The sequence below is a fragment of the Aquabacterium sp. genome (genome assembly GCF_048860245.1).
Classification (GTDB): Bacteria; Pseudomonadota; Gammaproteobacteria; order Burkholderiales; family Burkholderiaceae_C; genus Aquabacterium.
In genome coordinates, this window is sequence record NZ_JBLIZW010000054.1 from 1 (window position 1) to 46717 (window position 46717).

42 protein-coding genes are annotated in these 46717 nt (G+C 61.6%); 24 read left to right on the forward strand and 18 right to left on the reverse strand.

What is annotated here, in order from left to right; genetic code table 11:
* A partial coding sequence (gene yihA / locus ACMV18_RS06210; RefSeq protein WP_420817127.1) for a ribosome biogenesis GTP-binding protein YihA/YsxC occupies nucleotides 1-731 on the reverse strand: 731 nt, incomplete at its 3' end.
* Between the two features lie 122 nt (nucleotides 732-853).
* On the opposite strand from yihA, the gene ACMV18_RS06215 reads away from it, so the two are divergent.
* The 7 genes from ACMV18_RS06215 to ACMV18_RS06245 all read left to right on the forward strand — a co-directional run bounded on the left by ACMV18_RS06215 (nucleotide 854) and on the right by ACMV18_RS06245 (nucleotide 9486).
* Entirely contained in the window at nucleotides 854-1480 is a 627-nt protein-coding gene (locus tag ACMV18_RS06215; RefSeq protein WP_420817128.1) for a c-type cytochrome, read from the forward strand.
* Nucleotides 1481-1670: 190 nt separating this feature from the next.
* Nucleotides 1671-3872 (forward strand): cytochrome c biogenesis protein ResB, encoded by a 2202-nt coding sequence (locus ACMV18_RS06220; RefSeq protein WP_374259087.1) that lies wholly within the window; start codon nucleotides 1671-1673, stop codon nucleotides 3870-3872.
* An 18-nt stretch (nucleotides 3873-3890) separates the two neighbouring features.
* On the forward strand, nucleotides 3891-5246 hold the full coding sequence (gene ccsB / locus ACMV18_RS06225; protein WP_420817129.1) for a c-type cytochrome biogenesis protein CcsB: 1356 nt from the start codon (nucleotides 3891-3893) through the stop codon (nucleotides 5244-5246).
* On the forward strand, nucleotides 5246-6016 hold the full coding sequence (locus tag ACMV18_RS06230) for a Crp/Fnr family transcriptional regulator (RefSeq protein ID WP_420817130.1): 771 nt from the start codon (nucleotides 5246-5248) through the stop codon (nucleotides 6014-6016). Before ccsB ends, ACMV18_RS06230 begins: the two co-directional genes overlap by 1 nt.
* 107 nt (nucleotides 6017-6123) lie before the next feature.
* On the forward strand, nucleotides 6124-8460 hold the full coding sequence (locus tag ACMV18_RS06235; RefSeq protein ID WP_420817131.1) for a hypothetical protein: 2337 nt from the start codon (nucleotides 6124-6126) through the stop codon (nucleotides 8458-8460).
* Nucleotides 8460-9038, forward strand: a complete 579-nt coding sequence (locus ACMV18_RS06240; protein ID WP_420817132.1) for a hypothetical protein — start codon at nucleotides 8460-8462, stop codon at nucleotides 9036-9038. The genes ACMV18_RS06235 and ACMV18_RS06240 overlap by 1 nt, the downstream gene beginning before the upstream one ends.
* 37 nt (nucleotides 9039-9075) lie before the next feature.
* Nucleotides 9076-9486 (forward strand): hypothetical protein, encoded by a 411-nt coding sequence (locus ACMV18_RS06245; RefSeq protein ID WP_420817133.1) that lies wholly within the window; start codon nucleotides 9076-9078, stop codon nucleotides 9484-9486.
* A gap of 12 nt (nucleotides 9487-9498) precedes the next feature.
* On the opposite strand, the gene ACMV18_RS06250 is transcribed toward ACMV18_RS06245, so the two are convergent.
* The 9 genes from ACMV18_RS06250 to ACMV18_RS06290 all read right to left on the reverse strand — a co-directional run bounded on the left by ACMV18_RS06250 (nucleotide 9499) and on the right by ACMV18_RS06290 (nucleotide 19330).
* Complete coding sequence (locus ACMV18_RS06250; RefSeq protein WP_420817134.1) at nucleotides 9499-10344, reverse strand: carbon-nitrogen hydrolase family protein; 846 nt, start codon at nucleotides 10342-10344, stop codon at nucleotides 9499-9501.
* On the reverse strand, nucleotides 10341-10922 hold the full coding sequence (locus ACMV18_RS06255; RefSeq protein WP_420817135.1) for an energy transducer TonB: 582 nt from the start codon (nucleotides 10920-10922) through the stop codon (nucleotides 10341-10343). Before ACMV18_RS06255 ends, ACMV18_RS06250 begins: the two co-directional genes overlap by 4 nt.
* Nucleotides 10923-10951: 29 nt before the next feature.
* Entirely contained in the window at nucleotides 10952-14797 is a 3846-nt protein-coding gene (locus tag ACMV18_RS06260) for a pilus assembly protein (RefSeq protein ID WP_420817136.1), read from the reverse strand.
* Between the two features lie 34 nt (nucleotides 14798-14831).
* Nucleotides 14832-15500, reverse strand: a complete 669-nt coding sequence (locus tag ACMV18_RS06265; protein WP_420817137.1) for a hypothetical protein — start codon at nucleotides 15498-15500, stop codon at nucleotides 14832-14834.
* A 10-nt stretch (nucleotides 15501-15510) separates the two neighbouring features.
* Nucleotides 15511-16635 (reverse strand): PilW family protein, encoded by a 1125-nt coding sequence (locus tag ACMV18_RS06270; protein WP_420817138.1) that lies wholly within the window; start codon nucleotides 16633-16635, stop codon nucleotides 15511-15513.
* A 9-nt stretch (nucleotides 16636-16644) separates the two neighbouring features.
* On the reverse strand, nucleotides 16645-17064 hold the full coding sequence (locus ACMV18_RS06275; RefSeq protein WP_420817139.1) for a type IV pilus modification PilV family protein: 420 nt from the start codon (nucleotides 17062-17064) through the stop codon (nucleotides 16645-16647).
* Between the two features lie 8 nt (nucleotides 17065-17072).
* Nucleotides 17073-17669, reverse strand: coding sequence for a GspH/FimT family pseudopilin (locus ACMV18_RS06280; RefSeq protein ID WP_420817140.1), 597 nt, complete (start codon nucleotides 17667-17669; stop codon nucleotides 17073-17075).
* 11 nt (nucleotides 17670-17680) lie between these two features.
* On the reverse strand, nucleotides 17681-18166 hold the full coding sequence (locus ACMV18_RS06285) for a type IV pilin protein (RefSeq protein WP_420817141.1): 486 nt from the start codon (nucleotides 18164-18166) through the stop codon (nucleotides 17681-17683).
* A gap of 183 nt (nucleotides 18167-18349) precedes the next feature.
* Nucleotides 18350-19330, reverse strand: coding sequence for a tetratricopeptide repeat protein (locus ACMV18_RS06290; protein ID WP_420817142.1), 981 nt, complete (start codon nucleotides 19328-19330; stop codon nucleotides 18350-18352).
* 93 nt (nucleotides 19331-19423) lie between these two features.
* On the opposite strand from ACMV18_RS06290, the gene purE reads away from it, so the two are divergent.
* The 4 genes from purE to ACMV18_RS06310 all read left to right on the forward strand — a co-directional run bounded on the left by purE (nucleotide 19424) and on the right by ACMV18_RS06310 (nucleotide 23561).
* Nucleotides 19424-19948: a 5-(carboxyamino)imidazole ribonucleotide mutase gene (purE, locus tag ACMV18_RS06295; RefSeq protein WP_420817143.1), complete on the forward strand. Its 525-nt coding sequence runs from the start codon at nucleotides 19424-19426 to the stop codon at nucleotides 19946-19948.
* Nucleotides 19945-21117 carry a 5-(carboxyamino)imidazole ribonucleotide synthase gene (locus ACMV18_RS06300; RefSeq protein ID WP_420817144.1) on the forward strand — a complete coding sequence of 391 codons (1173 nt, stop codon included), beginning with the start codon at nucleotides 19945-19947 and terminating at the stop codon, nucleotides 21115-21117. The genes purE and ACMV18_RS06300 overlap by 4 nt, the downstream gene beginning before the upstream one ends.
* 19 nt (nucleotides 21118-21136) lie before the next feature.
* Nucleotides 21137-22192, forward strand: a complete 1056-nt coding sequence (locus ACMV18_RS06305; RefSeq protein ID WP_420817145.1) for an L-threonylcarbamoyladenylate synthase — start codon at nucleotides 21137-21139, stop codon at nucleotides 22190-22192.
* 103 nt (nucleotides 22193-22295) lie between these two features.
* A complete protein-coding gene (locus ACMV18_RS06310) occupies nucleotides 22296-23561 on the forward strand; it encodes a hypothetical protein (protein WP_420817146.1) in 1266 nt (421 codons plus the stop codon).
* Here ACMV18_RS06310 and ACMV18_RS06315 read toward each other — a convergent pair.
* Nucleotides 23552-23851, reverse strand: coding sequence for a SemiSWEET family sugar transporter (locus tag ACMV18_RS06315; protein ID WP_420817147.1), 300 nt, complete (start codon nucleotides 23849-23851; stop codon nucleotides 23552-23554). The genes ACMV18_RS06310 and ACMV18_RS06315 overlap by 10 nt on opposite strands.
* A gap of 6 nt (nucleotides 23852-23857) precedes the next feature.
* Nucleotides 23858-25390 carry a D-alanyl-D-alanine carboxypeptidase/D-alanyl-D-alanine endopeptidase gene (gene dacB, locus ACMV18_RS06320; RefSeq protein ID WP_420817148.1) on the reverse strand — a complete coding sequence of 511 codons (1533 nt, stop codon included), beginning with the start codon at nucleotides 25388-25390 and terminating at the stop codon, nucleotides 23858-23860.
* A 42-nt stretch (nucleotides 25391-25432) separates the two neighbouring features.
* Between dacB and tsaB the strand changes: the two genes are divergently transcribed.
* The gene (gene tsaB, locus ACMV18_RS06325; RefSeq protein WP_420817149.1) at nucleotides 25433-26659 is read left to right on the forward strand and encodes a tRNA (adenosine(37)-N6)-threonylcarbamoyltransferase complex dimerization subunit type 1 TsaB; all 1227 of its coding nucleotides are present in this window, start codon (nucleotides 25433-25435) and stop codon (nucleotides 26657-26659) included.
* Nucleotides 26660-26672: 13 nt separating this feature from the next.
* The gene (locus tag ACMV18_RS06330; RefSeq protein WP_420817150.1) at nucleotides 26673-27497 is read left to right on the forward strand and encodes a uracil-DNA glycosylase; all 825 of its coding nucleotides are present in this window, start codon (nucleotides 26673-26675) and stop codon (nucleotides 27495-27497) included.
* Here the strand turns inward: ACMV18_RS06330 and ACMV18_RS06335 are convergent.
* Together ACMV18_RS06335 and hemB are read right to left on the reverse strand one after the other, a co-directional pair.
* A complete protein-coding gene (locus tag ACMV18_RS06335) occupies nucleotides 27494-28720 on the reverse strand; it encodes a magnesium transporter CorA family protein (protein WP_420817151.1) in 1227 nt (408 codons plus the stop codon). The genes ACMV18_RS06330 and ACMV18_RS06335 overlap by 4 nt on opposite strands.
* A 32-nt stretch (nucleotides 28721-28752) precedes the next feature.
* Nucleotides 28753-29757, reverse strand: coding sequence for a porphobilinogen synthase (gene hemB, locus ACMV18_RS06340; protein ID WP_374259077.1), 1005 nt, complete (start codon nucleotides 29755-29757; stop codon nucleotides 28753-28755).
* A gap of 301 nt (nucleotides 29758-30058) precedes the next feature.
* On the opposite strand from hemB, the gene ACMV18_RS06345 reads away from it, so the two are divergent.
* The 10 genes from ACMV18_RS06345 to ACMV18_RS06390 all read left to right on the forward strand — a co-directional run bounded on the left by ACMV18_RS06345 (nucleotide 30059) and on the right by ACMV18_RS06390 (nucleotide 39974).
* A complete protein-coding gene (locus ACMV18_RS06345) occupies nucleotides 30059-30505 on the forward strand; it encodes a CopD family protein (RefSeq protein WP_420817152.1) in 447 nt (148 codons plus the stop codon).
* Between the two features lie 9 nt (nucleotides 30506-30514).
* Nucleotides 30515-31669, forward strand: a complete 1155-nt coding sequence (locus ACMV18_RS06350; protein ID WP_420817153.1) for a VanZ family protein — start codon at nucleotides 30515-30517, stop codon at nucleotides 31667-31669.
* Between the two features lie 9 nt (nucleotides 31670-31678).
* On the forward strand, nucleotides 31679-32005 hold the full coding sequence (locus tag ACMV18_RS06355; protein ID WP_374259074.1) for a (2Fe-2S) ferredoxin domain-containing protein: 327 nt from the start codon (nucleotides 31679-31681) through the stop codon (nucleotides 32003-32005).
* 8 nt (nucleotides 32006-32013) lie between these two features.
* On the forward strand, nucleotides 32014-32670 hold the full coding sequence (locus ACMV18_RS06360) for an alpha/beta hydrolase (protein WP_374259073.1): 657 nt from the start codon (nucleotides 32014-32016) through the stop codon (nucleotides 32668-32670).
* A 197-nt stretch (nucleotides 32671-32867) separates the two neighbouring features.
* Complete coding sequence (locus ACMV18_RS06365; protein ID WP_420817154.1) at nucleotides 32868-33977, forward strand: D-alanyl-D-alanine carboxypeptidase family protein; 1110 nt, start codon at nucleotides 32868-32870, stop codon at nucleotides 33975-33977.
* A gap of 14 nt (nucleotides 33978-33991) precedes the next feature.
* Nucleotides 33992-34285 (forward strand): DUF493 family protein, encoded by a 294-nt coding sequence (locus ACMV18_RS06370; protein ID WP_374258939.1) that lies wholly within the window; start codon nucleotides 33992-33994, stop codon nucleotides 34283-34285.
* Between the two features lie 95 nt (nucleotides 34286-34380).
* On the forward strand, nucleotides 34381-34704 hold the full coding sequence (gene yajC, locus ACMV18_RS06375; RefSeq protein WP_374258940.1) for a preprotein translocase subunit YajC: 324 nt from the start codon (nucleotides 34381-34383) through the stop codon (nucleotides 34702-34704).
* A 27-nt stretch (nucleotides 34705-34731) separates the two neighbouring features.
* Complete coding sequence (gene secD, locus ACMV18_RS06380; protein ID WP_374258941.1) at nucleotides 34732-36594, forward strand: protein translocase subunit SecD; 1863 nt, start codon at nucleotides 34732-34734, stop codon at nucleotides 36592-36594.
* A 21-nt stretch (nucleotides 36595-36615) separates the two neighbouring features.
* On the forward strand, nucleotides 36616-37638 hold the full coding sequence (secF, locus tag ACMV18_RS06385) for a protein translocase subunit SecF (RefSeq protein ID WP_374258942.1): 1023 nt from the start codon (nucleotides 36616-36618) through the stop codon (nucleotides 37636-37638).
* Nucleotides 37639-37667: 29 nt separating this feature from the next.
* Nucleotides 37668-39974, forward strand: coding sequence for a DUF1631 family protein (locus ACMV18_RS06390; protein ID WP_420817155.1), 2307 nt, complete (start codon nucleotides 37668-37670; stop codon nucleotides 39972-39974).
* Here the strand turns inward: ACMV18_RS06390 and ACMV18_RS06395 are convergent.
* The 4 genes from ACMV18_RS06395 to def form a co-directional block, all read right to left on the reverse strand.
* A complete protein-coding gene (locus ACMV18_RS06395) occupies nucleotides 39971-43192 on the reverse strand; it encodes a bifunctional diguanylate cyclase/phosphodiesterase (protein ID WP_420817156.1) in 3222 nt (1073 codons plus the stop codon). The genes ACMV18_RS06390 and ACMV18_RS06395 overlap by 4 nt on opposite strands.
* A 147-nt stretch (nucleotides 43193-43339) precedes the next feature.
* On the reverse strand, nucleotides 43340-44188 hold the full coding sequence (gene htpX, locus ACMV18_RS06400) for a zinc metalloprotease HtpX (RefSeq protein WP_420817157.1): 849 nt from the start codon (nucleotides 44186-44188) through the stop codon (nucleotides 43340-43342).
* Nucleotides 44189-44269: 81 nt separating this feature from the next.
* Nucleotides 44270-45235, reverse strand: a complete 966-nt coding sequence (fmt, locus tag ACMV18_RS06405) for a methionyl-tRNA formyltransferase (RefSeq protein WP_420817158.1) — start codon at nucleotides 45233-45235, stop codon at nucleotides 44270-44272.
* 3 nt (nucleotides 45236-45238) lie between these two features.
* A complete protein-coding gene (def, locus tag ACMV18_RS06410) occupies nucleotides 45239-45742 on the reverse strand; it encodes a peptide deformylase (RefSeq protein WP_374258947.1) in 504 nt (167 codons plus the stop codon).
* Nucleotides 45743-46047: 305 nt separating this feature from the next.
* Here def and ACMV18_RS06415 point away from each other — a divergent pair.
* Nucleotides 46048-46717 (forward strand): LysM peptidoglycan-binding domain-containing protein (locus ACMV18_RS06415; RefSeq protein ID WP_420817159.1); only part of this gene is annotated, 670 nt, incomplete at its 3' end.

A 46717-nucleotide genomic window follows, 5' to 3' on the forward strand; every position in this document is an offset into this window, starting at 1 on the left:
GCGACATCGCCCACACCGCTCTTGTTGAGTGAGGAGAACAGGGTCACGTTGACGTCGGCTTCGTCGGTGACGAGGTCGGCGAGCACCTCTTGCGCCTTGCGCAGAGACTCGGCCTGCTCCTTGCGGTTGAGCTTGTCTGCCTTGGTCAGCATGACCAGGAGCTTGACCTCACCGCTGCGCACGCGGGGCGTCACGAACTCGAGCAACTGGCGGTCCAGTTCGGTGAAACCGTGGCGCGAATCCACCATCTGCACCACCGCACTCAAATTGCGTCGGACTTCGAGGTAACGGGCCATCACCTCTTGCCAGCGCAGCTTGGCCGAGCGCTCGACGGCGGCATAGCCATAGCCGGGCAGGTCGGTCCAGATCTGGTTGGGGGCGGCCTTGGGGCCCAGGTGGAACAGGTTGATGTGCTGGGTGCGTCCGGGCGTCTTGGCTGCGTAGGCGAGCTGGCGCTGCTGGGCCAGGGTGTTGATGGCGGTGGACTTGCCGGCGTTGGAGCGACCGACGAACGCGACCTCTGGCAACTCGCTCACGGGCACCTGATGCAACTGGGCCGCCGTGATGTAGAAGCGGGCCGTGTGGGCCCAGGCCAGGGCTTCCTTGGCTGGGTGGCGAGCCAGATCCTGGGTTGGCACACGGGCCGGTGTAACGGCTTTTTGTGGGCCATTGGCCGTCTTGGAAGGGGCCTGTTTGGCCGAGCCGGGGCGATTGGGTGTGTGACGGGTCATAGGGCATTGTAAAATCTCTAGATTCAACTGCCAAAAGCAGGTGTTCGATTCCGTTTTGAATCTCGGGATCGGGTGCCGGCCGCCGGTTTCACCCCACACAGCCAACTCACCGCCCCTACGCCATGAAGCGCTTCTCGAACCTGATTGCCCTTGCCTCGGTGGCCCTGTCCTTGTCCGGCCTGGCCCATGGTGCCGACACCAAAGCCGCCAAGCCCAATCTGGCTGCGGGCGAGGCCAAGGCCACGGCCGTGTGTGCGGCCTGTCACGCGGTCGATGGTTCGCGTGGTCTGCCCGCTTACCCCATCCTGCAAGGCCAGCACCCTGAGTACTTGGTCAAGCAACTGGTTGAGTTCAAGGAAGGCAAGCGCAAGAACGGCATCATGTCGGGCATGGCTGCACCGCTGTCGCCTGAAGACATGCGCAACGTGGCTGCCTTCTTCGGCAGCAAGAAGGCGCCTGAAGGCACGGCCAAGAATAAGGATCTGGTGGCCGTGGGTCAAAAGATCTACCGCGGTGGCATTGCCAAGAAGGGCGTTGCCGCTTGCGCGGGCTGCCACAGCCCCAACGGTGCCGGTATGCCTGCTCAGTATCCCCGCCTGGCTGGTCAGCACGCTGACTACACCAAGGCTCAGCTGACGGCCTTCCGCCAAGGCGAGCGCACCAACAGCGCCCAGATGACGGCCATCGCCGCCAACCTGAGCGACAAGGAAATCGAAGCCTTGTCCGACTACATCGCCGGCCTGCGCTGATGCGCGATCCATGCACCGCTGTGATGGGTGCATGGAACTTCGCTGTCAACGTGTGACACCAAAGCGGGATGCCCTGAGAAGGGGTCCCGCTTTTTTGTTGTCCGGGGTCAGCCGAAGCTGTATTTGATTGCACCCAAGATGGGGCGGGCGATGCTTTCTCGCTATAGTGCGCCCCGGACTGCCTGAACTTATGACCGACGCTGCCTTGCCTTCTTACGAGCCTCCGCGCCATTCTCGACGTCGAGAATTCATCGAGTTGCTCTCCTCCATGCGCTTTGCGATCGCCTTGTTGACGGTGATCTGCATTGCCTCGGCCATTGGCACGGTGGTCAAGCAAGGCGAGCCCATGGTCAATTACGTGGACCAGTTCGGGCCTTTTTGGGCGGATGTGTTCGGCGCCTTGGGCCTGTACCGCATCTACAGTTCTTCGTGGTTTTTGGTGATCCTGGCGTTTCTGGTGGTGTCCACCAGCCTCTGTATCGTCCGTCATACCCCCAAGATCATGGCCGATTGGCGGACGTTCAAGGAGAACATCCGTGAGCGGGCCTTGCTGGCTTTTCATCACAAGGCGTCAGGCCAGTTGGCCGCGCCGTTGGCGACCGTTCAGCAGCGCGTGGTGCAAGACCTGACGCAGCAGGGGTGGGCCTTGCGCTCGCAGCAACGCGAGGCCTCGTCGCAAGGCGAGGCGGGCATCATGATTGCCGCGCGCAAAGGCGTGGCCAACAAGATCGGATACATCGCGGCGCACAGTGCCATCGTGCTGATCTGCCTGGGGGGCTTGTTTGACGGCGACCTGATCGTCAAGGTGCAAGCGTGGACCCAGGATTTGCAGCCGTTCAAGGGTGGTGCGGACCCGGTGGATCGCAGCCGGTTGAGTGAAGCCAATCCGGCCTACCGTGCGCAGTTGTTTGTGCCGGAAGGACAGCGGACCAACTCGGCCGTGATCACCCTGGACAAAGGCATGTTGCTGCAACCGCTGCCGTTTGAGGTGGAGTTGCGCAAGTTCACGGTGGACTATTACGACACCGGGATGCCCAAGCGCTTTGCCAGCGACATCGTGATTCACGATCCGCGCAGCAAAACGAGCAAGCCGTTCACGGTGGAAGTCAATCACCCGGTGGTGTACGACGGCGTCACGATTTTCCAGTCCAGCTTTGAGGACGGAGGCTCGATCGTGCGTCTGCGGCCATTGCATCTGGACTCGGGCGCGGAGCGGGCTGGCCCCAAGTTGGTCGAGGCCACGGTCAATGGTCCTGCAGGGGCGTTGCCGACCGATTGGTTGGGCACGCAGGCGGGCAGTGGCTTGCAGTTGGAAGTCACGGGCCTGCGCCTGATCAATGTGGAGAACATGGCGGCGGCGCAGAGCGATGCTGACGCGTCGAGCGGCGACGCTGGCGCGGATGTGCGCGGCGTGAACCTTAGCAACATCAGCAAGCATTTGGGATCGGGCGCCAAGGCCCCGGAAAACAAGAAGCTGGTGAACATCGGGCCCTCGGTCACGTACAAGTTGCGTGACGCAGCAGGGCAGGCGCGTGAGTACCAGAACTTCATGGTGCCGGTGCAAATTGACGGCGCGCCGGTGTTCTTGCTGGGCGTGCGGGACACGCCTGCGGAAGGCTTCCGTTATCTGCGTGTGCCTGCTGACGAGCAGATGGGTATTCAGGGGTGGGTGCGTTTGAAGCAGGCCCTCAACGACAAGGCCATGCGGCAGGAAGCGGCTCGGCGCTTTGGCAATGGCTCGGCACCTGCGGACCGGCCGGAGTTGCGCGATCAGTTGACCGTGTCGGCGCAACGGGCTCTCGATTTGTTTTCCGGTGCGCTCGAGATGAAGTCCACGGATGGCTCGCCCAGCAAGGTCAAGGGCGGTGGCTTGATGGCGCTGTCAGCCTTTATTGAGCAGGTGGTGCCGGCGGACCAGCGCGAGCATACGTCGGCCACGCTGATCCGGATCTTGAATGGCTCTTTGTTCGAGTTGTATGAGATGACCCGTGCTCAGGCAGGGTTGCCGGAGGTGAAAGGCAATCAGCCGGAGGTACAGGCCTTCATGACCCGCTCGGTGCTGGCCTTGTCGGATTCCATGCTGTACCCGGTCCCGGTGGTGCTGGCGCTGGACAGCTTCGACCAGAAGCAGGCCAGCGTGTTCCAGGTGACCCGCACCCCGGGTCGCAATGTGGTCTATCTGGGTTGCATCTTGCTGATCATCGGCGTGTTTGCGATGCTCTACATCCGCGAGCGCCGTCTGTGGATCTGGTTGCAAGACGATGGCCAAGGCGGCACCCGTGTGCGCATGGCTTTGTCGGCGACGCGTCAGACCCTCGATACCGACCACGAATTTGACAAGCTGCGGCAGGCGACGTTGGGCGCCACGGATGCGCCGCAGGCAGCTGCTTGATCTTCTAGGATGTCCAAGATGAGTGTTTCGACTTCGTCTGTGCTGGCCGTGGCGCCAGCGTCGCGTCGCCCGGTGAGCGACTGGTTGTTTGCCGCCCTGTTGCTGCTGGTGGGGGGCTGGGCGTTCCAGTCGTTTTCGTCGGCCATGGACATCTACGAAAAAGGCATCCTGGTGGTGGCGGTGCCTTCGTTGATCTGGCTGGGCTGGTTCTGGCGGCCGCTGCGTCTGCTGATGGTGCTGGCGGGGGCGGCCACGTGGGCGGCGGCGACGCTGTACCTGCGCCACACCGATGCCTATGGCGCCGACTTGGCTCAGGCGGACAAGGTGTTCTGGCTGAAGTATTTCTTGTCGAGCCAGAGTGCCATCTTGTGGATGGGCGTGCTGTTCTTCATGAGCACGGTGTTTTACTGGATCGGCGTGGTCTCGCGCGGTGAGTTCGCGACGCGGATTGGTTCGCGTCTGGCGTGGAGCGGCGTCTTCATGGCCATCGTGGGCACCTTGGTGCGCTGGTTCGAGAGCCATCAGATCGGGCCGGACATCGGGCACATCCCGGTGAGCAACCTGTACGAAGTGTTCGTCATGTTCTCGTGGCTGACCACGGCGTACTGGCTGTATTACGAAGACCGTTTTGCACGTCAAGGTCAGGCCTTGGGTTCGTTGGGCGCGTTCGTGATGCTGGTGGTGAGTGCGGCGGTGGGCTTCTTGCTCTGGTATGCGGTGGATCGTCAGGCCAGCGAAATTCAGCCCCTGGTGCCCGCCTTGCAGAGCTGGTGGATGAAGGTGCACGTGCCGGCCAATTTCATTGGTTATGGCACGTTTGCGATGTCGGCCATGGTGGCGTTTGCCTACCTGGTCAAGCATTTCGCCGGCGAAACCCATTGGTGGAAGTTGGCCCCGTTGTGGCTGGTTGGCGTGGTGCTGTGTTTTGAGCCGCTGGTGTTCCGTGCCAAGCCCGGCAGCGCGCAGATGATGAGCAGCTATTGGGCGGTGTACTTTGGTGTGGCCGCGCTGATCGTGGCGGGCATCGTGGCCGCACGCCGTCGCATCGCCGAACGCCTGCCCTCGTTCGAGGTGCTGGACGACGTCATGTACAAGGCCATTGCCGTGGGCTTTGCCTTCTTCACCATTGCCACCATCCTGGGTGCCTTCTGGGCGGCCGAGGCGTGGGGGGGCTATTGGAGCTGGGACCCCAAGGAAACCTGGGCCCTGATTGTGTGGCTTAACTATGCCGCGTGGTTGCACATGCGCCTGATGAAGGGGCTGCGTGGCACCTTTGCCGCGTGGTGGGCATTGGCTGGCTTGCTGGTGACCTCGTTTGCCTTCCTGGGGGTCAACATGTTCTTGTCCGGGCTGCACTCTTACGGTGAGCTCTGATGAGCGAGGGCCCTGGCGTGCACCGTTGGTTGACGTCGGCCCAGTTGGATTTGCTGCGGACCGATCCGTGGTTCGGCAGTCTGAGCGCTGACTTTGCATCCCACCTGCTGGCGCTGGCAGAGCCCCGATGTCTCCAGGCCGGGGAGACGCTGTTTCTGCGGGGCGATCCCCCGTGCGGGCTCTATGCTGTGCTGGAAGGGGCTTTGCGGGTGTCGGGCGGGACCGAGGCGGGCAAGGAGGCCATCCTGTCGCTGCTGGATCCCCCCGGTTGGTTTGGTGAGGTGGCCGTTTTTGATGGGCTGCCTCGAACGCACGATGTGGTGGCCGAAAGCGCATCCCTGATCTTGCATGTCCCAACGGCTGCTCTGCAGTCGTTGATGCAGCACATGCCGCAGGCGTGGCGTGAATTGGGTGTGCTCATGTCGCTGCGCCTGCGGCTGAGCTTCATCAATATGGAGGATCAGGCGCTGGCGCCCGCCGAGATCCGCTTGGCCCGACGCCTGCTTTGGTTGTCTCAAAGCGTGATGGCCAAGGTGGCAGAGGGGGCGCCATGCGTGCTCCCCGTGAGCCAGACGCAGTTGGGGCTCATGTTGTCGCTGTCTCGGCAAACCACAAACCAAATGCTTCAGTCTTTGCAGGCTCAAGGTATTTTGCGCGTCTCATATGGCCGGATCGAATTGCTGGATCGCGCGCAGTTGATCGTTTTGGGTCGACTATCCCCCGTTGAGAAGCGCATTTTGGCGAGGTTGCAGCCCGCGCCAAGCGCCTGACGTCTTTTATCCTGCGGACGAACCCGCGTTTGTCGGATAGCCGACAAGTTGAACGCGTACAAGTTCTCATCATCACGCGCACTGTTTAACAAACTGTGATGTGCGTCATGATTTTTGCTTCATCGCGTGTGGTCCGCGTATGCGGTCTGGGTCCAGTGGGCCTGGCTGTCTCGATGCTGTGTAGTGCGTCGGCCATGGCTGCACCCACCTACCCCAATCAGGAAACCGTGTGTGGTTTCAATGCGGCGCGTGAGCAGCAGCGCACGGCGTCGGCACAGTTGTTTGGGCAACCGGTTGTCCAGCAGATGCTGGTCAATGGGGCGCTTGTGTGGACAGCCGGGGGCGCGCAAGCTGCGCCGACCTTGCGGCCGGGCGACATCGTGACCTTGCGTGGCAGCGGGTTTGGGGCCGGCACCGATGTCGACTTCAGCAAGATCATGATCGGCAACAGCCGCGTGCTGGAGACGAATCTGTCGATGTACGAGCAGAAGCTCGACATCCTGTCGTCGTTGAATTACGAGACCGGGACGTCGCGCAGTAATTGGCCGAAGGACGTTCTGGGATGGTCTGATAACGAGGTTCAGTTTGCGGTGCCGGCTCATGCCAGCAAGGGCCCCCTCAAGCTGCAAGTGCAAAAGCGAACGGGCTACAACGTCTCTCTCACCAAGCCGGGGCAACCGCACAACGTCATTGATGCGCAGGTTTATCGTGTTCCGAACCCGCCAGACGCCAACTGTGATGTGGTGTCCGTGGTGTCTGCCGAGTCGAAGGCGATTGCGCCAATCACGGTCAATGTCGTGAACCCCAGCTTTAATGACATGTTGAAGCTGGGGCGCCAGATTTTCTGGGCGTACGACTACAACCTTGGGCTGAGCCACAAGTACAAGGGGCTGGAGTGGGATGCGATTGTGCAAGGCAAGGCGACGGACCCTTACACCCGCGCCAAGGCGGACCCGGCCGTGTTGTTTGGGGCTGTGCGTCAGGTGGCGGGGCAGGTGCCGGTGGAGGCCATCGATGATGTGTACTTCAGCCCTTACCCGCAACTCAATCCCACGCCCGGTTTTCTGGCGATTGGCCCGCAGTTGACCGAAGGAAATACCAAGAGCACAGGGTGGGTCGGCTATCGCTATGCCGAATCGGTGCATCCTTTCTTGGGCAAGGGCAGCTGGATCGGGTTCAACTGCGCCTCTTGCCATGGCTATCAGATCAGCTACGAAAAGGCCGGCACCTCGATCACCAAGGTGTTCCCGGGGCTCCCCAATCCGAAGTGGTCCATGAAGTGGGCAACCCTGGGCACGGGGACGGGCAAGACGACCTCGAAATTTGCTTACGTGAGCGAACAGGAAGCGGGGCCGAAATGGTCTACCGGCAAAGCTGCCGTGGACAAGACGCCCTTGCTTTACCTCATGCCACCAGGTACGGGCGAGTCGACCATCACGCGAACCTCTGGCGAGGGCGGGCTGTATGACAACGACTACATGTTCAGCCCCACGGCCATTCCCAACGTGACCCATCACATGCCGGTGCGCAGAGCGCTGTCGCATACCGAGTCTTATGTGGGCTTTGAGGGCTCGTACATCCATGCGGAAGAGCCGGATGGTGCGATGGGCTCGATGGACGCCAAGTCGCTGAAGGCCTTGACCGCCTACATGACCACATTGGATGCGGATGACGATGACCTGCGCAATGTGGGCATGTATCGGTGGTTGAAAGCGAATGGCCAGTTGGCGCAGACCGGGAACACCTCGCTGTCAGAAGGATCGTTTGTCCAGAATGGCTGGCAGCGCTACCCCGGTGTGGCGAGTGCCGTGGCGGCGGGCAAGAGCACATTTGATCAGCACTGCGCGAGCTGTCACGCAGACCAGATGGGGCTGAATTCGACCGAAATCATGGTGCCGCTGACGCAGGTGGGCCGATTCTTTGCCCCCACGGACTTCCAGCGCAAGCAGCAAGCCATTCGTGCAACGTACCTGCGAAACCTGTACTGGGTGAGCTCGCGTGGTCTGCTGTCTGATGCGCATGTCCGCAATCTGGAAGACCTGGTGCATCCGGACCGATGCGATGAAAACTCGGCGCTCTACAAGCAGTACTACACCTTGCATGCGCCCGTCCGCCCGGCCCCCGGCACGCCGGATCAACCGATTGTGGCGCCCGACCTGAACCGCAAGGGGGATGTGTTCCGTGTCTACAAAGACAAGCAGAAGGACATCTTTGATACGACCTATGCCGCGCGCAATCGCTTTGTTGAGCGGCACAAGTATTTCAGCATGCGTGCCGGTGACAGCGATTACTACTACTGGGACTTCCAGAAGATGCGGACGCAATACGGCCCTGACGAGATGGGTACCTCAGCGCCCATTGGCATGCCCGCGACACCGCACCCGTGGTGCGCCAAGTCGGCATCCGATGTGGCCAATCTGGTTCAGTACCTGTTGACGCTGTGATGGTGCCATCGCTTCGCTGGCTGAGCCTCATCTGCGTGGTGCTGTGTGTGGCAACGGGATGGTGGATGAGCGGTGCATCGCCGCCGCTTGTGCCAACGTTGCCAGACGAGCCTTTGGACCGCGGGCGACCGTTGGCGCGGGCAGAGCCATTCCCCTTGCCCTCGCCGACCGAGCTGGCCAGTTCTCAGCCATCTGCTAGGCCCAGCGAGGTGAGTGTGTTGCCGGTCTTGGCCGAAGTCAAAGCACGCGGTGCCGTGGCCAAGGCCGCCGATCACAGTGTGTGGACGGCGCCGGCTGTTGCGCAGGCGTATCGCCGCGATCCCCTGAAGCTTGCGCAACAACTGCAAGATCGGCGCGGGGTGTTCACGGGGACGATCCTGCGCGTGGAGGTCGGAGAGTCCGGCGTCACCATCTTGAGCCTGGGGCATGAGGACGTGACCTGGAACATGGTCTTGTCACCCGAGGAAGCCGCATCCGTGCCGACCTTGAATCCAGGTCAAACGGTCCGTGCAGATTGCATGGGGCAGGGCCTGGTGATGGGGCTGTTGGTACTGGTGGATTGCAGACTCTTTCCCTGATAATGAACCATCCTGGTTACTTGTGGGATGAGTCTGCATGCATTACGTTGTTCGTGATCCTCAAGGCGCCATTGTCAGTGTGCACCGCGATCAGGTGGCTGACAGTGAGGCTCTCCCTGCCAATCACCCCGAGGTCCAAGCCTTCATTCAAGGTGAGCAAGGCGAAGGTGCGCTGTCATTTGCGCGCATGGACGCTGGCTTGGTGCGCGTTCTCGAAGACTTGATTGATGTCCTGATCCGGCGAGGGGTATTGCGCATCACTGATTTGCCAACGGAAGCGCAAGCCAAGCTGTTCGACCGCAAGCACTTCCGTTCAGGTTTGCAGGCGCATGCACTGTCTTTGTATGAAGAGGGCGAGGGCGCGTCGTTACCGACTCTCGCCGTTCATCCTAATGTCGGTAATCCGGAAGATCAGTTGCCTCCCAAGGATTGGCCTGACTTGCTCTGACTGCTCTGGCTGTCAGCGGATCACGCGATGATCCAATGCCGGAAGTTGCTGGCGAATGTGCGCTTGTCGACTGTGCAGGATGTCGGCGATGGCCATGCCTTCACCGATTGCATGTAGGGCAAGCACTGCGCCCCACGGATCGATCACCATGGCGTGCCCGAAAGTGGCGCGCCCGTTTTCATGTTGCCCACCTTGTGCGGGGGCCATCACGTGACACAGGTTTTCAACCGCGCGGGCACGTAGCAACAGCTCCCAGTGTGCTTTGCCTGTGGTGTCCGTGAAGGCAGCAGGCAGCACGATCAAATCCAGCGGCTCAGCGGCACCCAGTGCGCGGAAGAGCTCTGGAAAGCGCAAGTCATAGCAGACGCTGAGCCCGATCCGCCAAGCTTCTCCGTTGCGATCGGTGAGCGTGAAGGCCACCGGTTCAAGCCCGGGACGCAGGCAAACAGATTCGTCATAACGGCGCACGCCGTCGTCAAACTTGAACAGGTGGATCTTGTCGTAGCGAGCGACCCGTTGCCCTTGCGGGTTGTAAGCCAGCACCGTGTTGTAGACCTTGTGCGGGTCGTCGCTGGCGATGGGAATCGTGCCGCCGATGAGCCAAACCCCATGTGTCTGCGCCGCCGTGGCCAGCATGTGCTGGATGGGTGTGCGTGTCGCGTCCGTGATGGCCGCATCGGCCAAGGGTTCTGCGATGGCCAGCTTGTCGGTGTCGCGGTGTCCCATGAGGCAGAAATACTCTGGCAGTGCAATCAGCTCTGCCCCCGCTTGGGCCGCTTGCGCGATCCATGCACGTGCGTGATCCAGGTTGTCTGCGACGCGCGGCGAGGAGACCATTTGGAGTGCGGCGATTTTCATTGCAAGGGCACAGGTGCGGTAACAGGAGCGTTTTCGAAGACCACTTCCACCTTGATGCGCGACTTGACGATGGCGCCGTTTTTTTGTCCAGGCGTGTAGCGCATGTCTTGGAATGCGGCCATGGCGGTTTTTTCCAACTCGGGTGGCAGACGAGGTTCTAACGCACGAATGTGATGGACCCGTCCTGATTCGTCAATGTAAAGGGCCAGGATGCCGACATGTTTGCCCTCAAATGTCGGGTCGGATATGACAGGGAGGATGACAGCGCCTTGAGCCAATGGCACGACAGATAGCTCTGGCCGGGGTATGTAATTGGCATCGATGTCAATTTGCGCTGACTGCTTGCCGGTTTGAATTTCTGTTGTTTGGTTGACCGACGCAGCTCCTGAAAGATCTGCATTTTGTGGTGTAGTACGTTGCGACTCGGCCTGGATGGCCGATGTTCGCACCAACTCAACAGGGGACAGATTCGGGGTGACGAACTGCGTATGCCGGTGAGGCTTTGCTCCATCTGGCACGGCGATCTGGATATCCCGCGCAACGATCCATAGCAGCAGGTGTGCTGTAGATGACAGCACACCTGCTAGACCGATGGTGGCGATTCGCTTTAATCGACCAGTTCTCGCCACGATGTGCGGTGCGCTGTACCGGTTCCAGAGGCGCCCGATACTGGAGGTGTTTCCGTTGTGATTTTGCCGCTACTGTCTTGCACGATCAAACGGATGTTGCCGTCACTGTCGCGAACCCAGTTTGTTCCCACCAAGAGTGTGTGATCGCTTTGCTGGGAGCCGACGGGGTTCTTGTTAACTGTCCCGCCTGTCGCTGCGTTGAGGTAGTACAGCCAGGATGAGCCGCCAGAAGAGCAAGCATCCCCGTTCGGGATAGTCGTTGGGACCACCAACGTGGTGAGTTGGAGCGCCATTTGAGTGCTGACGCGTTCCTTGGAGTGGGGCAGATCGACCCACCAACCGGCTTTGCTGCTCCAGTCAACTGAATTGGTGGTGATTGAAGCCGTCTTGCCACCGCTGTCAATCGTGAGCGTTTGCTTGACGAAGTTCGAGTTGTTGCGGATGTCCCCCCAACTGTCGTTGGTCAAGGGATCTTTGATTGCATAGATGGATTGTTGGGTCGTATCGGTAATATCGGATTCACCGAGGTATTTGCCCGTGCCCACGATGACGACCGGCTTGCCGCTGGCTTGGATCAGCATGGGTTTGGTTGTGATCGGCTGCGGCGATGTAGATGAGATTTGCCCGACGCCCAACTTCAGGGCCGCATTCTTCGGTTCGACCAAGCCGTCGAAATCGAATCTCCACACATTGCCCAGCAGATCACCGCCATAGAACCGTGTCGCGGTGTTGTTGCTTGCGTCGTCAATCCATGCATTGATCTTTGCAAGCCCGCTCGGCGTTGCGGTGCTACCAGCAGCGGTAGGTATGCCGCCTGTTACCACTTCGGTGCCTGTCGCTGCATCGACAATGAACAAGCGGCCCTTGCCATCACCTGTAGAGGTAGATGAGTCATAGTTGTTGTAACCCGAGGCGAAAGCCACGATCCACTTACCCGCCTTGTTCTTCGTGATGATTGGGTTACCGTACGACAAACCCAGATTTGCGTGCGAGAACTCCCAAAGTACTTTGGGGTCTGTCGGGTCGGTAATATCCAGTGCGTAGTAGGCTTTGCCACCCTTGTTGAGTCCACCGACCAGAATGGTTTTCCATGCACCATCAACTTTGATGTCGCCCATCACAGGCGCCCCATCAACGAAGTATTGGTGCTTGGTGCCGTAGCTGGTGTCCGCCAGCTTGTACAAGCTGGGCATCACCTCGCTGGGTATGAATGCCCATTTTTCTTCGCCTGTCGCGGCATCAAATGCGTGCAGCATCCCATCGTTCGCAGCGACATAGATCATCGCGTCCCGAGCGGTGGATGCAAACGTTGAATATCCGGAGTCCGCGTAGCTGAAGGGCGGTTTGCCCACGTAAACGGGGGCACCGTTGACGATGTCGCCCAGAATATGCTCGCGCTTCCGATAGAGCGCAGCAATGTCGGTTGTGCCATCTTTGGTTGCCGACTCGTAGGTCCGTTCTCCTCTGAGATAGTTCACCAAGTTCGCGGCGGTGTTTGCTTTAGTCAGTGCGGTTCCAGTCAAAGACGAGCATTGGCTCGACAAGACGGCTTTGCTGCACAGATCCTTGAAGTAAGCAAGCTGTGCGGTTGTAAGGTTGTCGGCATTGAACGCTGTGATCACACCGCTCTTGTTGAAGTAAATTTTTCTGTCTGTGTAAGTCTTCGCATCCAGTAGAGCCTGGGCAGACCACACCACGGTGCTGGAGACGGATGCAGTGGAGCCAGTCAGCTTGTAGGCTGTCAGATCACCAGTCCAAGCTGACGTGGTGTAACTGGCCCGGTAAAGGCGGTTGTTATCTCCTGCGACCAATTCAAGCGAACTGGTCGCCGCTGCGGAAGAGGCACCATCGGTGCGGGTAATCGATGCGATCACCCCTGCAATCGCGTCTTTCAACGCAGAGGCATCCATTGCAGAGTAGTACTGACCACGACCGTTGACCGCCGCGTGCCATAAGTCGTCAATCGCTGTGGCCTCGTTCTCAGTCGGTTTCGGCCAGTTGATCGTGCCATTCTTCAGGTCAACATATGTTCCTGACGTCTGAGTCAAATAATTCTTGTCATAAGAGAGTGTGCCGCTGACACCCAGACCAATCGTGTACGTATTCATGTGTTGATACGTTGCAGGATCTTGTGAGGTGGTCGGCACAATGTCGTTGCAGACATCTCGAGATGCGCCCGAGGCGCTAGAGGTGCAGTTGCTCCACTTCGAGTTACGAATGTCTGTTTTCCAGTAATACTCCGCGACGTCTGCCAGGGTGTCTGATGCGCCACCTGACGAAGTCTGGCTTGTCACTGGGTCCCCGGTCTGGTCACGAGATGCTTCGCTTTCAGTCGTGTAGGCAGTGTTGGTGACGGTCCATGCAGAGGGGGAAGATGCGCTCGCCGTGATGGCCGAATATGTTGCGACACCTGAGCCTTTGGCTGTTTGATACGTCACCACTGCGGTGCCATTCGTCCAAGTGTTGCTATCTGTGGGCGTCGTCACCGAAGCAGGCGAGATGCTGGGGGCACCGGGTGTGCCATCAACCCAAGCACTCGCGGTGCCCTTGGACTCTTTGGTCGTTGCCGTGCCACCTTCCGGGGTAGTCACGGTCACCGTCAGGGTGTAAGTCCGTGTTTGTGGGGTGATGACCGTCTGTGTTTGCGTGGTCGAATAGGTTTGTGGGGTCGTCGTGACCTTGTATTGCCCCTTGTTCGGATCGGTGGTTTTGGCGGTGGACGATACGACAGTTTTTGTGCGATCCCACGTGTATGTTCTGGTCGACGTCACGGTCTTGTTTCGTGTCTCGGTGACCAGATACGTCGTGGTCACGACATCTGACACCGTGGCGGAGTCACGCATCGGCCGAGATTCCATGCCGTCCTGTTGTCCAACAGCGGTACTGGTGTCCAGTTGGACGCCCTTTGTCGATCCGTTCCAGTAGCCGTCCGTGGACAGCAGCGTGTAGTTACGCTGGCACGAATATTGGACCGGGTCGGTTTGACCTGTGTGCTTGTTGCCGAAATAGAGGCCCGCATCGGACAGTGCTGCGCGAAGAGGGGTGGCACTGTTGCCTCCCGCTTTGTACAGACTGTCGTAGAACTTGGTTTTTTGGGCCGAGTTGAAGTCTGCGACGTCGACGAAATAGAAATTGCTGCTTGATGCGACAAAAGTGTCTTCGTGAATGGTCGCAAACCCAATTCGGTATGTGTCATCCAAGCCTTTCATCGCTAATCCCATTGCAGTGCGCATGAGTTCGCGACGCGTCCGGTAATACTTGTACCAGTTTGCGTAGTTTTGTGCTTCGGCTGAGGATGATGTGACGGTTACCTTTGTGAATATGGCAGTTGAAGTATCAGTGTCAATCTTGCATTCCTCGTAAAAGGTGTTGTTGACCGGGGCGGTCGCAGTGAAGGCCCAACCCATTTTGGGCTGTTTCACGCCGTTGTTCCCGTTGTACAAGTAGTAATACTGGGTGCCGCTCGGAAAGGATGCGTTGCCCATGGATGACCCGTCTGCATTCACTCTTGGGGTATAGGTCACAGTGGGGTCATACGCGACACCATTGCATTGCGCCGAGCGATAACCGTAGATGTCGGAGTACCCAATGTCGTCCGGCATGAATGACGATGTCATGGAGCCAGAATCGTCCAGCATGAATAACAAGTTGGGTTTGGCTTTGACCGCCGGACGGGTGGCGAGTGGCTCGTTATCAATCGAAGTGAGGTCGGCCAGTGCATTGGGCGTGTAAGACAGCGCCAACATGACGCACAGCATGGCTGCGGCATGCGCAATGGCGTGTTGCTTCACTGTTGTTGGGCGGGTTGCTGCAGTAGTTGACATGGCTTGCTCTCGCTTTCCTGACAGAGGTGCCTGATCAGAAGTGGACAATCGTTTCCGTGTAGCTGACGGTATTGCGTGCACCTTGAATGCGTACGACGATGCGGAAGTAAGGGCTGGCAGCAGCGCCGAATCGTTCTGGTTCCGCGTAATTCAGATCGCCTTTGATGGGTGAGCCTCCATCGTTGCTATTCAGGGGGCGTACGCAATTGATGGTGCTGTCAGCACTGAGATCTCCGGCCTTGTCACACATCCGGAAAATCACATAACTTGCCGTGTTGTTGTTGATCGGATCGGTAATCTTGGTGACCTTCAGATCGCAGGCAGAGAAAGTGCCGCTGGTGGTCGATGCGCATTTGTCGCCATCCCAATCAATCAGTTGACGGACGGTCGTGGTGCTAAGTTGTGCGCCAGTCGCATCGACCGGAGTGGCGCCAGATTCCTTTGTGCTCGCGTAATAGCCATGGGCCGCATCATCGACATTCAATGCAGCCAGATTGGCGCTGAGCCAGTCAATAGCTTGTCGAGTTGCCTGTTCGGAGGACGCCGTAGCATCTTGTTTGAATCCGAGATTGCCCATCAGCAATGTACTGATATCGATGGAGCGGACCAGAGCCAATGTTGAAAGCATTAGCGCGACCAATGTCAGCAACGCAAAAAGCAACGTGGCTCCGCGCTCACGATGAAGGGTGGTTGTGGCACTCATCTTGTGTACCTCAGGAGTTCCATAGGACGTTGCGCAGAGGAATGATGGTGTCGTACACCTTGTAGCGATAGCGTTGCCAATTGGGGATGGTGTTGATGGTCAAGGTGATGCACTTGCTAGTGCCATGGCATGAACTTGTCGCAGGACCGGTGATCGTGTCATTCGGACCAACATCCCAAAGGGGCTGACTGGTTGTGACGCTGACGCCCTCATCTTTTGCGCTACGGGCGACAATCGCCATGCGGATCGTGAGTACCTGCTGCCAGCCAGCTGGTGTGGTTGGTGTCACGCGGTCATACGTGTCAACAATGCCATCAGCGTTGGTGTCCTTTCCGTACATGGCTTGCATGTTGACGATTTGCGGGAAGAGGTCTTGTGTCGACGTGGAGCCATCAGCCCACGACCGTTCGGTGGACGTGAGGTTGTAGGCTGCACTCACGGCATATGTCTTGACCGACATATTGCCCATGTTGACGAGGTAGCTTTTGGCTGCGAATCCTGCAGCGGGAAACACTGCTGATTGATTCCATGCGCTAGCCGCCGTGTGGGGCACGCGGGTGCTGCTCAATGTGGTGATGGGGTCAGATGTGCTCGTTGTGACCTGAAAGAGGCTGCACTGACTGGTCGCGTAGTCGGCAATGACCTCGGGGATGGCAACGACCATGTCATTGACAGCAACCCCCTGGGTGGAGTCGACAACAAAAGCCACCCCGGTTTTGGCATGATCCTCTTTGACTTGCATGGGGACGGCCACAGATCTTGTGCGTGCTTGTAAAACGGTAAGACTATCTGGGGCGCCATTAAGCCCGGCCGAGATAACCACCGGGGCGAGTGGGACAGAGAATGTTGCTCCCGTTCCGCCGTATTGGCCGCTGAGTTTGCAGCCTAGAGATGCTGGGTTCGCAGATGTTCCGTATCCAGCCATCTGGATTTCGCGCTGCATCGTAAACAGGGCCAGTGCGCCGTTCAGTTGTGCATCGCTACCACTAGAAATTGTCCTGCGACGCGTTTCCGACTGAACGAGCACTTGTGAAATCACCAAAACGGTGAGCATGCCCAGTAAGACGGCAACCATGAGTTCAATCAGCGTGAACCCGTGCTGATGAGGGCGCAAGTTAGGCAAAGGAGCTCGCATGGTCATCTCTCAGTTTGCCGTGGCGATGGTTGTGTGGGTCTCATATTTGTGAGTGTCCCCGCTAGGGGTGGACCACATGATGGTGACCTCAACGTCTCGGTTTGAGTTGTCGACGGTAATGCTGGTCTTTCCGGATGGCAGGGTCTGTGCAACTTTGTCTTGCCAGGATTTGCAGCGAGCATGCCCGGCGCAACTGGCATCGTCGTATGAGTTGATCTGCCCGATGTCTGCCCACATTTGACCGATGACCTCGTTGGCGAGGGCTGCGGCATCGGTGCGGATCTTTGCGTCGGTTTGGGCGCGTGTCAGGGCCCCCTGTAGTCCGACGAGTGCGAGCACCCCTAAAGCAAACAGCAGTACAGCGACCAGCACCTCAATGAGCGCAACGCCCGATGAGTGCTGTGGCAATTGAACGTTTCGCTTGTTCATGGCGACAATCAGCATTTGCGTGGATCGGTCGAGCTGCTCACGCTGGGGTCGCAGACTCGGATTTGGCCTACAGGCGAAATGGCGATGCGTAGGTTTCGGTACGAAATACCGGAGTCCTGTCCGGTGATGTCGATTCGGCCAATGGGTGCCGAATTGCTGACCCGGCCAAAGCCGTTGAAGGTAACCGAGGTCGCGCCTGTGGCCCCATCAGATTGCACAGCTTTCACCACGACTTGAGCACCGCTATCTCCAATGCTTCTTGATGCCACTAACCGTGGCGCCGAGACAGTCGATGGCGCGCTGGCGCAATGCGATGTCGGATCGCTTACGCTGACCACCCATGACCCGCTTGTGTTCGACAGGGCACAGGCATCGTCCAATTGATTTGCAGCATTACTGGAAACCAACCAGAAAGTAATGTTCTGATTGCGTTTGATGGCTTCCGCTCTTGCTACTTGTAAGCCCTCTTGGATGGCATTGCTGGCATTGCGGATCCGAATATTGTCCAACCATGTAGACAAGTTTGGTGCGGCAGCCAAGGCAAGAATGGTCACAATCGTGACGACGACCAACGCTTCAATTAATGTGAAACCACGTTGTTTCATGATTGCCCTGATTAACAAGAGCCGCTGATGAGCCAGCAAGACGCGGTGACTGAACTGCCCTTGAACGATGTTGTCGCGCGGGCTCCGTTGTGGTTGAGTGTGTAAGTGTTGCCTACCGCCGATCCAGTGCTGCCCGTCGCTGTGATCGTGAACCCCTGTCCGCTGTTGCTTGGGGCGCAGCTGTAGGTGAAGTACTTGATCGTGCCGCCCAGCTCCGACGTCGTGAGGGTGGTGGCGGCAGCACCACCACAAGTTGTGGCGCTGGTCGATGCGGCAAAGGCGCGGTTGTCTTGGTAATACTGTTCCAACTTACTCTTGTAGTTGGACATGTTGGTAAACGCTTCCTGGATTTGGCCTTTTCGGACGTAGTCCGTGTAAGCGGGATACGCCACCGAGGCCAGCAGCGCGATGATCGCCACGGTGATCATCACTTCGATCAGTGTGAAGCCGTTCGAAGTCAGGCGGCGGAGCGTTGTGGGGGCGGTGCTGGCAGGCATACAAATTCCTCTGTGGTCAAGATAATGATGCGTCGGCTCGACCACAAGAGGCGGGTGTTGGCCTGGCGCACGGGGCAAATTTGTGGGAAATCGCCGCTTCACGGTCTGCAAGATGTTCGCGCTGGATAACCGGGTGCCGTTCATCCTGTCGGTGCGACCGTTCGGCGGCGCCAGACGCTAGGCTCAAAACAGCGCCATGCTCAACTTGCGGCGGTACTGATCAATCACCGGGTCTGCTGCTTTGACTTCCACCTTGCCGGCAATTTCCAGCTTGGGTTTGCCGTCCGGGGATGAGCCGGTGGCCGCAGTGGCCTTCGGGGGGATGGGCTTGGGCTGCGGCTTGCTCATCACTTCCAGAATGGCGACGTAGGTCTTGCGGGCGATTTCATCGTTCCAGGCCTTGTCGCGCATGATGATTTCCAGCAGCTCGTCCATGGCCTCGGTGAAGCGGCCGGCGGCAAAGAAGAGCTGTGCCAGTTCGAAGCGCGCGGCAAAGTCGCGCTTGTTGGCGGTGATGGCTTCGGCCAGTTCGCTGGGCGCGCGGCCTTGGCGTGCGGCGGCAAACGCGTCGATGAAGCGGCCAAAAGCGGTGACGCGCTGCTCGGCCAGCGGGCCGGTCGCGCGGCTGGCCACCGGGGCAAAGATGGCCTGGGCGGCATCCAGTGCGCCTTCTTCCAGCAGCAGCTTGATCAGGTCGAAACGGGCTTCGTCGTTGCTGGGGTCCTTGGCCAGGGCGTCTTCCAGCAAGGCCAGAGCCGATTCGGTGTCCCCTTCTTCGGCGGCGTGTTCGGCTTCCAGCATCTCCACTTCAGACTGGATTTCGCCTTCGCCGGGGACGTGCTTGTCCAGGAACTCGCGGATCTTTTCAGGAGGGAGCGCACCCACGAACCCATCCACCGGCTGGCCGCCCTTGAACATCACGCAAAACGGAATCGAGCGCACGCCGAACATCTGCGACAGCTGGCCGGCAATCTCTTGCTGCTCGTCGGCGTTCACCTTGGCGAGCACGAAGCGGCCGGCGTACTCTTCTTCCAGCTTCTCCAGAACAGGGCCCAGCGCCTTGCAAGGGCCGCACCATTCGGCCCAGATGTCGAGCAAAACCGGTTGCTGCAGCGAGGCGCGGATCAGGTCGGATTCGAAGTTTTCGAGGGTGATGTCGATCATGTTTGTCAGATCTTCCGTGGAATGCGCAGATTCTGCCGGGCTCGGCTTGGGGGAACGCCTAAAATTCGGGTTTTGACGAAACGAGGATGAGCCGTGAGCAGCGCGACAGGTAAAGAAGGTGTGAAGGTGGGCGTCGTGATGGGTTCCAGCAGCGACTGGGACGTCATGCGCCATGCTGCCGACATTCTGACCGAGTTCGGTGTGTCGTTCGAGGCTCAGGTGGTCTCGGCGCATCGCATGCCGGACGACATGTTCCGCTACGCCGAGGCTGCGGCCGGTCGCGGTCTGGTGGCCATCATCGCGGGCGCTGGCGGTGCGGCCCATTTGCCAGGCATGCTGGCGGCCAAGACCACCGTGCCGGTGCTGGGCGTGCCCGTGCCCTCTCGCCACCTGCAAGGGGTGGACTCCTTGCACTCCATCGTTCAGATGCCCAAGGGCATTCCGGTGGCAACGTTTGCCATCGGCACGGCCGGTGCTGGCAATGCTGCGCTGTTTGCCGTGGCGATGCTGGCCAGCGCTGACCCGACGCTGCGCGCCAAGCTGGACGCCTTCCGGGCGCGCCAGACCGAAGTGGCGCGCGCCATGACCAATGACCTGACCATGGATGCCAAGGCATGACCGTTCGCAACAATGTGATCCTGCCTGGCGCCACGCTGGGTGTGATGGGCGGCGGCCAACTGGGCCGCATGTTCGTGCAGGCGGCTCAGGCCATGGGGTACCGCACGGCGGTGCTGGATGCTGACGCCAGCAGTCCGGCCGGCCTCGTGTCCCACGTGCACATCCGCACGGCCTACCTGGATGAAGCGGGACTGACGGACCTGGCGCAGTTGTCGGCGGCGGTCACCACCGAATTCGAAAACGTGCCGGCGCAGGCGCTGGACAAGCTCGCCGAAACCCGGCCAGTCGCGCCGGCAGGTGCCGCCGTGGCCATTTGCCAGGACCGCGCGCGCGAGAAAGCCCACTTTGTGTCCTGTGGCGTGGCTTGCGCACCGCACGCCATCATTGAAACGCCCGAGCAATTGGCGGCTGTGTCGGATGACCTGCTGCCCGGCATCCTCAAAACCGCGCGCCTGGGCTACGACGGCAAGGGCCAGATCCGCGTCAAGACCCGCGATGAACTGAACGCCGCTTGGGACGAGCTGCAGCGCGTGGGCTGTGTGCTGGAAAAGATGCTGCCCCTGGCGTATGAGGTCAGCGTCATCGTGGCGCGCAGCCAGGATGGGCAGGTGGTGCACTTCCCGCTGCAGCAAAACCTGCATCGCGATGGGATCCTGGCTGTGACCACGGTGCCTGCGCCCAATGTGACCGAGGCCGTGTCGCAGCAAGCGTATGCCGCCGCGCACCAGATTGCCGCGTCCATGCATTACGTGGGCGTGCTGTGCATCGAGTTCTTCGTGCTGCAAGATGGTCGCATCGTGGCCAACGAAATGGCGCCGCGTCCGCACAACTCCGGGCACCACACCATTGATGCGTGCGATGTGTCGCAGTTCGAATTGCAAGTGCGCGCCATGACCGGCCTGCCGCTGGTCGAGCCCGTGCTGCACAGCCCGTGCCTGATGCTCAACCTGCTGGGTGACCTGTGGTTCCCTGATGGCGCCGCCGAACAGGTCGAGCCCGACTGGGCGGCCGTGCTGGCCTTGAGCGGCACGCACCTGCACTTGTATGGCAAGACCGAGGCCCGCAAGGCCCGCAAGATGGGGCACCTGACGGTGACCGGCACCACGGCCGAAGCCGCGCGTGACACGGCCTTGAAGGCCGCGGCCATTTTGGGCATTGCGCCCTTCTGACGAGGGGCGACCGCAGACCATGCGCTTGCTGGACCCCCACACGCAACCCGACGCCATCGAGCAAGCCGCGCAGCGCCTGGCCGATGGCGGCTTGCTGGCGCTGCCGACCGAGACCGTTTACGGCCTGGGTGCGCGGGCGGACGACGATGCGGCCGTGGCGCGCATTTTTGCGGCGAAGGGCCGCCCTGCGGATCATCCTTTGATCGTGCACGTGGCCAATCAGGCGGCAGCCATGTACTTCGTGGCGAGCTTCCCGCCCGTCGCGCAGCGTTTGGCCGCCGCTTTTTGGCCCGGCCCGCTGACGGTGATCGTGCCGCGCCATCCGGACATGGCCCGCGCGGCGGCCGGTGGGCAGGACACCATCGGCCTGCGTTGCCCGGATCACCCGGTGGCCCGGGCGCTCCTGGAAGCGTGTGCGCAGCGTGACGTTTTGGGGGTGGCGGCACCCAGTGCCAACCGGTTTGGCCGCATCAGCCCGACGCAGGCCGCGCACGTGGTCGACGAATTTGACGGCCGCGGCGAGGGCTTGGACGAAGTCTGGGTGCTGGACGGCGGGGCCTGCGGCGTGGGGATCGAGTCCACCATCATTGACTGCTCTCGGGGACGCCCGGTGTTGTTGCGCCCGGGCAAGCTGACCTTGGCCGAGATCGAGGCCGTGGCGGGTGAGCCCGTGCTGTGGTCCCGCCCGGAGGCACCAGATCCCCATGCGCCCAAAGCCTCGGGGACGCTGATGTCGCATTACGCCCCGCGTGCGCGCGTGCGACTGATGACCGACGAACAGTTGGCGGCAGCCCTGGATTTGATTGAGCCGGAGTTGAGCGCCGCAGCGGTCAAGGGGGCACACAAGGCGCCCAAGATTGCGGTGTATTCGCGCAGTTTGTGGGCGCACCGTCCGCCACATCCGGGCGTGGTGCATTTGTCCATGCCGGGCGACGCAGCGACCGCTGCGCACGATCTGTTTGCGGATTTGCGCGAACTGGATGCCACCGGGGTGGAGTTGATTTGGGTGGAGGCGCCGCCGGCTGATCCGGCATGGGACGGCGTCCGGGATCGACTTCATCGTGCGGCGGCCTGAGTCGCCGCTCGGCATAACCTATCTTTACATGGCAGACTCGGGGGCGCGGCAAGCTCGATTTATGCTTGCGGCCTGTCAGCCTTGACCGTTTTTCGGAGAGTTCATGTCTCGCAACGTTGCTTCTTCCACGACTGTGGCCCTTCGCCGTATCGGCCTGGTGGCTTTGGCCTGCTCGGCCGTGTTCCTGCAAGCCTGTGGTGGTGGCAGCCGTGCGAAGTCGTATGAGCCAACCCGCATCGTGTCGTTTGGCGATGAAAACAGCGTGCTGGACAGTTATTCAGGATCGTTGAGGGACGCCTCTGGGGCTGCGGCAACTTTGTATGGCTTGACCTATTCGGCCAACTACACATTGACCACGGCCGCAGTGACCTGTCAGGTCAGTGGATCCGATCCGGCGACGGGCAAATTCTGTGCGAGCAGCGTAACCGTGGATGACGGGACGACGTCGACCTTTGATGCCCCCTCCTACACGATCTACAACACCACCGACTATCCGAGTACGGTCAACGCGTGGGAGTTGGGGTCCGGCACGGTGAATGGCTCTACGGTTGCATTGAAGCGCACGACCTCCACGACCTACTACTGCAATACGGCCTCGCTGTGGATCCAATCGTTGGCGTTGTCGTTTGGCAAGGGGTATCGCAGCGAGTGTCCGCTGACCTCGTACTCCGGGGCTGAAACCTATGCCGAGGCGGGGGCCAAGGTGGCCGATGTCGCCACGCAGGTCGACAACCATTTGAGCGAATTGGGCAGTGGCGTGATGGTCACCATCATGGCGGGCCAAAACGACATCCTGGAGTTGTATGCCCAGGTGAAGGCCAACACCCTCACATTGGCGCAAGCGCAAACCATCGCGCAAGAGCGTGCGGACGCATTGGCGGTGGTCGTGAAGAAGGTCATTGCCACGGGCGCCAAAGTGGTCTTGGCCTTGACGCCGGACTTGGGGGAATCGCCTCTGGCCTACACGACCGGAGAAAATCGGACGGCGCTGGCTGCCTTGACCAAGTCTTTCAATGATCAGGTTTACATCACGCGTTTGGGTGAAGAGTCTGGTCGCAATTTGGCCGGCGTGAACCCAGTCAGCCTGACAAACACCACGACACGTAGCACCAGCTATGTGTATGAAAAGCCACTGTGCAACACCGCGACGACCAACACCGCAACGCGCCCTGATGGCACCACGTTGAGCGTCACGCCCGACGTGTCAAATGGGTTCGGCCGTGAGTTGACCAAGTTCTGTACCGCGTCGACTTATGTCACCGATGGCAGCTTGTCGACCTATATGTGGGCTGACTTGGTGCGCTTTGCACCTGCGGCGCATGCTTTGATCGGTTCGACGGCCGCCACGCGTGCCGCCAATCAGTTCTGATTGCCCCCGCCATAACGAATCCGCATCACCAGAATCGCTGAGGCCAGCGAGAGGGTGATGCTGTTGGCGATCGCGATGGGCCACGAGTTCATCGCGACACCATATGCCAGCCACAGTGCCACGCCACAGGTGAATGCGCTGTACATCCCCACGGAGATCCCGTCGACATGGCGGGTCCGAAAAATCAGCCAGGCCTGAGGGATGAACGATCCCGTGGTCAGGATGGCGGCCACGGTGCCCACCCATTCAATGGTCTCAGGGGGCAGGGGGAGCAGGTCACGTAAGGTCATGCGGTCTCAGTTCGGAAGATCTTGTCGGGCCCAGTTCAGGATGGCTTCCATTACGGGGCGAATGGCTTCGTTGCGCGGGTATTGCACCACAGCCACCACCACCTGCCGACGCCCACTCTGGCCATCGACATAGCCGCCCAGGGCGCTGACGCCATCCAGGGAGCCGGTCTTGATGTGAGCGTAGCCTGCGGCACCCTGCCACCGCTTCGTGGTGCCATCCACGCTGGTGATGGGCAAGGACGCCATCAATTCCGGCATGACGGGGCTGCGCCACAAAACCTGCAGCCATTCGCCCAGGCACATGGCCGATGTGCGTTCCATGCGGGACAGGCCCGAGCCGTTGTCCAGAACCAGGGCATCGCCGTCACACGGGGTGTGGTTGGCGGCACGGGTGGTCGCTTGCCGGACCACTGCACTCACGCGTGTGCGCGCCGCATCCAGTGTGGCGGGGCTCGGTGTGGACGTGCTGTCCGTGCCGGTCGGCAGCGGCGCGGTGGCCTGCGTCAGGAACAACTGACGCGCCATCACGTTGTTGCTGAATTTGTTGATGTCACGGACGATCGAGCCCAATGGGGGCGATGTCCAGCGTTGCCACACGGCGGCTTCCTGGGGCCATGTGCCATCTTTGATCTGGCCTTTCAGCGTGCCTCCCGCTTGTCGCCACGCCGCGTGCAGGAGTCGTGCAGCCAAGTCCCCCGGGCCATCGCCTTGCCACAAAACGGGCCAGTCTTTTTCTCCGCACGACAGGGGGTAGGGGCCTCGCAGCTGGATGGACCAGCGCGATAAGCCTTCCTTGTGCCAGCCTTTGATGGGAGCCATGCGCAAATCCATGGCTTCGCGCCAATCGCCGCAGGATGCCTCTGCCTTGATGGTGAGTTGGGTGTGGAGTTCGACTCCGTCCAGCGGCGGGTCCATGGCCACACGGATTTGACCAGGGCGGCTGGCGTCAGGCACGAAGCGCAAGACCACCGACTGGTGGTTCACCAGCAATGCGTCGGGGCCGGCGTTGTAGGGGCGCAAGGGCCGGCCATCGAATGCCGCGGGGTCGTGTGCAGGCACCGCCAGCCATTGACGGTCGAATACGATGTCGCCACGGATCTCGCGCAGGCCGGCCGCACGCCAGCGGTTCACCATGAGGGACACATGCTCCTGGAGCAGTGCCGGGTCACCTTGGCCTTTGATGTACAGCGAGCCGTTCAGTACGCCGTCGGGGGACAACGGTCCACCCAGAGCCGTGTCAGTGGACCACGTCCACGCAGGGCCCAGCGTCAGCAAGCCTGCGCCGGTGGTGAACAATTTCATCACCGACGCGAAAGGGCGTGGCGTGGTCGCAAGATGCGCCAAGCGTGGCGTTGGGGTGTCCACTGGCCACACAAGCAGGGACAAAGCAGACGGGGGCATGCCAGCGCGCTGCAGTGCCTCGGAGATGGGCGCAGGCAGGGGGGCGTCTTGGGCGCGCGAAACGGGGCTTGCCAGCAGGGCCACCACACCGAGGGCGCGCAGCAGGGGCAGACAGGAGGACAATCGCAATCGGTGCATGGGCGCCATCATAGAAGGCGACGCAGTCGCTACACTCCCGCCATGTCTTCTTTGCCTGTATTGCTCGCCCTGGATACTGCTACCGATCGCATTCACGCCGCTTTGGCCGTGGGGGATCGGGTGCGGACGTTGGATTTGCCGGGCGGCGCGCAGGCGTCGTCACAACTGTTGCCGGCGCTCAAGGGCTTGTTGAGCGAGGCGGGTTTGTCGTGGGCCGATCTCAGTGCCGTGGCATTCGGCAGTGGCCCGGGTGCCTTCACCGGTCTGCGCACGGCTTGTTCCATCACGCAAGGTCTGGCCTTGGGGGCGGACTGCCCTGTGATCGTGCTGGATACCCTGATGGTGGTGGCCGAGCATGCACGTCAGCAGGCGCCCCAGTGGTGCCCGGACGGGGCCGAGGTCTGGGTGCTGCAGGACGCCCGGATGGAAGAACTCTATGTGGGGTCTTTCTGTTGGCAAGGCCAGCGGTGGGTGCCGAAGCAGGCGCCGCAATTGTGGTCGCTGGATGAGCCTGCGAGACGATGGGCCGCGGACACTCGCGACGGTCCAGTCCGCCTGTGCGGCAACGCCATGCAGGTCTACCCCGAGCGGTTCGCATTTGCCTCGGCCGAGGGGGCCGCGATCTTGGTGCAGCCAGCCATGCCTGCGGGGGCGGCGCTTGCGGCTTTGGCGCAGGCCGCCTGGGCCGACGGGCAAACGGTGGATGTGGCCCTCGCGTTGCCGCGCTATGTGAGAGACAAAGTGGCACAAACCACGGCAGAGCGACAAGCGGCTGCACAAGCTCCGCGCTTCGTGGATCGTCCGATGACCGAGGCAGACATTCCGGCGGTATTGGCCATGGAGCAGGCTGCGTGCCTGCATCCCTCGCACGCGTGGAGCGAGGACAACTATCGGTCATCCATGCGTGCGGGCTATTGGTGTCGCGTTCGGCTGGATGCGGCCTCGCAGCAAATTGTGGCCGTGTGCGTGGCCATGAATGGTGCTGACGAGATCCATTTGCTCAACATCGCGGTGGACAAGCGCTGGCATGGCCGTGGTGTGGCCCGCGCCTTCCTGGGCGTGCTGTACGAGCGTTGTCAGCAGCAGCGAGCCAGTCTGTTGTGGCTGGAGGTTCGCCCCAGCAACACGCCGGCCCGTGCCTTGTACGGTAAAGAAGGGTTCATCGAGGTCGGTGTGCGCAAAGGCTACTACCCCGCGCCCGACGGACGTGAGGATGCCGTGGTCATGCGGCGAGACATCGATCTGGGTGACGGCCGTGCGGTGGAGTGAGCGACAGCGCGCCATGTTGCGCGAGATGGGCGTGCCACCCTTCTGGCCGGAGGGATCGGCCGATGCGGTCGAAGATGCGGCAACTGTGGCGGCCGCACCGTCGGCCGCGGCTGACGTGCCCGTTGCCCAGCCGGCGCCTGTGTTGATGGCTACAGCGCCAGAACGTGTTGCCGCCCCGGTCGTGCCCAAGCGCCCGGTCGAGGCCAAACCTGTTGTGGCCTCTTCGGCTGTGGCGGAATTGGGGGCCCGGCCTTCAGGCATCGAGCAGATGGACTGGCCCGCGTTGCGCGAGGCCGTGGCTGGCTGCCAGGCATGCGGCCTGTGTCAGAGCCGCCGTCAGACGGTGTTTGGTGTGGGCCACCCACAAGCCGATTGGATGATCGTGGGCGAGGCGCCTGGCGAGCAAGAGGACAAGATGGGCGAACCCTTCGTGGGACGTGCCGGCCAGCTGCTGGACCGCATGTTGCATGCGGTGGGGCTGACGCGGGCGGAGGCGCCTGCGGACAAGCAGGTGTTCATTGCCAATGTGCTCAAGTGCCGTCCGCCCGCCAACCGCAATCCTTTACCGCAAGAAGTGGCGCAGTGCGAGCCGTATCTGCTGCGGCAAATGGCGCTGGTGCAGCCCAAAGTGATGGTGGCGATGGGGCGGTTTGCGGTGCAGTCGCTGCTCAAATCCACCGAGCCGATTGGGCGCTTGCGTGGCCGTGTCCACCACGTTCAAGGCATTCCGGTGGTAGTGACTTACCACCCCGCCTATCTGCTGCGCAACCCGGCGGACAAAGCGCTGGCTTGGGATGACCTGTGCCTGGCGCGAGAGGTTTTGCTGCAGCGGACTTAACCGCCCAGGTAACGCTGTCGGCGGAACCACCACACCAGCCCGACGACCACGGCACCCATCAGCATCATGGCCACCCAGAAGCCCGGGGCTGTGTGGATGAGGGGCATGGCGTCGAAGTTCATGCCGAACACGCCGGTGATGAGGTTGAGCGGCAGGAACACGGCGGTCAGCACCGTCAGGGTGCGCATGATGTCGTTGGTGCGACTGCCCTGTAGCGAAAAGTGCATCTGGACCGCGCTTTCCGACGACGATTCCAGCCTGCGGACATGATTGAGCACACGCTCGATGTGTTCCTGCACGTCACGTGAGCGCACGCGCAACACCTCGCGTTCGCGGGCGGCCTGGGGGTCGGTCGGTACGGGCCATTCGTCCAAAGCGTCCATCCACTCCTGCAGCGCGCTGTGTTGGTCTTCACAGGTGTCTTCCAGCAGGTGCAGGGTGTTGCGCGATTCGAGCAGTGCCTGCCAGTGCCGGAACTGTTCGTTGTTGCGCAGCATGTCCTGTTGCAGGTAGCCCAATTGGCGGGTAAGCAATCGGCGCAGGTCGAGATAGCTGTCCACCATGTGGTTGACGATGCGCAGCATCAAGTCCGCCGGGCTGGGCGGCAGGCGTGACGGGCCTCGGCCTTCGGTGCGATGCAGGTGTCCCTCCAACCCTTGTTCATGGATGAGGGCGGCATCGGCACTCAGGTGGTCATCTTCCTCGTCCTGAGGGGGGATCGAGGGAGATGCCTCCATCTCGGGCGGGACCGACATGCCGTGCTCGGCCGGGCCGCTGGCCATGAGGCTCAGTCGGGTCTCAAAGAAATCCCGTACCGAACAGTCGGCGGGATGCACGGTCAGCAGCACCCGGTCAAACAAGGCGAATCCGACAGGGCTGGTGTCGATGGCGGCCAGCGCTTGGCGGGCACTGGACGCCGTGCCGTGCTCGTCATCCAGAAAGAGGTGGGCCGTGCCTGGCCCCGCGGCCAGCCGGCGAAACACCAGCAGGTCGTACCACGAGGTGTAGTCGTATTGCGAGGGCAGCTGTGGATTCAGCAGGTCAGAGATGTGCAGATCCACCAGGCTGCCACCGGCCAGGCGGGCGAGATGGCGCTGTACCTGTGTCAGCTGCACCTCAAAGACCCGCCGACTGCAGGTCACCCACAGAAAGCCCTGGGGGGGCAGGCTGGTCGGCCATTCTTCCAGCTCGGTGAAACGATCGTTGATCAGGAAAAAGCGCACAGCAACCCCAGTGCAGACGACGGATCCGCAGCTTAACCTTGACGCAGCTTCTCGGCCGCGTCCAGCGCAAAGTAGGTGAGGATGCCGTCAGCACCCGCACGCTTGAACGCCAGCAAGGCTTCCATCATGCACGCGTCGTGGTCCAGCCAGCCGTTTTGCGCGGCCGCCTTGATCATGGCGTATTCGCCGCTGACCTGGTAGGCGAAGGTGGGCACCTTGAACTCGTCCTTTACGCGTCGCACGATGTCCAGATAAGGCATGCCTGGCTTGACCATCACCATGTCGGCACCTTCGGCGATGTCCATGGCCACCTCGCGCAGCGCTTCATCGGTGTTGGCGGGGTCCATCTGGTAGACCTTCTTGTTGCTCTTGCCCAGATTGGCGGCCGAGCCCACGGCATCGCGGAAGGGACCGTAGAACGCGCTGGCGTACTTGGCGCTGTAGGCCATGATCCGGGTGTAGATCAGGTTCTGCGATTCCAGTGCCTGGCGGATGGCGCCAATGCGGCCGTCCATCATGTCCGAAGGCGCCACGATGTCGACACCTGCTTCGGCCTGCGTCAGGGCCTGACGGGTCAGCACCGCCACGGTCTCGTCGTTGAGGATGTAGCCGGTGTCGTCGAGCAGGCCGTCCTGGCCGTGGGTGGTGTAGGGGTCGAGCGCCACGTCGGTCATCACGCCCAGTTCCGGAAAGCGTTTTTTCAGCTCGCGAACGGTTTGGGGGACCAGGCCATCGGGGTTGGCAGCTTCAGCGCCATCCGGTGTCTTGAGGCTGCCGTCGATGACCGGGAACAAGGCCAGCACGGGCACGCCCAATTCCAGGCAGCGCTCGGCGGTGCGGTACAAGGCGTTGCGACCCAGGCGTTCAACGCCGGGCATCGAGCCCACGGCTTGCGTGCCCTCGTCCTGATCCAGGATGAAGACGGGGTAAATCAGGTCAGCCGAGGTCAGGGCGTGTTCGCGGACCAGGCGGCGAGAGAACTCGTCCTTGCGCAGGCGACGGGGACGGTGTTGGGGGAAGTGTTGCGAGAACATCATGGTGACGCCAGGTCCGATTTTGTGAAGTAATGCAAATGTGAACGGAAAACCGCTTCATCACGGTTTTTTGCAGGACACGGAGGCGTGCACCTCTGTGGAATCCAGCCTATAATTCACCTTGAATGATACGCCGCAAGGCCTCATTCCCTGCTTTTCCTCCCTGAGCAGGTGCCTTACGTGATGACAGCGTTAAGGCTTCATAGCCCCGGCCAATGCCGGGGCTCTTTTTTTGTCTGTGCGATTTGATCCACCCCATGGGCAAGGTCTGCATTTCGGTGCGGGGGCTGGCCATAATCCGGGCATGAGCAACGCCTATCTTTGGGTCAAGGCCCTTCACATCATCTTCGTGGCCAGCTGGTTTGCAGGCCTGTTCTACCTGCCGCGGTTGTTTGTGAACTTGGCCATGGTGTCCGCAGACAGCCATGCCGAGCGCGAGCGCTTGCTGCTCATGGCACGCAAGCTCTACCGTTTCAGCACCATCCTCATGGTGCCGGCGCTGGTGTTTGGCTTGTTGTTGTGGCTGTATTTCGGCATCGGCAAGGGCCCGGGGCAGATCTGGTTGCACATCAAGCTGACCCTGGTGGTGGGCGTGATCGGCTACCACCATGTGTGTCGGCGCATCCTGACCCAGTTCGAGGGCTTGCAAAATCGCCGCAGCCACAAGTGGTTCCGCTGGTTCAACGAGGTGACGGTTTTGCTGTTTGCCGTCATCGTGTGTCTGGTGGTTCTCAAGCCGACGCTGGGATAAGTCTGCCGCATGGCTGAGCACCGCAGTTCCGCCTGGCCCCTGACGTGGGTCGCTGTGGCGCTCATCGTGTATGCCACGCTTCATCCGTGGAGCGGCTGGCATTGGCCTGACCGACAGGTGTTCAGTTGGGTGTTGCCCAAACTGCACCAAGAAATCGTCAGTGATCTGGTTGCCAACATCCTGGGGTATTTGCCCTTCGGGATGATTCTGTGCCTGGCCTGGCTGCGCAGCGGGTATTCCGTGACCTCGGCGGTGCTGCGGACGGTGTTGATGGGCGCCAGCATGTCCTACACCCTCGAGCTGATCCAGTACACCGTGCCGGGCCGGGTGCCCTCGATTTCTGACTGGGTTCTGAACACCTTGGGGACGGCGTGGGGGACGTTGGCGGCGGTCACCATTCAGGCCCTGGGTGTGGTGGACTGGTGGCATCGCCTGCGCCAGAAATGGTTCATCACGCAGGCGGGGCATGGGCTGGCATTGCTGTGGATGTGGCCGTTAGGCTTGCTGTTTCCGCCCCCCTTGCCGCTGGGCGAGGGGCAGTTGCTGCCGCACTTGCGGTTGGGACTCGTCGAGTTGACCTCCGGTACGCCCTTGCAGGCCTGGCTGTTGCCCGAGGATCCTTTGCGCTTGTGGGCTGCCATCCATTCGGCCGTCGTGTCGTCCAGCTGGCTGCCCATGGTCGAAGCCCTGACCGTTGCGGCAGGCATGCTGGCCCCCTTGTGTCTGGCTTGTGCACTGGCGCGCCCTCGAACCTTGCGGGTGGCGTTGCTCAGTGCGCTGGTGTTGCTCGGGATGGGGGTGACCGCGCTGTCGACGGCACTGAACTTTGGTCCTGAGCATGCACTCAGTTGGTTGACCTTGCCCAGCAGCTTTGGCATGTTGCTGGGGGCCATGTGCGGCATGTTGCTGGTGGATCGCTCTCGCACGGCTTGCGCGGCACTGGGTGTCATGGTGTTGCTGGCGCTGATCGGGTTGATTCATCTGGCGCCCCCGGATCCTTATTACGCGCAAACCTTGCAGGCGTGGGAGCACGGCAGATTCATCCGGTTTCACGGGTTATCCCGGTGGTTTGGCGTGTTGTGGCCCTATGTCGCCCTGATTTGGCTGCTGGGGCGATTGACCGCGCGTGATCTCACTCAAGTCTCGGATCAGGGCGGAACCTAAAATGGCGCCATGAGCTATTACCAGCGCCACATTTTTTTCTGCCTCAATCAGCGCATCAACGGCGAAGCCAGTTGCGGCGACCATGACGCGAAGGCGGCCTTTGACCATTGCAAGAACCGGATCAAGGACGCCGGGTTGTCGGGCAAAGGACAGGTGCGCGTCAACAAGGCAGGGTGCCTGGATCGTTGTGCGGGTGGCCCTGTGGCGGTTGTGTACCCCGAAGGCACTTGGTACACATTTGTAGACCAGGCTGACATCGACGAAATTGTGGACCGTCACCTGATCAACGGTGAAGTCGTGACGCGCCTGGTTTTGCCCGACGACGTTGGACGCTGAGGTGCATCATGATCGGACGCCCTGCCTCAACCCTCATTGACGGTCCGGCCGGCCACATCGAAGTGGTCGTCGAAGAGCCCGCTGCCAAGCCGCTGGGGTTGGCTGTGGTGGCGCACCCGAACCCGCAGATGGGCGGCACGATGGACAACAAAGTCGTGCACACCATTTGCCGGGCGTTCGTTCTGGCTGGCTGGCGCGCCGTCCGCTTCAACTTCCGTGGCGTAGGACGATCGGAGGGCGAGTGGGACGAGGGCCGCGGTGAAACCATGGATCTGCTGGCGGTGGTGGGGCATCACCTGAGCGACCCTGACATGGTGGGGCACCCTCTGGCATTGGCCGGTTTTTCGTTTGGCGGGGCCATGGCTGCGCAAGCCTGTGCCCGCTTGATGGAAGTTGCGGCCTTGCGCCCCGGGGTCGTGGCGCCATCCGAGTTGGTGCTGATCAGCCCAGCCGTGAGTCGGTTTGATGTGCCTGTCGTGCCGCAGCACACCTTGATCGTCGAGGGGGAGCAAGACGATGTGGTGCCGCTCACGCACATCCTGGATTGGGCGCGGCCGCAAGGCTTGCCGGTGACGGTGGTGCCCGGGACGGGGCATTTCTTCCACGGTCAGTTGCCACGTTTGCGAGAAATCGTGTTGCGCCATCTGCGCGGTGTGGCGGAGTGACCTTGCCGGGGTGACGGAATTCACGCCCCTGGACTTGTAAATGGGGCTGAATGCCCCATATTGCGCCCATGACAAAGCTCTTTCGACCTGCTCGCCGAGCGGTATTGCAACTGGCTTGGACGGCTGGCCTTGCTCTGGGGATGGCCGGGGTGCCCGTTGCCGGGTGGGCGGCTGCGCCTGTCTCGCCGGCTTCAGCCATGTTTGCACCTCGCGCTGCAGCCATGCCGGCGGTACCGGAGGTGGCCGCGCGTGCCTTCATCCTGCAGGATGTCGGTAGCCGTCAAACCTTGGGTGAACGACAGGCCGATCAGCCTTTACCCCCAGCCTCGCTGACCAAACTGATGTCGGCCTACCTGGTGTTCCAGGCGCTGGAGTCGGGAAAGCTCAAATCAGACCAGTCCCTGACCGTCTCGGACAAAGCCTGGCGTGCGGGGCTGAATGGTGCGGTGCGGATCGCCGCGGCACCGAACGCCACGCTGCGGGTGGATGACCTGATTCGCGCCATGACCGTGTTGAACGCCAACGACGCGACGATCGCGCTGGCGGAAGGCGTGGCGGGTTCGGTGGACGCGTTTGTCGACATGATGAATCGTCAGGCCCAATCTTGGGGGCTGACGGCGACCCGCTTCCAGAATGCCGATGGCACAGCAGAGCGGCAGCATCTCAGCACAGCGAGGGATCTCTCGTACATTGCTGCGCGCCTGGTGCTGGATTTCCCCTCGGCGCTGCCGTATTACGCGCCCAAGAGCATCACCGTGGAGGGCGTTCCGCAACCCAACCGCAACCTCTTGTTGCTGCGTGACCCCAGCGTCGACGGCTTGCAGGCGGGCTACACAGAGTCGGGCGGGTATGCGCAAGTGGCCACGTCGCGTCGCACCATCGCTGGCGTCGAGCGACGTTTGATCAGCGTGGTCCTGGGTGCCAACTCCAGTGAGGCGCGGGCCGGTGAAAGCCAGAAGTTGCTCAACTGGGGCTACAGTGCTTTTGACGTGGTCAAGCTGTTTGATGCAGGACAGCCGGTCACCACGGCCAAAGTCTGGAAAGGCCGTTCATCGACCGTGCCGATCGGTCGCCCCGAGCCACTGATCGTGGTGGTGCCGCGCGGGCAAGGCAAGCTGCTCAAGACCCAGTTGACCCGCCCTGACCCGCTCATGGCGCCCCTGCTCAAGGGGCAAAACGTGGCGACGTTGCAGATCACGCTGGGCGGTCAGCCATGGCAAAGTCGCCCGTTGCAGGCGCTGGAGGCGGTGCCCAGCGCTGGCTGGCTGGGGCGCGTATTGGATGCCATCCGTCTTGGCATCCAATGATTCAGGATTTCGACATGACGCATCAACCCGTGAACCCCATCATTCCCCCCGAGCAGTCGCTCATCGAGTACCCCTGCGCCTTTCCCATCAAAGTGATGGGCGCCCATCACGAGACCTTCATCGAGGCCGTGGTGTCCGTGGTGATTGCCCACGATCCGGCGTTTGACGCCTCGACCATCCAGCGTCGCCCCAGCAGCAGCGGCAACTACCTGGGCCTGACGGTGACCGTCACGGCCACCAGCCGCGAGCAACTCGACAACATCTACCGCGGATTGAGCGGCCATCCCCTCGTGAAATACGTGATCTGACGCATGCGTCAGGTGTGGCAAACGCACGCATACAATGTCTGTGATCTGGCCGAAGCGCCTCTGGTGCCTCGGCCCTTTGTTTGAAGGAACCTGAAGTGTTTATTTCTGAAGCTTATGCACAAGCCGCAGCTCCCGCTGCTGGCGCCTCTGGTGGTCTGATGAGCATGCTGCCGCTGGTGCTCATGTTCGTGGTGTTGTACTTCGTCATGATTCGTCCTCAGATGAAGCGCCAGAAGGAAACCAAGGCCATGCTCGACGCGCTGGCCAAGGGTGACGAAGTCATCACGCAAGGTGGCGTCATGGGTCGCATCACCAAGCTGGGCGACACCTTCGTGAGCGTGGAAGTGGCCAATGGCGTCGAACTGCAACTGCAGCGCGTGGCCATCGTGCAGGTTCTGCCCAAGGGCACCTACAAGTAATAGAACGCCTGCGTCGTCGAGGACCTCATGAACCGCTATCCCTGGTGGAAGTACCTGATCATCGCCGTGGCGTTGGCCATCGGTCTGATCTATAGCCTGCCCAACGTATTTGGCGAGGCGCCAGCCGTGCAGCTCTCCAGTGGCAAAGCCACGCTCAAGCTCGACAGCGCTGCTGTGGCTCGGGTCGAGGCTGCCCTCAAGGATGCCGGCATCCAGGCCGACTTTGTCGAGCTGGATGGCACATCCGTGCGGGCGCGGTTCAAGGACACCGACACGCAGCTGAAGGCGCGCGACGTCATCCAGCGCACCTTCAACCCCGATGAAACCGATCCGCGCTACATCGTCGCGCTGAATCTGGTCTCGCGCTCGCCCCAATGGCTGCGCTCGCTGCATGCCCAGCCCATGTATCTGGGCTTGGACCTGCGCGGTGGCGTCCACTTCCTGATGCAGGTGGACATGAAGGCGGCGCTGACCCAAAAAATTGACAGTCTGTCGGGTGACATCCGCACGCTGCTGCGTGACAAGGACATTCGCCACAGCGGGATCCGTCGTGAAGCGAGCACGGTCATCGTGCGTTTCCGAGACGACACCGTGCGCAAGGCGGCCCGTCCTGTGCTGCAAGACAACTTGCCAGATTTGATCTGGGCTGACTCGACCGACGCCGGTGGCTCGGGCGATGTGACGCTGGTGGGCTCGCTCAAGCCGACCTCCGAGCGCAGCATCCAGGAGCAGGCCCTCAAGCAAAACATCACCACCCTGCACAACCGGATCAATGAGCTGGGTGTGGCCGAGCCCGTGATCCAGCAGCAAGGGCTGGACCGCGTGGTGGTGCAGTTGCCTGGCGTGCAGGACACGGCCAAGGCCAAGGACATCATTGGTCGCACGGCCACGCTGGAAGTGCGCATGGTCAATGACAGCACCGAAGCGCAAGCTGCGCTGTCCGGTGGCCCGGTGCCTTTTGGTTACGAGCGCTACATGGAGCGTGGCGGCGTGCCCATCATCGTCAAGCGCGAAGTGGTGTTGACCGGTGACAACCTGACCGACGCACAGCCCGGCTTCGACGAAAACCACGAAGCTGCCGTGCACCTGACCCTTGACGCCCGTGGTGCCCGCATCTTCAAAGATGTAACCCGCGAAAGCGTTGGCAAGCGCATGGCCATCATCCTGTTCGAAAAGGGCAAGGGTGAGGTCGTGACGGCGCCCGTCATCCGTGGCGAAATCGGTGGTGGCCGCGTGCAGATTTCGGGTCGCATGACGACCGAAGAGGCTGCCGACACCGCGCTGCTGCTGCGTGCCGGTTCGTTGGCCGCACCGATGACCATCATCGAAGAGCGCACCGTGGGCCCGAGCCTGGGCGCTGAAAACATTGCGCAGGGCTTCAATTCGCTGGTCTACGGTTTTGCCGCGATTGCCGTCTTCATGTGCATTTACTACCTGCTGTTTGGTGTGTTCTCGACCATTGCGTTGTCGGTGAACCTGCTGCTGCTGGTCGCTGTGCTGTCGATGTTGCAAGCCACGCTGACCTTGCCGGGGATTGCTGCGATTGCGCTGACGCTGGGCATGGCCATTGACTCGAACGTGCTGATCAACGAGCGCGTGCGCGAAGAGTTGCGCAACGGCTCGGCACCGCAAACGGCCATCCGTGCCGGTTACGAAAACGCCTGGGCCACCATCCTGGACTCCAACGTCACCACCCTGATTGCGGGTCTGTCGCTGCTGGCCTTTGGTTCGGGCCCGGTGCGTGGGTTTGCCGTGGTGCACTGTCTGGGCATCCTGACGTCGATGTTCTCTGCCGTGTTCTTCTCTCGTGGTCTGGTCAACCTTTGGTACGGCCGTCAGAAGAAGCTCAAGAGCGTGTCGATTGGTCAGGTCTGGAAGCCCCAGGAATAACAAGAAGAGGGATCGAGCATCATGGAATTTTTCCGCATCAAGCGTGACATTCCCTTCATGCGCCACGCGTTGGTTTTCAACGCCGTGTCGTTCTTGACCTTTGCCGCCGCCGTGTTCTTCCTGTTCACGCGGGGCCTGCATCTGTCGATCGAGTTCACCGGCGGGTCTTTGATCGAAGTGCAGTACGCGCAAAGCGCTGATCTGAACAAGGCGCGGGCCGCGATCGAGTCGCTGGGCTATGGCGAAGTGCAGGTGCAAAACTTCGGCACCTCGCGCGATGTACTGATCCGTCTGCCGCTGCGCGGTCAGATGAAGCAGGGCGAAGTCGTGGGCAAGGTTTTCGGAGCCCTGTGTACGGCCGAGCAAGGCGCCCTCAAAACGGTCGACACGACCGACAAGGGGCCCGCCCAAGTCTGTCAGGTGGCCGATGGCGGTCAACCCGTGGCCCTGCAGCGCAGCGAATTCGTTGGGCCGCAGGTCGGTGAAGAGCTGGCCCGTGACGGCGCCTTGGCGCTGGGCGTGACCGTGCTGGGCATCATGATTTACCTGGCCATCCGTTTCGAATGGAAGTTCGCGGTGGCTGGCATCATCGCCAACCTGCACGACGTCATCATCATTCTGGGCTTCTTCGCCTTCTTCCAGTGGGAGTTCTCGCTGTCCGTGCTGGCGGCGGTGCTGGCGGTGCTGGGCTATTCGGTCAACGAGTCCGTGGTGATCTTCGACCGGATTCGCGAGGCCTTCCGCAAGTTCCGCAAGATGAACACGGTCGAGATCATTGACCATGCCATCACGTCCACGATGAGCCGGACCATCATCACCCACGGTTCGACCGAAGCCATGGTGCTGGCGATGCTCTTCCTCGGCGGCCCCACGTTGCACTACTTTGCACTGGCACTGACCATCGGCATCGTGTTCGGTATTTACTCGTCGGTGTTTGTGGCCGCAGCCATTGCGATGTGGCTGGGCGTCAAGCGAGAAGATCTGGTCAAGAGCGCCAAAAAAGATATCGATCCGAACGATCCGCACTCCGGTGCGGTGGTGTAGAGTCAAAAGAGTCTTACTCTTTTCCCCCTATGTCCATCGGTCCTCACCGTGCGCTGGCGCTGACTGCCCGGCTCAGCTTTGTCGAAGCCCTGATGCGGGGCTTCGAGGCCATGGTGCAAGCCTGTCTGGAAGGGGCGCGGGTTCAAGCCGCCCAGTTGGGCGATCCGGCGTTGGCCATGAAGCGCCGAGATCTGGTGCTGGACCTGGGCAAGCTGGCCGCCATCTGGCGTGCGGACATGGACAAGGCCTTGAACGAGGCCTTGCGCGATTTGCGCGTGGGGCGTGCGGTGGGGCTCAAGCCGGCCACCAGTGCGATCACCCGTGCGGACGTGCCGCTCAGTTTGCTGGAAGACAGTGACATCGAGCGTGATTTGGCGGTGTCGCGTCTGGCGCAGGCCATTTCGGATGTGACGGGCTCCGAGTACACCGATTTGAATGCCCGCTTGCAAGCGGTGCAGGGGGCGGTTGAACCCTCGAACGTGCAGGTGGATGTGCTGACCCCGTATTGGGTGGGGCGCGTCGTGGTGGCTGCATGGCTGGACTGCGGGCTGGGTCTTGAGCACTGGGGCACGCTGCAAAGCGTGGTTCACCAGGAAGTCGCGCAGTGGGCCTTGGAGGCCTATCACTTTGCCAACGGGGTCTTGCTGGATCACGGTCTACGGCCGGAAATCGACCTGCGCCCGTTCATCCGCCGCGCCAAGGACACGGGTGTCGGGCGTGCCACGGTCATTGGTGGCATGGGGGGCAGCACCGGCGGCGGCAACAGTGGCCTGCAGCCTTTCGGTCAGCCTTACGAGGAAACGCGTTTGCTGACGCAGACGCCCGGGATGTACAAGACGCCTGCGCAGTCTCAGGCCTTGTTGAGCAAACTGACCCAAGTCGTTGGGCGGCAGGTGCCGGAGTTCGAGCACACGCAGGCTGACGGCAACACGGTTCGTCAGGCGGCGCCCGGGGTGTCGGCGGGGCTGGGCCAGGCGATTCAGGCTGTGGGGGACGTGGTCCGACGTCAGATCGGTGTCGGAGGTGAAGCCGAGTCACATACCCCCTCGCAAGTGCTGCAAGAGTTGCAGCAAAGCAAGCGGACGCTGAAGCAGTCGGCCAGCACGCCCGTTGAGCGGGCAACCATCGAAATCGTCGCATTGCTGTTCCAGGCCATTCTGACGGAGGAGCGTCTGCCGGCGAGCATCCGCGTGTGGTTTGCGCGCTTGCAGATGCCTGTGCTGCGTGTGGCCATCAGCGAGCCGGATTTCTTCGCCACGACCAGCCATCCTGCGCGGGTGCTCATTGACCGCATGGGCTCGTGCGTGATGGGCTTCGTGGAAAGCGATGGCAACACGGAAGACGCGCTCTACAAGGAGATTCGACGCATCGTGCAGGTGATCGAGGCCTATCCCGACACCGGCCGACGCGTGTTCCAGACGGTGCTCAACGAGTTTGTCCGCTTCCTGGAAACGTATTTCCGTGAAGAAAACGAAGCGTCACGCCGTGGCGTGTCGTTGGCGCAGCAAGTTGAGCAGCGCGAGACCTGTGCCATTCAGTACACGATCGAGTTGCGCAAGATGCTCGATGGCGTGCCGGTGCATGAGGGCGTGCGTGAGTTCATGTTCAAGGTGTGGGCCGATGTGATGGCGCACAGCGCCGTGCTGCACGGACCGAACAGCGAACAGACCAAAGCGCTCAAGCGCGCCGCAGCGGACCTGATCTGGTCGGCCAGCGCCAAGACCTCGCGTGAAGAGCGTGCCGACGTGCTGCGCCGTTTGCCGCCCCTGCTCAAAACCGTTCGTGAAGGCATGGCCCGTGCGGGGTTGCCATCGGACAAGCAAGACGAACAAATTCAGGCGCTGAATGCGGCGTTGGCCGCCGCGTTTGCAGCGCGTTCGGCCACGATTTCATCGACCCATTTGCAGGCGGTCACCGAGCGCCTGGAAGCGCTGGGGGATGTGTTGCCGGACTTGGCTTCAGTCGAGTTGGATGCGGAGACCTTGCGAGATCTGTCTGGCCACGAAAGCGACGATCTGGAAGTCGTTGCGGATGGGGGCAGCATGCCCACGCCCGCCATGGTGGGCTGGGCGAAGGAGCTTCAGATTGGCGCGTGGTTCGAGTTGGACTACCGTGGCAAGCAAGAGCATGTGCAGTTGGCCTGGCATGGTTTGCAAAAACAGCTGGCTCTGTTTGTGACCTCATCCGGGCGTGGCGTGCTGTTCCAGTTGCACCGGCTGGCGGCCTTCTTGCAAGCGGGCTTGCTCACGCCCATGGAAGATGAGTCGTTGACCACGCGCGCGACGCGCGTGGCGTTGGCCAAGCTGGATGCAGACCCGGACCGTCTGCTGAATTAAGCCGACGGGGTGGCGCTGCGCTCGCGCAGCAGGGCCTCGAACGCCGCTTCGGTCAAGGGGCGGCTCAGGTGGAAGCCTTGGGCCTCATCGCAGCCGTGGTCACGCAGGAATGCGGCCTGGTCTTCGTTTTCGACACCTTCGGCCACGATGGCCACTTCCAGCCGGTGTCCCATGGCAATCAAGGCGCCAACCAGGCGGCTGTCTCCCGGGGAGTGGGGGACTTGTGCCAGGAAGCTGCGATCCAGTTTGAATCGATCGACCGGGAGTTCGCGCAGGTAGGCGAAGCTGGAGTACCCCACACCAAAGTCGTCAATGGCGATGCTGACGCCCAGCAGGCGCAGTTGCGTCAGGACGTCTGCTGCGCGCAGTGACTCCCGCACGACCACACTTTCCGTGATTTCCAGCTCCAGTGCGGTGGGATCCAGACCGGTATCGCGGAGTGCCTGGTCCACGGTGGCCACGATGTCTTCACTTTCGAGTTGAACGGCCGACAGGTTGACGGCCACGCGCAAGGGCCAGCCTGTCTGAGCTCGCCATTGTTGCCCCATGGTGCAGGCGCGCCTCAGCACCCATTTGCCCATTTGGACGATCAATCCTGTCTCTTCCGCCAGGGGAATGAAGTCGGACGGCGGAATCAGCCGCCCTTTGTGTTCCCAGCGCAGCAAGGCCTCGACACCGGTGATGTCGCCGGTGGCACAGTCGAACTGTGGCTGGAAGTGCAGAAGCAGCTCTTCCCGCTCGAGCGCTCGATAGAGGTCGTTCTCCAGCAGCAGCGTGTCCACGGTCGCCGAGGCCATTTGCGGACTGAACATCTGGATCTGGTGGCGCCCATTGTTTTTGGCCTGGTACATCGCCAGATCGGCGTGACGCATCAGGGTGATGGCGTCGCCACCGTGTTGGGGATAGAGCACCATCCCGATGCTGGGGGTGATGCGCAACTCATGGAGCCCCACACGAACGGGTTCGTCAAAGAGCTCCAGCACCTTGCGAGCCACGACGGCGCCGTCGGATTCATCGGTGAGCCGGGGCAGCAGGATCACGAACTCGTCGCCGCCCAGTCGCGCAACGATGTCCGAGGTGCGCATGCCGTTGCGCAAGCGTCTGGCGACCTCGACCAGGACCGTGTCCCCAATGTGATGCCCCAAGGTGTCGTTGATCTTCTTGAAGCGATCCAGATCCAGGAACATCAGCCCCATGGTGAACTGCTCGCGCTCGGCCATGGCCAGACAAGTCTTGAGCTGCTCTTGCAGCATGTTGCGGTTGGGCAGGGCCGTGAGCGAATCGTGCAGCGCCATGTGCTCAAGTTTGACCTCTGCCTCCCGCCGCAGCGTCACGTCATGTGCCATGACGAGGTAGCCGGTCAGCGTGCCGTACTCGTCGCTCAATTCGGTGACAAGGATCTCGGCGACCAGCATGCTGCCGTCCGAACGGATCATGCGCCACTCCGATGGCACACCCGGAGATTCCTTGGCGAGGTGGGTCAGGACATCGAGTTCGGCATTGGACTCGGGCTCCCCTTGTCGCATCGCGATCAGGTGGGCGCTTTCCTTGACTTGTTCCGGATCGAAGAAGCGCTGGGTGGTGCAGCGCCCCACCAGTTCGTTGGCACGGTAGCCGACCAGGCGCTCGCCTGCCGGATTGATCGTCTGGATCACGCCGGACGGGTTCAGCACAAAGATGGCGTAAGGGGCGCTGTGGACGATGACTCGGCGCATCTCGTCCACTTCGTTGAGCTGTCGCTGGGCCTCGAAAATGGCACGGTCAGCCGCTTCCTGCGGAGACAGGTCGCGCACCACCAAGATGTATTGCTTTTGACCTTCCCACAGCATGCTGCTGACGGTCAGGTCCAGGGGGAACGTTTGTCCGCCTGAGCGCAGCCCTTCGGTCCGGCGGCCCAGCGCGTTCATGCCGGCATGCTGCAGTTGCAGGAAGGCCTCCAGCGAAGCTTCGCTGTCGACCGACGCGTGGGGGATCAGTTCGTCGAGTGTCGCCCCGATCACGCTGGCATGGGCGCGGTCAAACATGCGGCAGATTGCCAAATTGGCGCCGATGATGTGACCGTCTTCCGTGAGCGCAAGGATCCCGTCAATGGTGTTGTCGAGCACCGCGCGCAAGCGCTGTTCGTTGCCCAGCGCCTGGTTGCTGAGCTCTCGTGCCATGGCGGCGGCTTTGCCGTGTCGCAGGGCGGCCCCGCGCAGGGCCCACCACAACCCCAACGTGGTGGTGAGGCTGGCCAGCAGCAGCGCCATCGGGAAGGCCGCCAGCAATGGCTGGGAATGGCCTTGCGTGAGCGTCAGCGTCCAGGTTCGGTCACCGGCTGGCAGGGGCAGACTGATGGCGTTGTGCCGGTTCAAGGGCGCGGTGGCATCGAACTGAGGTGTCACCCATTGGGCGCTGTCAAACAGTGGCGGGGGGGAAGGGTCCAGGCCCGCACTGCGGTCGCTCACGGTCCAGTGCAGTTGCGCCCAGCGGTCAGACGGGAGCACCTGGCGCATGAGGTCTGGGGCCCGAAACACCCCGCTCACGGTCCCGATGAAGGCTTTGCGTCGTTCCTCAACAGTCTTGATCGGGCGACCGAGTTTGTAGACAGGCAGGCGGACAATGAAGCCCACGCCACCTTGTATCAGGACCACGGGCTGAGAGACGCTGGCGCGACCGCTGTCACGGGCGCGCTCCATGGCCTCTTTCAGCAAGGGGCGCGTCAGGATGTCGAAACCAAATGCCGCCTGGTTGCTGGCCATCGGTTCGTTGAAAATGATGGGAACGTACAGCGGGCGATTGCCCGTGGGCTTGATCTGGAAGCCGGGGTAGCCTTGACGTGAGACGCTGCGGTCACCCGCGACACGGCGCTCGAACTCGCTGCGCTCTTCGAGTGTGACCTGTCGTGCGAACTGGATGGCGGTGAGCGCCGGGTATTCCCGCTCGGGCGCCATGTCCACAAAGCGCTGATGAAAGATGCGCCGCCCCACCGTGTCATTCGCCTGGAACAAGGCCTGGAAGGCCCCGAGGGCGTCAATGTAGTGGTCGAGTTGTTGCGCCAGCGTCTTCTGCAAGGCGGCCGCTTCAGCGGTGAAGGCCTCATCGGCCTGTGCTTGCTCGCGCTTGGCAGCTTGCAACCATGCCGCCAGGCTCAGGATAAGACCGACGAGCAGCACCAGTTTGGCCATGCGGGCCAGCCAGCGCGACTCCTCCCTCGTCTTATCGATGTCGATCAGCATCCACGTCCTTGAAGTGCCAGAGGTGGCCGGCCCCCAAAGGGACCGGCGCATCCAGCTTTATCGGACTGTGGAATGCAGTGCTTGATGCCTACCCCCCGCCACAGGGGGGCAGGTGCGACATGGAAAGCCGCTAATTTGTGAAAACGGTCACGCTCCGCGTGCCATGGCCATCAGGCGGGCGATGCGTTCCTGCGTGGACGGGTGGGTTGAAAACAAGCCCTTGATCCCCTCGGCCGACAGCGGGTTCATGATCATCATCTGTGCGGTTTCCGGGTGGGCCTCTGCGGCGTGCAGCGGGATGCCCTGCGCGTAGCGATGGATCTTGTCGAGGGCGCTGGCCAGTGCGGCCGGGTCGCCACTGATTTCGGCGCCGCCCCGGTCAGCTTCGAATTCACGGGCGCGGCTGATGGCCATCTGGATCAGGCTGGCGGCCAGCGGCGCCAGAATGGCCACGGCGATGCCTGCGAGCGGGTTGGCGGGTCGCCCCTCTTCATCACGGCCGCCAAACAGCACCGCAAAGTTGGCCAGCATCGAGATGGCGCCGGCCATCGTGGCACTGATGGTGCTGATGAGGATGTCTCGGTGCTTGACGTGGGCCAGTTCGTGGGCCATGACGCCGCGCAGTTCTCGCTCAGTCAGGACATTGATGATGCCTGTGGTGGCGGCCACCGCAGCATGCTCGGGGTTGCGGCCCGTGGCGAAGGCGTTGGGGGCGTCTTCGTCGATCAGGTAGACCTTGGGCATGGGCAGGTTGGCGCGCTGGGCCAGCTCCTTGACCATGGCGTAAAAACGCGGCGCGGAGGTTTCGTCCACCTCGCGAGCGTTGTACATCTTCAGCACCATCTGGTCGGAGAACCAGTAGCTGAAGAAGTTCATGCCGAGCGCCACGACCAGGGCCAGCATCATGCCGGCGCGTCCCCCGATCATGGCGCCAATGGCCATGAACAAGGCGGTGATTGCCGCCATCAGGATGGCAGTTTTCATCAGGTTGAACATGTCGTGCGGGCCTCCTGCCCCAGTCAAAGCGAAACGCCATCACATGATGGCGTTTCTTAGATGCGGTGTGTCGCGTGAAGTTCAACCCAGCGCGCTGGGCAAACTCAGGTTTTGCAGAAAATCGCGCACCAGCACGCGCTTGCCGCCAGGGCGTTGCAGCGTTTGCAGGGCCAGCGCTTGCTGTCCGCAGGCCACCACCAGTTGTTCGCCTTGCGCGTGGAGCACCTGGCCCGGGGCGCCGTGTCCGTCGCAGACCGAGGCCGCCCACACCTTCACGACTTCCGTGCCCTTGTCGGTTGGCAACTGGAAGGTGCAGCCCGGGAACGGGTCGAACGCGCGGATGCGTCGGGCAATTTCATCGGCCGACTGCGCCCAGTCGATGGCCGCTTCGGCCTTCTCGATCTTGTGTGCGTAGGTCACGCCCTCGGCCGGTTGCGGCGTGGGCGCCAGGCCACCGGTGGCCGCCAGGTTCAGGGCCGACACGATCATACGTCCACCCAACTCGGCCAGTCGGTCGTGCAGCACGGCGGTGGTGTCGGTGGGCAAGATCGGTGTGCGCTCGATCAACAGCATGTCGCCGGTGTCGAGCCCTGCATCCATTTGCATGATGGTGATGCCCGTCTCGGCATCACCCGCTTCGATGGCGCGGTGAATGGGCGCGGCACCACGCCAGCGCGGCAGGATGGAGCCGTGGATGTTGAGGCAGCCCAGGCGAGGCAGATCCAGCACCCATTGGGGCAGGATCAGGCCATAGGCCGCGACCACCATGATGTCGGGAGCGGCGGCCAGCAAGGCATCGCGCGCGGCGGCGGCTTCGTCTGGGTATTTGCCGTCCAGCCGGAGGCTGTGCGGCTGACTGACCGGGATGCCGTGCTGCACGGCCAACTGCTTGACGGCCGATGCCTGCAGCTTCATGCCGCGCCCGGCAGGGCGATCGGGCTGGGTCAGGACCAGGGGCACCTCGAACCCGGCGCGCAACATGGCGTCCAGCGCCACGGCGGCAAATTCTGGCGTCCCGGCAAAAGCCGCTGTGAGTGCACTCGCCATGCTTTACTCGTCGCGCTGACGCTTGGCCAGTTTGGTCTTGATGCGGTTGCGCTTGAGCGGCGACAGGTATTCCACGAACACCTTGCCTTTCAGGTGGTCCAGCTCATGCTGCACGCACACGGCCAGCAGCTCTTCGCCTTCGAATTCGTAGGTCTCGCCTTCGCGGTTGAGGGCGCGCACGCGCACCTTGGCGTGGCGGTCCACCTTGTCATAGATGGTGGGCACCGACAGGCAGCCTTCCTCCCACACGATCATTTCGTCGCTGGCCCAGATGATTTCTGGATTGATCAGCACCAGCGGGTCGTTGCGCTCTTCGCTGGTGTCGATCACGACCACGCGCTCGTGCACATTGATTTGTGTGGCGGCCAGGCCGACGCCTTTGGCGTCGTACATGGTTTCCAGCATGTCATCGACCAGCTGTTTGATGCGGTCGTCTACCTGCGCGACGGGCTTGGCCACGGTATGCAGTCGGGGGTCGGGGTAACGAAGGATGGGCAGCAGGGCCATGGCAGGGTCGGGCAATCAGCGAGGAGGTTGTGGAAGTATCGCAACGACAGCGGGCATCCGCTGCAGGATTCAGCACGTAACACGGCGCAATTCTCGTTGCGATCGTGCGGCTTTTGCGGGCAGAATCAGACGATCATTGACCAGATTTTGCCGAATCTGGTGCATCCGTGTTGTGGATGCGCTTTTTTGGGCAGGTAGTGGAGACTGTTTTGATGACTCAGCGATCGCTGTCGAAGGGACCCAGCATCCCCACTTTCGTGCGCACCGGACGCGCGCTGTGTCTGTCTGCGCTGGCCGCGGCGACGATGGCTCTGGGTCTGTCGGGAACCGCTCGCGCGGAGTTTCCGAATTACCCCATCACCGCACAGCAGAAGGCCACAGCCCAACAAGTGGCGCAAGCCGGTGTGCCGTTGTCGGAGTTGGCGCCAAATGCCCCTGATTCTTACACCGTCAAGCGGGGTGACACGCTGTGGGCCATTTCCAGCCTGTTTCTGAAGTCGCCCTGGCGCTGGCCTGAGTTGTGGGGCATGAACCTGCAACAGATCCGCAACCCCCACCTGATTTTCCCCGGGCAATACCTTTACCTGGACAAGAGCAATGGCCGCGCCCGTCTGCGCGTGGGCGAGCCGGTGGGCGGTGGCGTCAATGGCACCACCAAGCTGTCGCCACGCGTCCGTGAGGGCAGCCTCTACGATGCCATTGCCACGGTGCCCTTGCACCTGCTGGAGCCTTACTTCAACGAGGCCGTGATCTTCGACAACAGCGAAGAGTTGCTGCAGGCCCCCCGCGTTGTGGCCACACAGGAAGGTCGCGTGTTGCTGTCGCGTGGTGAGACCGCTTATGTGCGTGGCGAGTTGGGCGGCCGCCGCGAGTGGCGTCTGTTCCGGACCACCAAGCCGCTGCGTGACCCGAGCACCCAGGAAGTTCTGGGCTTCGAAGCACAGTATGTGGGCACCGAGATCGGAAGAGCGTCGT

Bases quoted from the DNA above. Each gene is read 5' to 3' on its own strand.
- ACMV18_RS06310 (WP_420817146.1), top strand. From the start codon at position 22,296: ATGTCTCGCAACGTTGCTTCTTCCACGACTGTGGCCCTTCGCCGTATC.
- secF (WP_374258942.1), top strand. From the start codon at position 36,616: ATGGAATTTTTCCGCATCAAGCGTGACATTCCCTTCATGCGCCACGCG.
- ACMV18_RS06305 (WP_420817145.1), top strand. From the start codon at position 21,137: ATGCGCTTGCTGGACCCCCACACGCAACCCGACGCCATCGAGCAAGCC.
- ACMV18_RS06270 (WP_420817138.1), bottom strand. From the start codon at position 16,635: ATGCGAGCTCCTTTGCCTAACTTGCGCCCTCATCAGCACGGGTTCACG.
- ACMV18_RS06235 (WP_420817131.1), top strand. From the start codon at position 6,124: ATGATTTTTGCTTCATCGCGTGTGGTCCGCGTATGCGGTCTGGGTCCA.
- hemB (WP_374259077.1), bottom strand. From the start codon at position 29,757: ATGATGTTCTCGCAACACTTCCCCCAACACCGTCCCCGTCGCCTGCGC.
- htpX (WP_420817157.1), bottom strand. From the start codon at position 44,188: ATGTTCAACCTGATGAAAACTGCCATCCTGATGGCGGCAATCACCGCC.
- ACMV18_RS06230 (WP_420817130.1), top strand. From the start codon at position 5,246: ATGAGCGAGGGCCCTGGCGTGCACCGTTGGTTGACGTCGGCCCAGTTG.
- ACMV18_RS06280 (WP_420817140.1), bottom strand. From the start codon at position 17,669: ATGAAACAACGTGGTTTCACATTAATTGAAGCGTTGGTCGTCGTCACG.
- ccsB (WP_420817129.1), top strand. From the start codon at position 3,891: ATGAGTGTTTCGACTTCGTCTGTGCTGGCCGTGGCGCCAGCGTCGCGT.
- ACMV18_RS06275 (WP_420817139.1), bottom strand. From the start codon at position 17,064: ATGAACAAGCGAAACGTTCAATTGCCACAGCACTCATCGGGCGTTGCG.
- ACMV18_RS06345 (WP_420817152.1), top strand. From the start codon at position 30,059: ATGAGCAACGCCTATCTTTGGGTCAAGGCCCTTCACATCATCTTCGTG.
- ACMV18_RS06290 (WP_420817142.1), bottom strand. From the start codon at position 19,330: ATGATCGACATCACCCTCGAAAACTTCGAATCCGACCTGATCCGCGCC.
- ACMV18_RS06365 (WP_420817154.1), top strand. From the start codon at position 32,868: ATGTTTGCACCTCGCGCTGCAGCCATGCCGGCGGTACCGGAGGTGGCC.
- ACMV18_RS06250 (WP_420817134.1), bottom strand. From the start codon at position 10,344: ATGAAAATCGCCGCACTCCAAATGGTCTCCTCGCCGCGCGTCGCAGAC.
- ACMV18_RS06330 (WP_420817150.1), top strand. From the start codon at position 26,673: ATGTTGCGCGAGATGGGCGTGCCACCCTTCTGGCCGGAGGGATCGGCC.
- ACMV18_RS06370 (WP_374258939.1), top strand. From the start codon at position 33,992: ATGACGCATCAACCCGTGAACCCCATCATTCCCCCCGAGCAGTCGCTC.
- ACMV18_RS06355 (WP_374259074.1), top strand. From the start codon at position 31,679: ATGAGCTATTACCAGCGCCACATTTTTTTCTGCCTCAATCAGCGCATC.
- ACMV18_RS06350 (WP_420817153.1), top strand. From the start codon at position 30,515: ATGGCTGAGCACCGCAGTTCCGCCTGGCCCCTGACGTGGGTCGCTGTG.
- dacB (WP_420817148.1), bottom strand. From the start codon at position 25,390: ATGCACCGATTGCGATTGTCCTCCTGTCTGCCCCTGCTGCGCGCCCTC.
- ACMV18_RS06260 (WP_420817136.1), bottom strand. From the start codon at position 14,797: ATGTCAACTACTGCAGCAACCCGCCCAACAACAGTGAAGCAACACGCC.
- def (WP_374258947.1), bottom strand. From the start codon at position 45,742: ATGGCCCTGCTGCCCATCCTTCGTTACCCCGACCCCCGACTGCATACC.
- ACMV18_RS06395 (WP_420817156.1), bottom strand. From the start codon at position 43,192: ATGCTGATCGACATCGATAAGACGAGGGAGGAGTCGCGCTGGCTGGCC.
- ACMV18_RS06265 (WP_420817137.1), bottom strand. From the start codon at position 15,500: ATGAGTGCCACAACCACCCTTCATCGTGAGCGCGGAGCCACGTTGCTT.
- ACMV18_RS06315 (WP_420817147.1), bottom strand. From the start codon at position 23,851: ATGACCTTACGTGACCTGCTCCCCCTGCCCCCTGAGACCATTGAATGG.
- ACMV18_RS06285 (WP_420817141.1), bottom strand. From the start codon at position 18,166: ATGCCTGCCAGCACCGCCCCCACAACGCTCCGCCGCCTGACTTCGAAC.
- tsaB (WP_420817149.1), top strand. From the start codon at position 25,433: ATGTCTTCTTTGCCTGTATTGCTCGCCCTGGATACTGCTACCGATCGC.
- ACMV18_RS06220 (WP_374259087.1), top strand. From the start codon at position 1,671: ATGACCGACGCTGCCTTGCCTTCTTACGAGCCTCCGCGCCATTCTCGA.
- ACMV18_RS06300 (WP_420817144.1), top strand. From the start codon at position 19,945: ATGACCGTTCGCAACAATGTGATCCTGCCTGGCGCCACGCTGGGTGTG.
- ACMV18_RS06215 (WP_420817128.1), top strand. From the start codon at position 854: ATGAAGCGCTTCTCGAACCTGATTGCCCTTGCCTCGGTGGCCCTGTCC.
- fmt (WP_420817158.1), bottom strand. From the start codon at position 45,235: ATGGCGAGTGCACTCACAGCGGCTTTTGCCGGGACGCCAGAATTTGCC.
- ACMV18_RS06240 (WP_420817132.1), top strand. From the start codon at position 8,460: ATGGTGCCATCGCTTCGCTGGCTGAGCCTCATCTGCGTGGTGCTGTGT.
- ACMV18_RS06245 (WP_420817133.1), top strand. From the start codon at position 9,076: ATGCATTACGTTGTTCGTGATCCTCAAGGCGCCATTGTCAGTGTGCAC.
- ACMV18_RS06360 (WP_374259073.1), top strand. From the start codon at position 32,014: ATGATCGGACGCCCTGCCTCAACCCTCATTGACGGTCCGGCCGGCCAC.
- ACMV18_RS06390 (WP_420817155.1), top strand. From the start codon at position 37,668: ATGTCCATCGGTCCTCACCGTGCGCTGGCGCTGACTGCCCGGCTCAGC.
- secD (WP_374258941.1), top strand. From the start codon at position 34,732: ATGAACCGCTATCCCTGGTGGAAGTACCTGATCATCGCCGTGGCGTTG.